General features: G+C 37.2%; 39 protein-coding genes and 1 rRNA gene (1 of these 40 running past the window's edge). 29 read left to right on the top strand and 11 right to left on the bottom strand.

The annotated features are described in order from the left end of the window. Window positions 1–68: 68 nt before the first annotated feature. The 3 genes from rrf (at window position 69) to glmS (ending at window position 3044) form a co-directional block, all read left to right on the top strand. Window positions 69–184: ribosomal RNA gene (rrf, locus tag I573_RS10050) — 5S ribosomal RNA — on the top strand. 61 nt (window positions 185–245) lie between these two features. Then, the gene (locus I573_RS10045) at window positions 246–1103 is read left to right on the top strand and encodes a YitT family protein (protein ID WP_016252707.1); all 858 of its coding nucleotides are present in this window, start codon (window positions 246–248) and stop codon (window positions 1101–1103) included. A gap of 129 nt (window positions 1104–1232) precedes the next feature. Next, window positions 1233–3044, top strand: coding sequence for a glutamine--fructose-6-phosphate transaminase (isomerizing) (glmS, locus tag I573_RS10040; RefSeq protein ID WP_016186582.1), 1812 nt, complete (start codon window positions 1233–1235; stop codon window positions 3042–3044). Window positions 3045–3077: 33 nt separating this feature from the next. On the opposite strand, the gene I573_RS10035 is transcribed toward glmS, so the two are convergent. From I573_RS10035 to I573_RS10025, 3 genes are read right to left on the bottom strand one after another with little or no spacing between them, the layout of a single operon-like run. After that, entirely contained in the window at window positions 3078–3620 is a 543-nt protein-coding gene (locus I573_RS10035) for a DUF2179 domain-containing protein (protein ID WP_016186581.1), read from the bottom strand. Between the two features lie 50 nt (window positions 3621–3670). Beyond that, window positions 3671–4522: an NAD(P)H-hydrate dehydratase gene (locus I573_RS10030; RefSeq protein ID WP_016186580.1), complete on the bottom strand. Its 852-nt coding sequence runs from the start codon at window positions 4520–4522 to the stop codon at window positions 3671–3673. A gap of 59 nt (window positions 4523–4581) precedes the next feature. Continuing rightward, complete coding sequence (locus I573_RS10025) at window positions 4582–5958, bottom strand: amino acid permease (protein WP_016186579.1); 1377 nt, start codon at window positions 5956–5958, stop codon at window positions 4582–4584. 286 nt (window positions 5959–6244) lie between these two features. Between I573_RS10025 and guaD the strand changes: the two genes are divergently transcribed. From guaD to I573_RS09995, 6 genes are all read left to right on the top strand, one after another. Next, window positions 6245–7612, top strand: coding sequence for a guanine deaminase (guaD, locus tag I573_RS10020; RefSeq protein ID WP_016186578.1), 1368 nt, complete (start codon window positions 6245–6247; stop codon window positions 7610–7612). Next, window positions 7612–8946: a uracil-xanthine permease family protein gene (locus tag I573_RS10015; protein WP_016186577.1), complete on the top strand. Its 1335-nt coding sequence runs from the start codon at window positions 7612–7614 to the stop codon at window positions 8944–8946. Before guaD ends, I573_RS10015 begins: the two co-directional genes overlap by 1 nt. Before the next feature lie 155 nt (window positions 8947–9101). Then, window positions 9102–9686 carry an MptD family putative ECF transporter S component gene (locus I573_RS10010; protein ID WP_016186576.1) on the top strand — a complete coding sequence of 195 codons (585 nt, stop codon included), beginning with the start codon at window positions 9102–9104 and terminating at the stop codon, window positions 9684–9686. A gap of 11 nt (window positions 9687–9697) precedes the next feature. Then, the gene (locus tag I573_RS10005) at window positions 9698–10396 is read left to right on the top strand and encodes an energy-coupling factor transporter transmembrane component T (protein ID WP_016186575.1); all 699 of its coding nucleotides are present in this window, start codon (window positions 9698–9700) and stop codon (window positions 10394–10396) included. Then, window positions 10393–11805, top strand: coding sequence for an ABC transporter ATP-binding protein (locus I573_RS10000; RefSeq protein ID WP_016186574.1), 1413 nt, complete (start codon window positions 10393–10395; stop codon window positions 11803–11805). The genes I573_RS10005 and I573_RS10000 overlap by 4 nt, the downstream gene beginning before the upstream one ends. Window positions 11806–11863: 58 nt before the next feature. After that, a complete protein-coding gene (locus I573_RS09995) occupies window positions 11864–12889 on the top strand; it encodes an NADH:flavin oxidoreductase/NADH oxidase (RefSeq protein WP_016186573.1) in 1026 nt (341 codons plus the stop codon). A gap of 8 nt (window positions 12890–12897) precedes the next feature. Here I573_RS09995 and I573_RS09990 read toward each other — a convergent pair whose 3' ends face one another. After that, window positions 12898–13794 (bottom strand): LysR family transcriptional regulator, encoded by an 897-nt coding sequence (locus I573_RS09990; RefSeq protein WP_016186572.1) that lies wholly within the window; start codon window positions 13792–13794, stop codon window positions 12898–12900. Between the two features lie 333 nt (window positions 13795–14127). On the opposite strand from I573_RS09990, the gene I573_RS09985 reads away from it, so the two are divergent. Beyond that, on the top strand, window positions 14128–14805 hold the full coding sequence (locus tag I573_RS09985; protein WP_016186571.1) for a TerC family protein: 678 nt from the start codon (window positions 14128–14130) through the stop codon (window positions 14803–14805). A 24-nt stretch (window positions 14806–14829) separates the two neighbouring features. Here the strand turns inward: I573_RS09985 and I573_RS09980 are convergent, their stop codons facing one another. Next, complete coding sequence (locus I573_RS09980) at window positions 14830–15303, bottom strand: MerR family transcriptional regulator (RefSeq protein ID WP_016186570.1); 474 nt, start codon at window positions 15301–15303, stop codon at window positions 14830–14832. 142 nt (window positions 15304–15445) lie between these two features. Between I573_RS09980 and I573_RS09975 the strand changes: the two genes are divergently transcribed. From I573_RS09975 to I573_RS09955, 5 genes are all read left to right on the top strand, one after another. After that, window positions 15446–16924, top strand: a complete 1479-nt coding sequence (locus I573_RS09975; protein ID WP_016186569.1) for an MDR family MFS transporter — start codon at window positions 15446–15448, stop codon at window positions 16922–16924. Then, window positions 16921–17643, top strand: coding sequence for a DUF4811 domain-containing protein (locus I573_RS09970; protein ID WP_016186568.1), 723 nt, complete (start codon window positions 16921–16923; stop codon window positions 17641–17643). The genes I573_RS09975 and I573_RS09970 overlap by 4 nt, the downstream gene beginning before the upstream one ends. 85 nt (window positions 17644–17728) lie before the next feature. Beyond that, window positions 17729–20332, top strand: coding sequence for a sigma-54-dependent transcriptional regulator (locus I573_RS09965; protein ID WP_016186567.1), 2604 nt, complete (start codon window positions 17729–17731; stop codon window positions 20330–20332). Window positions 20333–20457: 125 nt separating this feature from the next. Next, window positions 20458–20781 (top strand): PTS sugar transporter subunit IIB, encoded by a 324-nt coding sequence (locus tag I573_RS09960; protein ID WP_016186566.1) that lies wholly within the window; start codon window positions 20458–20460, stop codon window positions 20779–20781. Window positions 20782–20802: 21 nt separating this feature from the next. Next, the gene (locus tag I573_RS09955; RefSeq protein ID WP_342662186.1) at window positions 20803–21114 is read left to right on the top strand and encodes a PTS lactose/cellobiose transporter subunit IIA; all 312 of its coding nucleotides are present in this window, start codon (window positions 20803–20805) and stop codon (window positions 21112–21114) included. Between the two features lie 38 nt (window positions 21115–21152). Here the strand turns inward: I573_RS09955 and I573_RS09950 are convergent, their stop codons facing one another. Next, entirely contained in the window at window positions 21153–22976 is a 1824-nt protein-coding gene (locus I573_RS09950; RefSeq protein ID WP_016186564.1) for an APC family permease, read from the bottom strand. A gap of 296 nt (window positions 22977–23272) precedes the next feature. Here I573_RS09950 and I573_RS09945 point away from each other — a divergent pair, with 296 nt between their 5' ends. Beyond that, window positions 23273–24850, top strand: coding sequence for a flavocytochrome c (locus I573_RS09945; RefSeq protein WP_016186563.1), 1578 nt, complete (start codon window positions 23273–23275; stop codon window positions 24848–24850). Between the two features lie 39 nt (window positions 24851–24889). Here the strand turns inward: I573_RS09945 and I573_RS09940 are convergent, their stop codons facing one another. Beyond that, complete coding sequence (locus I573_RS09940) at window positions 24890–25303, bottom strand: Ohr family peroxiredoxin (RefSeq protein WP_016186562.1); 414 nt, start codon at window positions 25301–25303, stop codon at window positions 24890–24892. Between the two features lie 111 nt (window positions 25304–25414). Here I573_RS09940 and I573_RS09935 point away from each other — a divergent pair, with 111 nt between their 5' ends. Further along, entirely contained in the window at window positions 25415–25840 is a 426-nt protein-coding gene (locus tag I573_RS09935; protein ID WP_016186561.1) for a MarR family winged helix-turn-helix transcriptional regulator, read from the top strand. A 7-nt stretch (window positions 25841–25847) separates the two neighbouring features. Here the strand turns inward: I573_RS09935 and I573_RS09930 are convergent, their stop codons facing one another. Further along, on the bottom strand, window positions 25848–27440 hold the full coding sequence (locus I573_RS09930) for an Nramp family divalent metal transporter (protein ID WP_051109580.1): 1593 nt from the start codon (window positions 27438–27440) through the stop codon (window positions 25848–25850). A gap of 258 nt (window positions 27441–27698) precedes the next feature. On the opposite strand from I573_RS09930, the gene I573_RS09925 reads away from it, so the two are divergent. The 4 genes from I573_RS09925 to I573_RS09910 are packed head-to-tail and all read left to right on the top strand — an operon-like array spanning window position 27699 to window position 29450. Further along, window positions 27699–28109, top strand: a complete 411-nt coding sequence (locus I573_RS09925; protein WP_016186559.1) for a MarR family winged helix-turn-helix transcriptional regulator — start codon at window positions 27699–27701, stop codon at window positions 28107–28109. 21 nt (window positions 28110–28130) lie between these two features. After that, entirely contained in the window at window positions 28131–28760 is a 630-nt protein-coding gene (locus tag I573_RS09920) for a nitroreductase family protein (protein ID WP_016186558.1), read from the top strand. A gap of 30 nt (window positions 28761–28790) precedes the next feature. After that, the gene (locus I573_RS09915) at window positions 28791–29081 is read left to right on the top strand and encodes a putative quinol monooxygenase (RefSeq protein WP_016186557.1); all 291 of its coding nucleotides are present in this window, start codon (window positions 28791–28793) and stop codon (window positions 29079–29081) included. A 3-nt stretch (window positions 29082–29084) separates the two neighbouring features. Next, window positions 29085–29450, top strand: coding sequence for a DUF1304 domain-containing protein (locus I573_RS09910; protein WP_016186556.1), 366 nt, complete (start codon window positions 29085–29087; stop codon window positions 29448–29450). Window positions 29451–29487: 37 nt separating this feature from the next. On the opposite strand, the gene I573_RS09905 is transcribed toward I573_RS09910, so the two are convergent. Continuing rightward, window positions 29488–30660: an AI-2E family transporter gene (locus tag I573_RS09905; RefSeq protein WP_016186555.1), complete on the bottom strand. Its 1173-nt coding sequence runs from the start codon at window positions 30658–30660 to the stop codon at window positions 29488–29490. 131 nt (window positions 30661–30791) lie between these two features. On the opposite strand from I573_RS09905, the gene I573_RS09900 reads away from it, so the two are divergent. Next, window positions 30792–31736, top strand: coding sequence for an alpha/beta hydrolase (locus tag I573_RS09900; protein WP_016186554.1), 945 nt, complete (start codon window positions 30792–30794; stop codon window positions 31734–31736). Further along, window positions 31726–32931, top strand: a complete 1206-nt coding sequence (locus I573_RS09895; RefSeq protein WP_016186553.1) for an amidohydrolase family protein — start codon at window positions 31726–31728, stop codon at window positions 32929–32931. The genes I573_RS09900 and I573_RS09895 overlap by 11 nt, the downstream gene beginning before the upstream one ends. A 39-nt stretch (window positions 32932–32970) precedes the next feature. Here the strand turns inward: I573_RS09895 and I573_RS09890 are convergent, their stop codons facing one another. Beyond that, window positions 32971–33840, bottom strand: coding sequence for a hypothetical protein (locus I573_RS09890; protein WP_016186552.1), 870 nt, complete (start codon window positions 33838–33840; stop codon window positions 32971–32973). A 137-nt stretch (window positions 33841–33977) separates the two neighbouring features. Here I573_RS09890 and nhaC point away from each other — a divergent pair, with 137 nt between their 5' ends. Both nhaC and I573_RS09880 read left to right on the top strand, forming a co-directional pair. After that, the gene (nhaC, locus tag I573_RS09885) at window positions 33978–35351 is read left to right on the top strand and encodes a Na+/H+ antiporter NhaC (RefSeq protein WP_016186551.1); all 1374 of its coding nucleotides are present in this window, start codon (window positions 33978–33980) and stop codon (window positions 35349–35351) included. A gap of 22 nt (window positions 35352–35373) precedes the next feature. Beyond that, a complete protein-coding gene (locus tag I573_RS09880; protein ID WP_016186550.1) occupies window positions 35374–36006 on the top strand; it encodes an NAD-dependent epimerase/dehydratase family protein in 633 nt (210 codons plus the stop codon). A 17-nt stretch (window positions 36007–36023) separates the two neighbouring features. Here the strand turns inward: I573_RS09880 and I573_RS09875 are convergent, their stop codons facing one another. Beyond that, window positions 36024–37016 carry a LacI family DNA-binding transcriptional regulator gene (locus I573_RS09875; protein WP_016186549.1) on the bottom strand — a complete coding sequence of 331 codons (993 nt, stop codon included), beginning with the start codon at window positions 37014–37016 and terminating at the stop codon, window positions 36024–36026. A gap of 153 nt (window positions 37017–37169) precedes the next feature. Between I573_RS09875 and I573_RS09870 the strand changes: the two genes are divergently transcribed. The 4 genes in view from I573_RS09870 to I573_RS09855 are tightly spaced (at most 60 nt apart) and all read left to right on the top strand, a layout consistent with a single transcriptional unit that may run on beyond the window. Next, window positions 37170–38441 carry an extracellular solute-binding protein gene (locus I573_RS09870; RefSeq protein ID WP_211213410.1) on the top strand — a complete coding sequence of 424 codons (1272 nt, stop codon included), beginning with the start codon at window positions 37170–37172 and terminating at the stop codon, window positions 38439–38441. A gap of 60 nt (window positions 38442–38501) precedes the next feature. Beyond that, complete coding sequence (gene ganP / locus I573_RS09865; protein WP_016186547.1) at window positions 38502–39782, top strand: carbohydrate ABC transporter permease; 1281 nt, start codon at window positions 38502–38504, stop codon at window positions 39780–39782. After that, window positions 39782–40633, top strand: coding sequence for a galactooligosaccharide ABC transporter permease GanQ (ganQ, locus tag I573_RS09860; RefSeq protein ID WP_016186546.1), 852 nt, complete (start codon window positions 39782–39784; stop codon window positions 40631–40633). The genes ganP and ganQ overlap by 1 nt, the downstream gene beginning before the upstream one ends. A gap of 4 nt (window positions 40634–40637) precedes the next feature. Further along, window positions 40638–42094, top strand: the 5' portion of a protein-coding gene (locus tag I573_RS09855) for a beta-galactosidase (RefSeq protein WP_016186545.1). Its footprint extends 589 nt past the window's final position; the window shows 1457 of its 2046 coding nt (coding positions 1–1457); the start codon lies at window positions 40638–40640; its stop codon lies off the right edge, out of view.

Genomic DNA, 42094 nt, shown 5'->3' with positions numbered 1-42094 from the left:
AAATGAAAAACTCGACGAGTTTTGATGAAGTACTTCAATCCAGTTTTGAGTGAATAAGCTCACCATAGTGTGGTGGCGATAGCGAGAAGGACACACCTGTTCCCATGCCGAACACAGAAGTTAAGCTTCTTAGCGCCGATTGTAGTGAAGGGTTTCCCTTTGTGAGAGTAGGACGTCGCCATGCAAACAAAGCAAGAGCCTGTGCTCTTGCTTATTTTTTTATAGTTATTTTTGGAGGGGATAAGATGAAACGTATTGTACGAAACTTGATTCAAATTTTATTGGGCGCATTTATTTTTGCAGTCTCTGTTAATTATTTTGCGATTAGCAATGATCTTGGTGAGGGTGGAGTAACTGGGATCACAATGATTTTATACTATCTTTATCACTGGGCACCAGCTTGGACGAACTTAGCGCTAAATGGGGTATTATTATTAATTGGTTGGAAATTTTTAGATCGAGCTACTGTATTGTACACATTGGTAGCTATGGCTTTTATGTCTTTCTTTTTAAATCTAACGCATGACTGGCATTTTTATACAGATCAACGAATCGTAGCCGCATTAGCAGCTGGATTTTTAATGGGAATCGGTATGGGATTGATTATGCTAGGAAATGGTACGACAGCCGGTAGTGCGATCGTGGCAAAGATCTTAAACAAGTTTTTAGGTTGGAACGTCAGCTATGCCTTATTATTTATTGATATCTTAGTGGTATTGGTCTCGGTGTTTGTTATTGGGATCGAAAGTATGATCCTAACGATCGTCTCTTTATATGTGTCAACAAAGGTATTGGATTACTTATTAGAAGGGTTCAATCCGAAAAAAGCTATAACCATTATTTCCAAACATCACGAAGAAATTGCGTATACGATCGATCAAGAAATTCAACGTGGTATTACGGTATTTGATGCAAAAGGATATTATTCGAAACAAGAACGCCCAGTATTATATATTGTCATTAGTCGTCCACAGTTGCTTGCGGTTACGAAAATCATCAATCGAATCGATCCTGAAGCCTTTGTGATTGTAAATGAAGTACAAAATGTAATCGGTGAAGGGTTCACCCATCAAATTATGGAAGAAAGTAAAGAGAATGCTTAGGCGTTCTCTTTTTTAATGATATATACCAATTTAAAAAATAAAATGAAAATTTGGTCTTAAAACTTGTAAAAACAGTTTTTTATGGTATAAATATAGAGTATACCAATTATGAAAGAAGGTTTTTTGCAGATGTGCGGAATTGTAGGAGTAATCGGAAATCCACAAACAAAAGATATTTTATTACATGGTTTAGATAAATTAGAATACCGTGGGTACGACTCAGCAGGTATTTTTTTAGCGGATGGAAAAACGAATCATTTAGTAAAATCAAAAGGAAAAATTCAAAACTTAAAAGATAAATTAACAGAAGAAATCAACGGGACAATGGGAATCGGACATACACGTTGGGCAACGCATGGAGTTCCAAGCGAAACCAATGCGCACCCTCATACTTCAGAATCAGGCCGATTTGTACTAGTCCATAATGGCGTGATTGAAAATTTTGATGAATTAAAAACGAACTTTTTAGCTGAAGATACTTTTATTGGAGAAACCGATACTGAAATTGCAGTTCATTTAGTCGCTTACTTTGCTGAAAAAGAAGGAATGACTACGAAAAAAGCGTTTCGTCGTGCATTAAAAGAAATCAAAGGATCCTATGCATTTGCATTGATCGATAGTGAAGATAGTAAAACGATCTATGTTGCCAAAAATAAAAGTCCTTTATTGATTGGATTAGGTGAAGGATTTAATGTTATTTGTAGTGATGCAATGGCTATGTTGACACAGACGGATCGTTTCGTTGAAATCAATGATGGTGAATTGGTCTTTGTTCATGCAGATGGTATTCAAATTGAAGATCAAGCGGGCCATGAAATTACGCGTGAAGCATTTGTGACCCAACTAGATGCCTCAGATACTGAAAAAGGCATGTATCCTTTTTATATGCTAAAAGAAATCGATGAGCAACCAGCTGTATTACGCCGTCTAGCACAAACCTATGTAACAGAAGACGGACAAACAACGATTGATGATGCGTTATTAACTCATATGAGTCAAAGTGACCGTATTTATGTGGTTGCTTGTGGGACAAGTTATAATGCTGGATGGGCAACGAAGCATGCAATTGAAACGATGACAGGGATTCCAGTAGAACTTCATGTTTCAAGTGAAGTAGGATATCGTTTACCGATGTTATCTAAACACCCATTCTTTATTTTCTTGACACAAAGTGGAGAAACTGCAGATAGTCGCCAAGTATTAGTGAAAGTCAACGAATTGAATTTACCAGCGTTAACCATTACAAACGTTGCCGGATCCACTTTATCACGTGAAGCGACGTATACCTTGTTATTACATGCAGGTCCAGAGATTGCTGTTGCCTCAACAAAAGCTTATACGGCGCAAGTAACGCTAATGAATCTTTTAGGAAAAGCACTAGGGATGAAATTAGATCGTCAAGAAGCGCGTGATTTTGATATCGTACACGAATTAGGATTAGCAGCCAATGCGATGGATACGATCATTAATGAAAAAGAAGTCATTGATCAAGCAATGGCACAATTACTTGAAACAACACGCAATGCATTTTATATCGGACGTGGTGCAGATTATTATGTTGCAATGGAAGCTGCGTTAAAATTAAAAGAAATCTCATATATCCAAACAGAGGGATTTGCGGCAGGTGAATTGAAGCATGGAACGATTGCTTTGATTGAAGAAGGTACACCTGTTTTTGGATTGATTACAGATACGCTAACAGGGCCACACACACGTGGAAATCTGAAAGAAGTGGAAAGTCGTGGAGCCAATACATTTGTGATTGCAAGCGAAGCCCTTGCAAAAGAATCCGATCAATTGGTCATGGCAAATGTTCATGAATTCTTGACACCACTGGTAACGGTCGTACCGACTCAATTAATCGCTTATTATGCATCACTACATCGTGGATATGATGTCGATAAACCACGTAATCTAGCGAAAGCTGTTACGGTAGAATAAGAAAAAAGACTGGAGAGTTTCTCCAGTCTTTTTTTACGTATTTTTTTGACGTTTGCGTACTTTTTTTGTCCAGAATCCACCTGAGATATACTTAGGTTCATAAGTAATGATAAAGGCGCGTTCTTCAACTGATTTGATTAATTGATACAAGTCACGTTCATTTTTACGTGGAGATAAGATCTCCAATACCAATCGTTCACCAGATAATCCTTCGGCATGACTTTGTGTGACGCCATAGCCATTATCTCTTAATACTTTAGGTAAAGCTTTTTCTTCTTCTGTATCAGCTGGTAAAATGACAGTTGTCATAATATATCCAAGTGCTAAACGATCTTCGATTTTGATCCCAATACTAACACCGACTGCGTAACCTAAGGCATAGACGAATAAATTCAGTGGATTGCTTAAGCGATTTAAGACAAGAGAGAGTCCTAAAATATAAATCGTAATTTCAATCATACTAAGTAAAGGAGCAACTAGACGGTAGCCTTTCATCGTTAGCATAAATCGAATCGTACTAATTGTTACGTAGAAAAAGTTGATGAAAAACGTCATCAATAAAATTTTAATATCCAATAAAAACACTCCTTTAACCTAAGCCTATCAAAAAAAGAGTGAAAAAGCTTTTAAAATGCTGAGAAAGCTTCATTTTCTGAGAAGAATTTCATTGTTTCAGGTAAAGAAGCTGTAATGGCTGTAGGCAATACGACATATTGAGTTTTGGCAAGTTGATCACCAATATAACTATGGATCAAAACAGCTGCAGCAACGCGTTCGCTTAGTGGAACATGAGAAAATTGTGCCAGAAAACTGCCAATGATCCCAGCGAGCGTATCGCCCATACCACCTGTTGCCATACCAGGGTTACCTAAGGGATTTTGATAATCTTTTGTGGGCGAATAAATGGTGGTACGATGACTTTTGACAACTACAGTGCTGTTCATCTGTTCTTGGCAGTGTTTATTTAGCTGATCGGTTTGTTGGTCGATAGGAAGTTTGCTGAGTCGTTCCCATTCCTTTTGATGTGGGGTAAAGACGACGCGTTCAGGATAGTTAAAGGCATAGGGTGTTTTTGCTAACATCGTAATGGCTGAACCATCGATTACGAATAATTGTTGTTCTTGGCGTGCTAAAATTTCTAATAATCTAGTTTGTTCTAACGGATCAGTACCCATTCCAGGTCCAATAACGACAACATCTGCTGCTTTTATTTGATTGAACAAGAGAGATTGATCTTGCCAATCTAAGACCATCGCTTCGGGAAGTTGAGCGTGGAGTGCTGCGTGATTATGTGGATCTGTCGCGACACTGACCAATCCAGCGCCACTATAAATACAACTTTTTGCACACATCATCACCGCTCCGCCGTATTGTGCACTTCCACCTACAATAACAATATGACCAAAAGTACCTTTATGACTATTTTCTGGACGTTTCGTGATCACACGATGCAATAAATCTACTGTTAAAGTTTCCATTAAAGAACCTCCTTTTTTCTACTGTACCAAAAAAGCGATGATTTCTCATCGCTTTTGAATTATTCTTGATCATTGAGCGTTTGATTGTGTTCAAACGATACGGATTTGAATTTTAAGTTAAAGATCACGTAAAGACTAATAAACCATAGTGGTGTAATAATCAACGAAATACGCGTATCCGGTAAGATTCCTAAGATGACCACGATCAAAGCTAAAAAGACTAAACTAGTATAATTGGCGATTCGTCCAAATGGTAATTTGAACTTTGGTCTTGTTCCATTCGTTTCTTTTGTCACCTTCAAATAGCGCAAATGACAGACTAAAATAACCGCCCAGATGAATAAGAAACAAGCTGTAGAAATACCAGCAATCAAGTTAAAAACATGTGAGGGCATTACATAATTTAAAACGACGGTTAACGCGATAACAACGCTAGATAAATACAACGCATTGCTTGGCACTTTTCGTTCGTTGACCTTGGCAAAACGCGTACCAGCGTGATTATTTTCAGCTAAACCATAAAGCATTCGGCTTGTACTAAAAATCGCGCTATTGCATGCAGAAATTGAAGAACTGATCACAACAAAATTGACCATTGTCGCCGCACCAGCGATTCCGATTGTCGAAAATACAGTCACGAATGGACTTTTTGAAGGATCAATCATTTTCCAAGGATGCACACTCATAATCACCGCTAACGATCCAATGTAAAACAATAAAATACGAATAGGAATATTATTGATCGCTTTTGGCAATACTTTTTCTGGATCTTTGGTTTCACCCGCAGTTAACCCGACCAATTCGACTCCGGTAAATGAGAAAACAGCTAACTGGAAGGCTAGAATAAACCCTACCCAACCTTTAGGGAAAAAACCATCGAAACGATAGAGGTTTTTAAAACTGGCTTGATGTGTTCCAAAATCCATTTGAGTTACGATCATATAACCCCCAATAATAATCAAGGCAACAATAGCTAAAATTTTAATCAGTGCTAGCCAAAACTCGATTTCTCCAAATAATTTTACAGATAATAAATTTAACGCCATTAAACTCAGTAACACGATAAAGGCTGGAACCCACTGCGGCATATCCGGTAACCAGTAACGCATATAGATCCCTGTTGCGGTAAGGTCAGACATTGCAACACTGATCCAACAAAACCAATACGTCCAACCAGTTATAAATCCAGCACGTTTTCCTAAATAATGTTCGGCTAAATCTACGAAGGAATGACAATCTAAATTTGATAATAATAATTCACCTAATGCACGCATAATCAAAAATATAAAAAATCCAACAATCAAATAGACAAGCAAGATCGATGGTCCAGCAAGTTCAATCGATTTTCCCGATGCTAAAAATAATCCGGTCCCGATTGCGCCCCCAATGGAGATTAGCTGTACATGTCGATTACTTAATCCTCTTTCTAACGCCATCAAAACATCCTTTCATTCGTTACTACAATAGTCTAATTATACTTAAATGAAAATTATATGCAAATTTCTGTGTATAAACATGAAAATAAAATGAGAATAAATTAACTATTTTTTCTAAATATTCATTAAATTTACATTTATAAGATAGTATCCAATTAATGTTCGTATTTTTGTGTTTTTTAAGCGTAAAAACACAAAAAATAACACTTTTTTAAATAAAATTATTGAAAAATATGATCAAGAGATTATAATAGGAGAATCTAGTTGAAAGGAACCGACGGATAACATGAAAATAAGTAAAGTAATCGAAGGGGATTATTTCCATACACCTTCAGCGCATACATTAGATTATGGACATGCATTGTTTGCATTAGATGAATTTGGTACGATTGTTAAGATGATTCGACAAGAAGAATCCAGTTTTGACGAGTTAAAACGTGAATGGTTTGCTGAAGCTGAGCAAACAGTAGTCGTTCCTAAAGGGCGTTTCTTATTTCCAGGATTGATCGATCTACACGTACATGCCCCACAGTGGCCACAAGCCGGAATTGCGTTAGATGAACCACTTGAAGTGTGGTTAGATCAATGTACATTTCCACTAGAAGCGAAATATGCGGATGTAGATTTTGCAAAAGAAGTGTATACCGATTTAGTCACAAATTTACTTTCTCGAGGCACGACGACTGTATTGTATTTTGCGACAGTCCATAAAGAATCAAGCATTTTACTTGGAACATTATGTGGTGAATTAGGCCAACGAGCATTGGTAGGCAAAGTGGTGATGGATCATCCAGATACAACACCTGAAACGTATCGAGATATCAATGCCAAACAAGCATTGGCGGATACGGAAGCATTTATCAAAGCTGTGCGTGAGTTAGATTATCCGCAAGGAATCTATCCTGTGATTACACCAAGATTTGTTCCGAGTTGCTCTGATGAAGTTTTGGCTGGATTAGGAAAATTAGCTGAGAAATATCAAGTCCATGTACAATCACATTGTAGTGAAAGTCAGTGGGAGCATGAGCACGTATATGAACGTTTTGGAAAACGAGATACCCAAGTATTGGCCGATTTTGGATTATTGACCCGAAAGTCGATTATGGCACACGGTAATTTTCTGACACCTGAAGATGGTGAAATTTTCCATGATCATGGTGCATCAGTAGCCCATTGTCCAATTTCAAATGCTTATTTTGCCAATAGTGTGTTGCCCGTCAAACGCTTGCAAAAACAAGGGGTTACGGTAGGTCTTGGTACGGATATCTCTGGTGGTTTTTCACCAAGCTTGTATGAAAATATTCGTCAAGTTGTGATGAGTAGCCGCATGTTAGAAGAAGGTGTTGATGCAAATAAACCTTTAGCAAAAAGAGGAGGCTTAGCGGATTCGCGTGTCTCTTTAGTAGAAGCTTTTTATCTTGCTACGACAGCAAGCGGTCAAGCATTGGATTTAAATATTGGCTGTTTTCAAGAAGGATTTAGTTTTGATGCGCAAGTAATTGATCCAAATCATGCACAAAATCGTTTGCCTCATTTTGCATTTCAACAACCAGAAGAAATATTTTCTAGAATTGTGTATCTAGCCGATCAAAGCAATATCCGTCAAGTTTTTGTTCAGGGAAAACTAGTTCACGAAAAACAGGGGGAAAAATAGTGGAATCAACTGCAAAACAAAAAGAAAGTAACTTAACGATCGGCGTCAATGACGATATTCCATATGGCCAAGCGCTATTACTTGGATTACAACACGTCTTGGCGATGGACGTATACGTACCACCATTTATTATTGCCACAGCGATTGCGATGTCGTCAAATGATGCATCAGGATTGATTCAATCGACATTTTTAGGAGCAGGGATTGCTTCTTTGATTCAAGTATTATTTTTCTTAAAATTACCGGTCTGTCAAGGACCATCATTTGTTCCAGTAGGTGCGATCATTGGGATCTTTTTAGGATCAAAGGGAATGGATACCGTGATTGGTTCTAGTTTAGTTGGCGCAGCAGCTGTTGTGTTACTTGGATTTACTGGAATCTATAAACACATCGTACGTCATTTTATTCCGTCTATTGTAAGTGGTACGATTATTATGATCGTAGGATTAACATTGTTACCTTCGGCTTTTACGAGTAATATCTATGTATCAAGCGAGAGTTTATCGATCAATCAAAATATTTTTCTAGCTATTATTACAGCAGCTATTTTAGTTTTGTTTTCCATGTTAGGGGTCTATTTCCCTAATTTAGGTAAAGTCTTCCGGATCAGTTCAGTCATTATTGCATTAGCAGGTGGAACGCTCGTCGCATCGTTCATGGGTGGTTTTGATACAAGTACTGTAGCGCAAGCCCCATTTTTTAGTCTACCTAAAGTGGCCTTTATCAACTATGGCGTGCATTTTGATTTATCAGCTATTTTAACGATGTTGGTGATCTATTTAGTATTATTGGCCGAAACAACGGGAACATGGTATGCAGTAAGTGCGGTAATTGAAGAGCCGTTGACGGATACACAAATCAATAAAGGTGTGATCGGTGAAGGGATCGGCTGTTTAATTGCTGCATTAGTTGGAACGACACCGGTTACCGGTTATTCTACAAATGCTGGAATTATCTCGATCACAGGGGTTGCCAGTCGTAAAGTCTTCATTATGGCATCTGGTTGGTTTATTGCATTGTCATTTTTAGGGAAATTATCAAGTTTGATCAACGCGATTCCAACTGCTGTAATTGGTGGCGTTTTTGCAGTCGTATGTGTAATCATTATGTTAAGTGGATTTAGAGTCATCAAAAACGAAGAATTTTCTGAACGTGAATTGTACATTATCGGAGTACCATTGATTTGTGCGATTGGCTTGTTGTTTATGCCAACAAATGTAAAAGAATCTGCACCACAGTTTATTCAATATTTATTAGATTCTCCAATTGCGATTAGTGCCATCGTAGCGATTGTGATGAATAAGTTGATCCCAGCTACGAAAACGGTAGCTTAAAAAGAGCAGTGAAAACTGCTCTTTTTTTATCGTGAAAAAAGCGTGTAGCCGTACTTTTTCACGGTAGTTGTGATATACTGAACACTTGGAAATACATCTTTATTTCCGAAAATGAACGGTCAAAGAAATTTGGCGATTAAAGGGGAAAAATCAACATGAACAAATTAAAAGTTCAAGATTTGATTGCAACAGGGATCTATACTGCGATTTATTTCTTGATGATGAGTGTCTGTCTATTGGTCTTACGTTTCGTAATTCCTGGTTTTCATAATTTATTTATACCTGGTGTGAGTGCAATGTTTACAGGAATCGTGTATTTATTATTGATCAAACGCGTACCAAAATTTGGAGCAATCACGATCATGGGAAGCGTCGTAGGGATCTTTTTTTTATTTACCGGCCATTTTCCACTCGCAGCAGTACCGAATATCTTATTTGCTTTTTTAGCGGATGTTATTCAAAATAAAACGAAATTACCTGAAAAAATGCGTACTTTAGTGAGCTATGTTGTCTTTAGTTTTGGCTTAATGGGTCCAATCTTACCGTTATGGTTTATGAAAAATGCCTATCAAGCTTCTTTGATTGCTAGAGGGAAAGACCAAGCGTATCTAGATAAAGTATTTGAACACGTTACGATGAATGTGTTCTATGCAAGTCTAGCTTTAGTGGTAGTTGGAGCGATTTTCGGTTTTTATCTAGGAAGCTATTTATTTCATAAACATTTTAAAAAGACAGCATAATAGGAGGTCGTATGACTTACAATTATCTAAAATTTGACCCACGTAGTAAACTGTGTGTGGTCTTTTTTGCGAGTATCTCGCTAATGTTTCCGTTATCCTTTACATTAGAATGCGTTATGATCGGCATTATGTTTAGTTGTTTAGTGGCAAGTGGAAGTTTTAAAAAAGGGCTCTTATTTGTGGGTGTTTTTGTAGGTTTATGGGTAGCCGATCAATTTTTGTTTTATTATGTGCCTTCGTTTATTGGCGCTTTATTGGATTTTTTAGCTGTTGGAAATCGTCGGTTACTTCCTACAGTCATGGCCGTGACGTTTGCATTAGATAAAACGAAAATTAGTGAGTGGCTCGCTGCGTTACAACGTCTACACTTGCCAGCTAAAGTATTGGTACCACTTGCTATTTTATTTCGCTTTTTCCCGATGGCAATTAAAGAAATGCTTTATGTAAGACGTGCGATGAAGTTTCGTGGGATTGCCGTTTCTTTCTTCTCGCTATTTCGGCATCCGTTGCAAACAATGGAATATTTGTTTGTTCCATTGTTACTATCGGCTGAAGAAACATCATTAAATTTATCTGCGACCGCTTTAGTGAGAGGGTTAGGCAATCCGTTGCAACATACAAGTTATTATACCTTACGTTTAAAATGGTATGATTATACTTTGATGGTCTTTGTTGTATTATGTTTGGTGATAAGGATGTGGGTAAAATGATTACATTAGAAAACGCGAGTTTTATCACGAAAGATCACATCCAGATTTTAGATCGCTTGACCTTTTCAATTCCAAAAGGAGAGTGCGTGGTGATTTGTGGTCCTAGTGGAAGTGGAAAATCTACATTGTTCAATGTATTAAATGGACTTTATCCAGAACTTTATGAAGGAGAAGTTCTTGGTACATGGAGTGTATTGGATCAAGTGTTGCCGGTAACCGATTTTGCGGCGTACATTGAACGATTCGGTGTGGTATTTCAAAATCCAAAAACACATTTTTTTACCACGGATGTCATTTCAGAACTGGCATTTATTATGGAAAATTTTGGTTATCCTTCAGTCGAAATCAACATGCGTGTCCAGCAACAAGCTGCAGAATTTTTTTTGGATCCGATACTAGAAGCAAGTGTTTTTGCGTTATCTGGTGGTCAGAAACAGCAAGTATCGATTGCTGCAGCTACTATGTTAGCACCAGATTTACTATTGCTAGATGAACCATCAAGTAATTTGGATTTTGCGGCCATTGCCCGTTTAAAACAAGCACTTTGCCAATTGAAAGCACGAGGCGTCACGATTTTGATTGCAGAGCATCGACTTGCCTATTTATTAGATATCGCGGATCACTTTTTTGTCTTAGAAAATGGACATTTAAAAGTAGCGTTAACTAGAGCGCAAATCGTGCAATTAACCGATGCGCAACGAATCGAGTTAGGATTACGCGAGTTACAAGCATCTAAACAATCGTTAGTGCATAAACTAGGAATCCCCTCTTCGATCACCATTACGTTAGATCGCATCAGTTATCGTTATCGAAAACAAACACAAGTGGCATTGTCGATCCCCAAACTCACATTAACAAACCAAGAAATCATTGGAATCACAGGGGATAACGGAGCAGGGAAATCCACTTTTTTTCAAGTACTATCCGGTCTGATGCGGCCTAAAAAAGGCAAGATTTTTATGAATGATCAAGTAGCCAAAGAAAAAATGCGAATCGATGCTTGTTTTTTTGTGATGCAAGATGTGAATCTACAACTCTTTTTTGAAACGGTCCGTAAAGAACTATTAGAAAAAGCGAAATTACCTGAGCGTTTTGATGAGATTTGTACACGATTTAACTTGACTGCATTACTTGACCGTCATCCACATACGTTGTCTGGTGGTGAAAAGCAACGGGTGGTGATTGCTAGTGCGATTTTATCTGGCAAGACGATTTTATTGTTTGATGAGCCGACAAGCGGATTGGATTATGCAAATATGATGCAAGTCAGTACATTATTAAGAGAACTTGCGCTTGAAGGTGTGATGGTACTTGTGATTAGTCACGATCAAGAATTTATAAATCAGACTTGTCATCGCTTGTTGCATTTTGAACAAGGACAAATCGCAGCAGATCGCCGAATGGAATAAAAAAGATACAAGGTATGCTACACTAGAATGAATAGAAGGCTTAAGGAGGAATTTGGATATGGATCTATTTCAACCATTTACTATCAAAGGAATGACGACAAAAAACCGTATTGTCATGCCCCCAATGTGTCAATACTCTGCAAAAGATGGCCAAGTCAATGCTTGGCACATGCAACATTATACCAGTCGAGCAGTGGGTCAAATCGGAACCATTATTATTGAAATGACAGATGTCTCACCAGAAGGACGAATTACAGATCATGATCTAGGACTTTGGGAAGATGCACAAATTGCTCCACTTAAAGAATTGATTGCGTCGATCAAAGCATTAGAACCTGACGTGAAGATAGGCATTCAATTAGCGCACGCGGGTAGAAAAGCAGAAGATGCTCCAGAAATCGTAGCCCCATCTGCTTTGGCTTTTTCAGAAGAGTACAAAGTGCCACATGCACTCACTACTGAAGAAACAAAAGCTATGGTTCAAAAATTTCAAGCAGCTGCAATTCGCGCCTTAACAGCTGGTGTCGATTTTATTGAATTACACGGAGCTCACGGCTATTTGATTCATCAGTTTCAATCGAAGCGTACGAATCAACGGGTAGATGAATACCAAGAATTACCACGTTTTGGAGTCGAAGTAATTCAGGCTGTAAAAGCGGTAATGCCAGAAGAAATGCCGCTGTTCTTTCGAATCAGTGCATTGGAATACGCACCAGATGGTTATGATTTAGAACAAGGATGCGATCTAGCAAAAGCCTATCAAGCAGCTGGTGTGGATGTATTCCATGTTAGTAGTGGCGGTGAAAGTACGGTAGGTCCTGCTGTTTCACCAAAAGGGTATCAACTTGAAGCAGCTTCTGCAATAAAAAAAGTAACTGGATTGCCAACGATTGCAGTGGGACGTTTAGAAGAATTTATCTTCGCAGACGGTGTCATTGCAAGTGGTCAAGCAGATATGGTCGCAATCGGACGTGGTGTATTGGCTGATCCTTATTGGCCGATCCATGCTGCTCAAACTTTAGGATATGAACTTGCTATTCCTAAGCAATATACGCGTGGAATTCGCTTTAAAAAAACAGTCTAGCTATTTAGCTAGACTGTTTTTTCTTCATGTAAAAGCGATCGAATAATGTCGATTAATTGTGTGCGTATACCAGATTCTGGTGCTTCATGACTACGCACTAAAGATACCCAAAAACGTGGTTGATCGTGGTCGGTAATCGGAATTTGAATCAAGCCATCTTCTTTAAAGATGGCAAGTTCGGTCAAAAATCCAATTCCAATGTTAGCACGAATCATACTTTTTAAAATAGCCAAATCTTGTCCTTGATGGCGAATCAATGGATTGATATGCGCTTGAGTAGCAAAGGCTTGGAGTGCCATAGGATGGATATAATGCTCGTTTAACAATAAAAATTCTTCTTGTGCTAACTCATGAAAGGATACAGAAGAACGAGTAGCTAGCGGATGATCTGGACTGACGACGATCACAAAATCTCGGATCATCAATACTTCACTGATCAAGTGGGTATCGCGTAAGGGGTGAATGGACCCGACAACACCCATATCCAATCGTCCAGCTTTTAATCGTTTCGTTAATTCGTTTGAACCACCTTCAACAAGCTCAAGATAGTTAAGCAACTGTTCTTCTAGTAATGCTTGTGAAAATTCATGAAAAAAATAGTTGCCAATGATGGGAGGAAGACCAAAACGGATCTTCTCATCGCTAAGTTGTTGAAGTTCTTTTTTTGCCAGTTTCCATTCTGTTAATAAACTCGTTGCATGATGGGCAAACAGCTTTCCTGCAGCGGTTAATTCTACTTTATGGTGAGATTGATCTCTTATAAATAAGACCACACCAAGTTCTTGTTCGATTCGTTTGATAGCATATGTGACGGTCGGTTGGCTTACTTGAAAAAAATTTGCGACTTTTGTGAAATTTTTTTCGGTAACTAATTGTTGAAAGTATTCGATATCTTTAAAATTCATTGTTATACCAGCCTTTTTTACTTCATATAAAAATATTTTATCATAGTTTCATAATTTGACTATAGTTTTTTCATCGGAGTAAAGTAGTGCTTGTAAAACAAAACGAGCCAAATAAATGATCATTGCCTTTCGAACAGGTTGATCCAAAAGCAAAGCATAGAATCTGCCAATTCTGTTTTTTGCTTTTTATGCGACTTGAAAGTAGACGATATCGTCTAGATAAATAAACGAATAGTATCTGCTATTCGTTTTTTTTGTGAAAAAAAATTGACCGACAGCATAGAACTTGCTATTCTAAAGCAGGTTAGAATATGGAAAGTGGGGAATACATACGTGATTGAAGTAATAACAAAAGTCTTATCAATTATTTTATTAGATATCGTGCTTAGTGGGGACAATGCTGTGGCGATTGCACTGGCTACGAAACGCTTAGATGAACAAAGCCGTAAAAAGGCTATTTTTATAGGAACAGCTGGAGCGATTGTGTTACGTGTGCTTTTAATGATTGTGGCGATTCAAATCCTAGCAATCCCATATGTTAAGATTATTGGCAGTTTATTACTGTTTTATATTGCATATGACTTATTAGTCGCCAATGAAGATGCTAAGGATACGTCTAAAGGAACGACTTCGTTTATGTCAGCAATTGGGACGATTATGCTAGCAGATTTGATTATGAGTTTAGACAATATCTTATCGATTGCAGGTGTAGCATCAGATAATCAGTGGTTGGCATTATTAGGATTAGCGATCAGCATTCCTTTGATTATTTTTGGCAGTCAATTAGTATTAGGACTTATGGATCGTTTTCCTATTTTAGTTTGGATCGGAGCCTTATTGATTGCCTATACAGCTGGAAAAATGTTTGTTGAAGATCATTTGACTGCTGATTTTATCAACCATATTGTACCAAATATCAGTCATACTGTTGTGGTTCCACTTGTCTTTTGTGTCGTGTTATTTTTGCTGTATCAATTACTTGGACGTAAAAAATTAGTTTCCACACGTTAAAAAACTTGAGTTCATTTTTTGAACTCAAGTTTTTTTTGTACAATAGGCAGCATAATCAATAGGATCACAGCCGACAATGACATGATAGTCTAAAGTATCTTTTTTTAAATCATGAACAATTAATAATCGTTCATTTTTTTCTTCAAATTTACCGATCGTAAATAAGACATATCGATCATCAATCACTTCCGAATCCTTAATGAATTTTGAAAAAACAGTTCGGATATGTTGCACTTTTGTAAGGCGGTCTTGTGCCTTTTCAGCAGCTTTCGTTAAAGTAAAGCCTTGATCTAAGTAGTATTTGATCATTTCGACCGTCACGACTGCTTGTAATCGATAAGATCGGTGCCCAGATGAATCTGAATTGATCGAAGTAATGTATCCTTTTTCTTCCCAATAGCGCAATTGACGCGGAGAAGTTTGACTCATCTTGCTCAGTTCACTGATTCCGATTCGTAATTCATCACTTTCTAACCATTTTCGTAAGGTCGAGAACATGACTATCCTTCTTTCTTGATAATTTATCTACCTCGATTATACTTTTATTTCCAAGTGTGTCAAGTTAGTTGACAAAGAATAAAAAACAGTTTAAAGTATAGCATGCTGCATAAGAATTTGAGTTACGAAAGGATGGACCACCATGAAAGAAAATCAAGCTGTCGATATATATGGTAAACCGTATAATCGGACGCTATTAGTTGCTGTCTTATTAATTGGAACATTTTGTACAGTACTAAATCAAACATTATTAACAACTGCATTTCCAACGTTAATGAAAACATTTGATATCACTGCGGCGACTGTACAGTGGTTGACTACAGGTTTTTTATTAGTTAATGGGATTATGATCCCAATTTCTGCTTGGATGATGAACAAATTCACTTCTCGTGCGTTGTATTTATGGTCAATGACCGTATTTTTAATCGGAACAATCATGTGTTTTGCGGCGACAAATTTCCCAATGCTTTTAGCAGGACGTTTAGTTCAAGCTGCCGGTGTGGGTATTTCGATTCCGTTATTGCAAAATATCATGTTAACGATCTTTCCCCCAGAAAAACGTGGTGCGGCTTTAGGCGCGACCGGAATCGTTATCGGTCTAGCTCCAGCCTTAGGACCAACTTTATCTGGTTGGATCATTGACAACTATTCTTGGCGTGATCTATTTGGAATGATCATTCCAATCGTCATTATTGTATTAATTTTAGCCTTTTTCATGATGAAGAGCGTGATTCCATTGTCAAATCCTGCAATCGATATCCCGTCGATTCTAATGTCTTCTGTCGGGTTTGGATCACTGCTTTATGCCTTCTCAAGTGTCGGTGACGATGGTTGGGGAAGTACCAAAGTATGGTCATTTATGATCGTAGGTATCGTTGTGATCACGATTTTTAGTATTCGTCAATTAAAATTAGATACACCGTTTTTAGAATTACGTGTCTTTAAATCACCGATCTTTACGATTGCGTCTATTTTATCTGGTGTAACAAACATGGCTTTAATTGGAGCTGAAATGGTATTGCCGCTTTATATTCAAAATATCCGTGGCGAATCTGCATTCCACTCTGGATTGATGTTATTACCAGGTGCATTAGCACTAGGGGTAATGATGCCGATTACTGGGATTATTTTTGATAAGATCGGAGCGAAACGTTTAGCGATTACCGGAATGTTTTTACTTACAGCAGCAACAGCGCCATTTATGTTTTTAACTGAAACGACTCCAGTTATTTATATTATCGTATTATACGGAGTTCGTATGTTTGCGATCTCAATGGTTATGATGCCAGTTACGACTTCTGGAATGAACGCTTTACCACAAAAATTAGTCACACATGGTACGGCTGTGAACAATACATTTAGACAAGTAGCAAGTTCAGTAGGGACTGCGATTTTAATTAGTGTCTTAACAAATAGAATCAATGATTCAATGCCTAAAAAAGCAGTTTTAGATGCTACACCATTAGCTTATAAAGCACAAGCAACATCTGCTATGTTAGATGGGTATCATGCAGCCTTTTTAGTAGCCGTTGGATTCAGTGTGGTAGGACTCTTTATTGCGTTCTTTATTTCAAGTAAAGTAACGGCAACGAAAGCTGAGAAGGAGGTGATCGCAAAATGATTTTAGTAATTTTAGTGATTAGTGCTCTATTATTTGCAGGAAGTTTTATTTTTGCAAAATCGGTGATCCAAAATATAATCGCCACTATTTTAGGGGTTATTTTTATTGGAAGCTTAGTCCTTGTCACATTAAACTATTCCAACCATTTTGGGATGGAAAAAGTTACCGTAGAAACAAAAAATAGTGGTCAACCGCTATATAGTTCAATCAATAGTGACGGTGTCGATGTGCTAATGTATCAGCCTTTAGGGGATGGATCTGAAAAAGTATACTTATATAATACGAAAAAAGATCAAAAAGAACCGGCTAAAACAGGGACGGATCATGTCACAAATACGGTAAAAAAAGCAGAAGATGATCAAGCAAAATTAGTGCAGAACAAAACGTATTGGGAGTATAAAAGTGATTGGGCACGCTTGTTATTTGGCATTGCAGACAACGATCACGAACTCGTTGAAGAACACAATACCTTTTATTTACCAGAAACTTGGACTGAATTAACCGTTGATCAAGCAAAAGCATTCGGTGAACTGATGACAAAACAAAAAGATCAGTTAGCTAAGGACGGTAAAACGTATGTAACCGAACAAGTCATGGCAGCGATGAAGAAAAATCCTAAATTGTCAGCTGCTGAACAAAAGGCAGTGACTGAAAAAGCGACAGCTGAATTTCAAGCACAAGCTATTCAAAAAGCATTGGCAGAAGTCAAAGCAAAATAAACGTAAACGAAATCATTCATTTGAAAAGATGAATGGTTTCTTTTTTTACCTTGGCTTATAATAATGATAAAAGAGGTGTAAGGTGATGACGAAAAAAGAACAGGTATGGCAGTATTTATGTGATCATTCGCAAGCGTTTAGTGCAAGCGATGTAGCAAACGCTTTGCTTATGGACCGTACAAATGCAAGTCGATATTTAAATGAATTAGTAAAAGAGCAAAGGGCTACGAAAAGCGATGAACGACCAGTGAAATATCAAGCATTAAAAGCCGCGATTGGAGATATTTCGTTTCATGATCTAATCGGTGCGCACGCGTCATTAAAAAATGCTATTCAAAAAGCAAAAGCCGCGATGTTATATCCACCACATGGCTTACCAACTCTTTTATTTGGTGAGACGGGAACAGGGAAAACCTTATTTGCTGAATGTATGTATCAATTTGCTTTAGAGGCACAAGTCTTAGATGAAGCAGCTCCGTTCATTACATTCAACTGTGCAGATTATGCACAAAATCCACAATTACTTTTCTCACATATCTTTGGTGTAACCAAAGGTGCCTATACAGATGCTGAAACAAAACCAGGTTTAGTTGCACAAGCGAATGGAGGTGTCTTGTTTTTAGATGAGATTCACCGTTTGCCGCCAGAAGGTCAGGAAATGCTGTTTACCTTCATCGACAAAGGAATCTATCGTCCACTAGGTGCACAAGAAGAATTAAGCGCAACCGTTCAAATTATCGGTGCAACAACTGAAACAAGTAGTACATTTTTAGAAACCTTTACACGTAGAATCCCGATGCAAATTGAATTACCACCACTTGAACAACGTACATTAGGGGAACGCTTTGAAATTATCGAAGATTTTTTACAACAAGAATCCAATCGACTCAATCAAACGATCGAAATCGATCGTCAAAGTATTTTAGCTTTTTTGATCTATCCGACCAAAGGAAATGTCGGACAATTAAAACGTGATCTAAAATTAGTTTGTGCAAAAGCCTTTTTACATTTTTCAACAACGAAAGAACAAACTGGATTAGTGATTACAAAAAATGATTTGCCTTTGGCGATTCAAAAGGGATTATTGCGCGTCAATGAATTTACAGAATCACTTAACGACATCTTACATCCTAAAAAGACACAGTTGATTGTTGAACCGGGTGAGACAAAAGGGGTGTGGTCTCAAGATCCTACGGCAAAAATGGATGTTTATCAAACGATTACGTATACACTAGATACTTTAGAAGAAAATGATATTCCAACACTCGATTTAGAACAGTTGATTGAAAAAGATGTAGAACATTATTTTGATTCGTATATTGAAGATTTATCGCATAGTTCGATGTATCAAGAAATCATTAATAGCACGCTTTGGAGCTTGGTCAACCAACTATATGATCAAGCTGAAACGAGTTTACAACGACAGTATTCTGAAAAAAATCGCTTTGCCTTTGCCCTTCATGTACAAGCAATGTTAGAGCGGATTCGCCAAAATCGATTGATCACGTATCCGGATCTCAATTCTGTGAGACGAAACCATTTATTAGAATTTCAATTGGCGATGGAGATTTCACTGCGAATCGAAGAAATGTATCAAGTTGAGATTCCATTAGATGAGATCGGCTTTTTGACGATGTTTTTTGTAGAAGAAACAAGTGATAAACCAATACCCCATACGGTGGCTGTGATGGTGATCATGCATGGAGAATCTACCGCATCCAGTATGTTAAAAACAGCTCAAACGCTATTAGGTACAACAAAAGGAATTGCGTTTGATATGCCACTGACGATGAAGACAGAGCAAGTCTATCAGGCGATTCAAAAAGAATTGCATCAACATTTAGAAAGTTATCAAAAAGGGATCGTATTTTTAACCGATATGGGTTCTCCGAATACATTTAGTCAACTGATCACCACAGAGTATCAAATTCCCACAGAAACGATTTCGTTTTCAAGTACGATGCTTGTTATTGAAAGTTTACGTATGGCTAGTGCGGGACGTACTGTATATGAGATTGGCCAAAGTATTCGTCAATCATTGTTGGCTTCCTTTAAAGAAGAGTCTCCTATCACTACACGAAAAAATGCTTTGCTTGTGACGTGTTATACAGGAGCTGGAGTTGCAAAGCTCACAGAATCGATTTTAAACGAGCTATTGGATCCGACACAAGTCGAAATTTTGACGCTTCCTTTTTTAGAACAGAATCGTTTTGATCAAGAGTATAGACAGTTAGAAAAAGAGTACGAGATTATCGGGATGATCGGTACTCATAAAGATAGAACAAAAGCAGCGCCGTTCTTAGCAGTCGCAGATTTTTTTGATTTGAAAATTCGACAATTATTTTTTGAAACGATTGGGATTTCACTTGATACTCAGCAAAAAGCCGACGATTTATTTGCTCATTATGTCCAATTGGCTCAAGAATATATCGAACTGTTGGCCTCTAATTTTCAATTAGATGATGAAGCACAAGCAGGACTTAAAATGCATATTGCTGCTGCATTTAATCGACAATATGATCCAAAATGGATACCAGAAAAAAGTTTATTTCAGGTAAATCACACAATCTTTGAACAAGTTGAACACATCAATCAGCGATTTATCAGCCAATATGGACAAGGCTTAGTTGATGACGAAGTCAAAAACGTGGCGTATCTTGTTGAGAATTTACAATATAAGGCCGAATAGTTACACACTGTGTATAGTGTAGAAAAATGTGTGTAAGCGTTAACTCGTGGTGTGATGCGATTTTTTTTGGCACGCTTCTTGCTTATAGTTTAATGTAATGACTTATATTAAGGAGCGTGTTACTAATGAAAAGAATTATGCTTGTATGTTCAGCAGGAATGAGTACTAGTTTATTGGTTCAAAAAATGCAAAAAGCCGCAGAGGCAAAAGGATTAGAAGCAGATATTTTTGCAGTATCTTCTTCAGAAGCAGACGGTAAACTTGCAGATACAGATCACCCAATCGATGTCTTGATGTTAGGACCACAAGTTCGTTTTATGAAAGGTCAATTTGAAGAAAAAGTTGCAGGAAAAAATATTCCAGTGAGTGTCATCGACATGCGTGATTACGGTACAATGAATGGTGAAAATGTATTGAATACAGCCATCACGATGATTGAAGCGAAATAAGAGGGTCATAAGATGAATGAGATGAATCAAGAGCAACTACAAGAGATTATGGGATTGATTATCTACGCTGGAAATGCAAAAAGCGATGCGATGGAAGCGATCCAAGCTGCAAAAAAAGGTGAATTTGAACTTGCAGAAGAAAAAATCAAATTAGCTGAGGAATCGTTAGTACAAGCGCATCAAGCCCAAACTAAACTGCTAACAGCTGAAGCCAATGGTGAAGAATTTAAAGTAAACTTATTGACGATTCATAGCCAAGATCATTTGATGACAAGTATTACATTTACTGATTTAGCCAAAGAAGTTATTGATGTATATAAACGTGTATCTTAAAAAGAGGTATGACAGATTTCTGTCATACCCCTTTTTCTTTATTTTTTCAAATGATAACTATAAGTGGCTAAAATAATATTTTGTCTAGTAGCTAGACGCAAACGTAGTTTCAAACTTGTTTGGTTATGCAAAATACGTTGCCAACGTTTATTTGGTAAAAATTGAGGAATCAAAACAGTCGTAGTGTAGTTTTCTTGTGCTGCATGTTTGCTCACGCGATCCACATAGCGGATGATTGGATTTTCGATAGAACGATACGACGAGTGAACAACAGAAAAGCGAACATCTGGGAAATGTTGACGAAATTCCGATTCGATTTCGCGTTCTTTTTTTATATCTTCATCTAACGAAACATGCATTGCAATCACATAGTCACCGATTGAGCGCGCATAATTCAATGCGCCAATGTTCACTTGTGTGACGTTTCCCACTAAGACGATCACCGTATTTCCTGCATACTCATGCAGATCGCATTCTTGCTCTAAGCGTAGTTGTTCGGCAACATTTTTATAATGATGATTGATTTTATAAAAGATAAACAATAAAATCGGCATGATAATAAAGTAAGGCCAGATATCGGCAAGACGATACATTAATAAAATGATAATGATCAAATAAGAAATGAGCGCTCCGATAATATTTGCTAATGAGTGACGAATCCAATGATCTTTTTGTTTATACCATCTGACAACCATCCCACTTTGTGACAAAGCGAAGGGAGTAAATACTCCAATTGAGTAAAGCGGGATCAACCGTTCAGTTGAACCTTGGAAGATAAACAATAAGACAATAGAGCCTAAAGCTAAAGTAATAATTCCATTTGAATAACCTAGACGATCTCCGCGGTCTTGATACATATGTGGCATAAATTTATCTTTTGATAAATTATAAGCTAAGACTGGGAAAGCAGAAAATCCCGTATTGGCAGCGACTGCTAAAATCAAGGCTGTTGTGAATTGTAATAAATAAAATAAAATCCCGCCGCCAAACACGGCTTTTCCGATTTGTGATAAGACAGTGACTTCAGCTCGTGGAACAATCCCATACCAATAGTTGATAAAAGTGATCCCAACAAAGAAGAACCCTAAAATCGTTGCCATCAATGTCAGTGTACCAGCTGCATTTTTCGCTCGTGGTTTTTTAAAAAATGGTACAGCATTACTAATGGCTTCCACTCCAGTAAGAGAAGAAGAACCAGAAGAGAATGCACGTAAGATCAAGGCGATAGAGACTCCAGGTACCGCCGTTCCTACTGCTGCTGTGGCATGTAGTGGGGCATTTCCTGTTACGATTTGAAATAGTCCATACATAATTAAGAGTGAAATAATGGCAATAAAACTGTAAACGGGAATCATTAAGAAACTTGCAGATTCTCTCAAACCGCGTAGATTCATCATCATAATCAATACGACAATGACCACTGAAATGGCAACTTGGTGACGACCTAGAGAAGGGATTGCAGAAATAATCGCTTCTGCACCAGCTGATACGGATACGGCCACCGTCAACATGTAATCGACTAAGAGCGATCCTCCAGCAATCAATCCAGCATTTTTTCCTAGATTTTCGCTACTGACGACATAAGCACCGCCGCCTTTAGGATAAGCATGAATAATTTGACGATAAGATAACGTTAAGGAAATCAATAAAATAATAACAAAAAAAGCAATCGGTAATGAATACCAAATCGCAGCTGTCGATAATGCGACCAACACGACAACGATTTGCTCTGTTCCATACGCAATGGAAGACAAGGCATCAGAAGAAAGCAAAGCCAAGGCTGCTAAACGACCTAATTTATGGTCATCATTTTCGGCAGATTTTAATGGCTTTCCAACTAACCACCTTTTTAAAATGTTCACAAAATCATTCCTCCTCAAATTCATACTAATTCTATCTAAATTAGCAATCAAGATTGTATATTAGAACTCTCTTTCATAAAAGTCAATCTTTCTTTTCATGATTTTTTTAAAATAACGAGTATGAATTCTTAACTAAAAGTTTATCCTTCATTAAAAAATTAAACTCACAAATAAAAATATTGTTAATTTAGTATTTCATTCATTTTTTTTGATAAAAACAAAAAAGATTGATTGTTTTTTCACAATCTTTTTGTTAAAATAAATAGAGATAAAAAAACGAGTAGTAGGAGGAAAAAATGAAAACGAAACGTTTGTTGACATGGGGTATGTTAATGCTGATGGGTGCATCTGTTGCTGGATGTGCGATTTTAGAACCAGACGCACCAAAAGATGGAGCGAAAAAAGAAAAAACAGAACAAAAATATGAAAAGAACGACAAAGAAAAAGATAAACAAGGTAAAAAAGAAGAAGCAGATGTTGAATCTGGTGCTTCGGAATCTGCATACACTGACCCTAAAGAGTTAAAAGATGAGTATGATATCGTCATCGTAGGTTCTGGTGGAGCTGGAATGACAGCAGCTATTGAAGCTAAAGACAAAGGGATGAATCCTGTTATTTTAGAAAAAATGCCGGTAGTCGGTGGAAATACATCAAAATCTTCTAGTGGGATGAATGCTTCTAATACAAAATTCCAACAAGAGCAAGGGATTAAAGACAGCAATGATTTATTCTATGAAGAAACCTTAAAAGGTGGACATGGTACAAATGATAAAGAATTATTGCGTTACTTTGTGGATCATTCTGCTGATGCCATCGATTGGTTAGATGGAATTGGGATTAAATTAGACAACTTAACCATTACCGGAGGAATGAGTGAAAAACGTACCCATCGGCCTTCAGACGGTTCCGCAATTGGAGGCTACTTAGTTGAAGGATTAAGTGAGAACGTGAAAAAACGAGATATTCCAGTGTTTGTCAATACTGATGTCAAAAAATTAGTAGAAGAAGATGGCAAAGTAGATGGTGTCGTAGCCCAAGTTCAAGGTGAAAAAGAAAAAACGATTAAAGCAGATGCGGTTATCGTAACGACCGGGGGCTATGGAGCTAGTGATGAATATATTAAAGAATACCGTCCTGATTTAGAAGGATATGTGACAACGAACCAACCAGGTAGTACCGGTGATGGAATCAAAATGATTGAAGCAGTTGGCGGACAAACAGTCGATATGGATGAAATTCAAATCCATCCAACCGTACAACAAGATCAAGGAATCTTAATTGGCGAAGCAGTTCGTGGTGAAGGTGCGATTTTAGTCAATGAAGAAGGAAATCGTTTTGTTAATGAGTTAGACACACGTGATGCCGTATCTGGTGCAATCAATAAGCAAACGGATAAAGATGCGTATTTAATTTTTGATCAAGGTGTTCGTTCACGCGCAACGGCTATTGAGTTCTATGCATCAAAAGGATATGTAGTAGAAGCAAAAACAGTAGAAGAGTTGGCGAAAAAATTAGAGATGCCTGCAGCTAATTTAGAAAAATCAGTAACTTCTTGGAATGAAGCAGTCAAAAATCAAAAAGATGAAGCATTTAATCGAACGACTGCAATGGAGCATCCATTAGATCAAGCGAATTATTATGCAATCAAAATCGCCCCAGGAATTCATTACACGATGGGTGGCGTAAAAATCAATACGAAAACAGAAGTCTTGAATAAAGACAATAAACCAATCGAAGGGCTATATGCAGCAGGTGAACTTGCTGGTGGCCTACATGGTGAAAACCGTATTGGTGGAAATTCGGTTGCAGAGATTATTATCTTTGGTCGTCAAGCAGGTGTACAAGCAACTGATTATGTAAAAGCTGAAGATTAAACGTAAAAAAAGCATGGCGTAAACGCGCCATGCTTTTTCTTAAATTGCTTCGATTGTTACGTCGATGTTGCCTTTAGTTGCACGAGAATACGGACAAGTTTGTTCAGTAATCTCTAGTAACTCTTTTGTTTCTTCTAATGAAAGTCCTTCGATATGTCCACGGATTTCTACACCTAAAACAACATCAGGTAATTCGCTTTGGCTGATATTGTATAGGGAAACAATAACTTCAATAGTTGATTCACCAGTGATTCCACGTGATTTTTTCAAATAATCTAAAGCACTGTTAAAGCATGCGCTGTATCCTGCTGCAAATAATTGCTCTGGATTAGTTGCATTTTCCGCACGGCTTCCTGGAGGGGCGATATTTAATTGGAAAGAATTATCTGGAGAATGCACTTCTCCGCTACGTCCGCCAGTATTGATCATTTTAGTTGAAAAGATTTTTTTCATTGTTGAAAAACTCCTTTATTATTTTTTTAGTTCACAATTATATTGTACACAATATTATTTAATTTGACAATTAAAACCGCTCGATTATACTAAAAGAAAGGAGCGGATGAAATGAGCGATACAATGTTAGACAAAGAGTTATGTTTCCAACTCTATGTAGCTTCAAAAGAAGTGATCAAAAAATATAAAACCTATCTAGATCCTTACGATTTAACCTATACAGGATTTATTGCAATGATTGCGTTAGAAGATTATATGACAGTAAATCAACTGGGCGAAATCTTATATTTAGATTCGGGAACACTTAGCCCTTTATTGAAAAAACTAGAAAAAAAAGGATACTTAGAAAAGGTACGTTCAAAAGAAGATGAACGACGAGTAGAATTGATGCTTACGCCAAGAGGTAAAGAAGTAAAAGCGGAGTTGCCGTGTATATCTGAGCAAGTGGCCAATAGTATGGATATCAAAAACCTTAAAGCCGATCATCAAACGTTACTTACTCAATTGATTGGATTAAACGAACTATTTAAAGCATAAAAAGAGATCAGGATTCCCTGATCTCTTTTTGTTTTAAAGCTAGTCGTTTATTTCCTTTGTACAAATCCACAGTTGTCCAACAAAGTAATGCCAAGACGATGAAGATAATGATATAGGCAATCATATGTGCATGTGTGATGTCGTTTGCTGTAGCTTGATCACCAAAAAAATCTTCTATTTGTTTTGGTAAACCGATTAAATTGAGATAGGTTAAACTAAGGACAGAAGCCCAACCAAAGAATTTAACGATCCAATTGTTTTTAAAGCGATGTCCCATTTCAAATGAACTGTTGGTCATCATCAATAATGGAATCATCGAAAAGGGCAGTGCAAACGCTAAAAAGACTTGCGAATTGTTCATTAAATTATTTAATGCAGTATGTTCTTCGATCGTTCCTTTTCGACTGGTTAAAGTAACGCAGATCAACACAGGGATCACAGAGATCAAACGAGTGACAAGACGGCGCAACCAAATAGGTAATTTTAAATGAATAAACCCTTCCATAATGACTTGACCGGTAAGTGTGCCAGTAATTGTTGAATTTTGACCAGATGCGAGTAAAGCTACGGCAAATAAAGTAGACAAAATCCCTGATTTTGCCACTTCAGCTAAAACACCATTGCTTAGTGTAGTAGGATCAGATAATGATTCATATAGTCCAAAAAAGGAAGGATCTTTTACCGTTCCGGATTTAAATACGGCGACTCCCATAATCAGTAACAGGGCATTGACTACAAAAGCTAAGCTTAACTGGATGTTTGAATCCCAAGTTGAAAAGCGAACAGCCTCTGCGACTTCTTCTTCATTGTCATGATCGATGGCACGTGTTTGGGAAACTGCTGAATGTAAGTAAAGATTATGCGGCATTACAGTCGCACCAATAATCCCCAAGGCTCCTGTAAGTGGTGTCTGACCACCGATTTGAGGAGCATCAGCAAATGTTTGAGTCGTTGGAATAAATCCTTTAAACATCGCGGCCCAGTCAGGATTAGATAAGGCTACTTGATAAATAAAGACAAATAAAATAACGAAAATCAAGCAGACAACTAAAGCTTCAATTTTACGAAATCCAACTTTAGTCAATAACAATAGTAGTAATACATCAAATACTGTAATAAACACGGCGTAAAGTAAAGGAATCCCAAATAATAAATAAAGTGCGATAGCTGCCCCGATAACTTCTGCGATATCTGTTGCCATGATTGCTAATTCTGTTAACACCCAAAGGACGATGCCTAAAGGTTTACTTGTACGTGAACGAATCGCTTGTGCTAAGTCTTGTTGTGTGACGATTCCTAATTTTGCTGCCATGTATTGTAGTAGCATTGCAATTAAACTAGACATTAGAATAATCGACATGAGCAAGTATTGAAAATTTTGACCCCCTGTAATCGAAGTCGACCAGTTTCCTGGATCCATGTATCCCACTGCGACTAATGCACCTGGACCTGAATAGGCTAATAACGTACGGAAAAATTCTTTTCCTTTTGGAACTACGACTGTTCCATTTATTTCTTGAAGAGAAGGTCCGTTGGCATGATTTGCAAGTGAGTGTTTCTCTTTCGTTTGTTTCAACGTAAACCCCACCTTTTCTTTCATATATATATTGAGTTTATTTTACACCTTTCATAAAAAAAAAGACAGTAAAGTTTCGGCTTGCCTAACTTTCTTACAAAACTATTCGTTTGAGCAAAATTGTTGCAAGATTGAATTTAATTGTTTATAGTTGACTAGTCAATTGTTGATAAGTCATTCTTTTTTTAAAATCGAAACAAAAGAGTTGCTTTTTCATCTTGTTGGCGTTATAGTTGACTAGTCAATTATTGACACGTCATGTTTTTGAAGGGAGGAACACAAATGAAATTACGAGAAGTCAGTCAATTGTTGTATCTATTGAAATCTACCGATCAAAAAATCAGTCGACTGTTTGAAAAAGAGATCGGATTTAGTTTGACACGATATGAATTATTGATGGCACTGATTGAAAATCAACCGTGTTTACAAACAAAGCTTCAAGAATATTTGCAAATCGATCAAGCAGCGATTACTCGACATTTAAAAATCTTAGAAGAAAAAGGATATGTTTCACGTCAAAGAAATCCAGAAAATAATCGGGAGATCTTTGTCACGTTGACAGCCAAAGCAGATCAAGAACTACATGCTTGTGAGAATAAGTATACAAACGTTCAAGAAACCTTTTATCCTTCTTTGACAGAAGAAGAATTTCAGTTGTTGCGTCAATTGCTACAAAAAATGAACCAAGAATAAGAAGACGAAAGAAGAGATCCTATGTTGAAAAATAATAATTTTGAAGAAATCACATTTGAAAGAAAATCAGTTCGTGTATATGACGAATCTGTTAAAATCAGCAATGAAGAAATGCTAGAAATGATTCAAGAAGCCTCAATCGCACCATCTTCTGTGAATATGCAACCTTGGCGTTTTGTTGTTGTCGAAAGCGATGAAGCAAAAGCAAAATTAAAACCACTAATCCGTTTTAATACACGTCAAAATGATTCATCTTCAGCAATGGTATTAATCTTTGGAGATATGATGTGTCATGAATATGGTGAAGAAATTTATGATCAAGCAGTAGCAGAAGGTAAAATGCCACAAGAAGTACGCGATCAACAATTAGCTGCAATCATTCCTCACTATGAAAAATTAACAAAACAAGAAATGAACGATGTTGTAAAAATCGATGCTAGTTTAGCTGCAATGCAATTTATGTTAGTTGCTCGTGCACATGGTTACGACACAAACCCAATCGGTGGTTTTGAAGCGGATCAATTAGCAGAAGCATTTGATTTAGATAAAGAACGTTACGTACCGGTTATGATTTTATCTGTCGGAAAAGCTGCAGAACAAGGATACACATCTGTTCGCTTACCAGCTGAAAAAATCACAACATTTAAATAAAAAAATTAAAAACTAAAGGAGTTTATATTCATGATTATCGTAAACGCAAAATTCTCAGTAAAACCAGAAGCTCGTGAAGATTTTTTAAATGAAATCAACGCATTGATTGCTTCATCTAAACAAGAAGAAGGCTGTTTAGCATATGATCTTTACGAATCAGCTGCAACACCAAATGAATTTGTAATGATCGAAAACTGGGCGACAAAAGAAAATACAGAAGTTCACAACACGAATCCTTTACTTTTAGCATTTGCTAAAAACGTTGCGAATTATGTTGCAGCAGCACCTGTTTTACAAATCGTAGAAAAGAAAGAGGACTAGTCTATGTCTGTAATCACACTTATTTTAGGTACATTGGTGGCAATTGAATTTCTGTATATTTTTTATCTAGAAACGATAGCCACAACGTCTGTTAAAACCAGAACGACGTTTAATTTATCAGCATCAGATATGGAAAGCAAAAGTATACAAGTATTGTTTAAAAACCAAGGTGTCTATAATGGGTTGATTGCAATTGGACTATTCTATAGTTTATATCTATCGACAGCTTCAAAAGAAATAACTTCCCTGATCTTAGTGTATATTTTACTTGTTGCGTGTTATGGCGCGTTAACTAGTGATAAAAGTATTTTACTTAAACAAGGAGGATTGGCGTTATTGACGTTGGTATCGCTGATTTTTCTAGGTTAAAAAAATAGACCTTCTTCCTAATGAAGAAGGTCTATTTTTATTTTAAATACGATTCTTTTGTAAATTCAACATCTTCATATTGTCCTGAATCCCCAAAATAGCGATTGTATCGTTGTTTAAGTCGTCTAAAGAAATACGTCACGAATACTTTGACGATACAATAAATCGGAATACCAAAAATGACGCCAATCAAACCTAACAACTCAGCCATTACCAGTAAGACAAATAAAATAGTCACAGGATGCATCTTTAAGCGATCTCCCATCACACGTGGCAAAATCAAATGGCTGTGCAAGAGTTGTACGCTAAACCAAACAATCACAAATTTGATGACCATAACAAATGAGACTTGTAGTGCAATGATCATAGCGGGAATAAATACGATAAAGGGACCAAAGTAAGGAATGATACATAAAATGGCAGCTGATAAGGCAATGACTCCAGAAAAGGGAAGGCCAATCAGTAAAAATAAAGGCCAATCAATAATCCCTAAAATAATCGACGCAACGACTTGTCCTTTTAAATAATCGCCGATTTGTTGATCGATAATAGAGACGATGGTTGAAAAATCTTTACGAAATACAGGTGGTACAAGTTTGTAACTATAACTGTATAGATTTTTTTTGTCTTTTAAAAAGAAAAAGGCAACAATGGGACCTGTAATCAAAGTGATCAAGGTGGTCGAGACTGCAGAGAATACACTGCCCACACCATGTGCGCCTTTTTCAAGATACACTTGAGCATAGCCTTCGATTTTTGTCCATAGTTCATCAATTGAATTTTTAGATTGATTAAACATATCGGCTAATGGCGTATTTTCGATAAATTTTTGCACGATTTCTTGGGCATCATCCCAAATTTTTGGAAACTGATGCACTAATTCAGCGCTTTGAGAGGCGATACTAGGATAAATCAAGACACCTCCTAATACGAGTAATCCTAATACAACAATAAAGACGAGCGATACTCCCCAGATACGAGGGAGAAAACGTTCTAAACGATTGACGATAGGATTAAAGATATAATAAAGAATCATGGCAAAGATAATGGGTTTCATAATAATCGATAAGATAGTAAGTAACGGTGAAAATACGAATGAAATAGTCGAAAGTATCCAGATGCACGCAGCACCTAATAGAATACTCACAAAGCTAAAAATTAAATTTTTTCCACCTAAAAATTGAATCCAATTTTTTTTAGAAGTTGGCATTATTCATTCTCCTTCATATAGAATAACTATAAGTATAAAGCTTTTCGCAATAAATGTAAAAATTCGATTAGTGTTACACTGTACGAAAAAATGTTTTTTCGATAGTATAGTAAGAAAATGGAGGCGGTTAAATGGAAAAAAATAAAGCATTTTTAAAAAACTTAGGCGCAATCGAGAAACACATCTCTATTCAAACACCTAAAATTATACATCGGGTTGATGTTGTCTATCATCAAGAGATTCAGTCAGGGGTACAATTGAAATTAGATTTATTGATTCCGAATACTTCGGATGAAAAACCCGCGATTTTATTTTTACCTGGTGGGGGATTTACTTCAGCAGACTATCATAAAACGCTACCGTTACGTTTATTTTTAGCACAAAAAGGATATGTAGTAGCAAGTGCTGCTTACCGTCCTGTACCAGAACAATTTCCAACACTTGTTCATGATGCAAAATATGCACTACACTTTTTGTACGAACAGGCAGAGGCGTTGCAAATCACCCGTGAACAAATCGTAGTGATGGGAGATTCTGCGGGAGGCTACCTTACACAGCTATTAATGGTGACGGCAGGAACATCTCAATTGCTTCCTGACGATATTCCGGTTGACCATACGCAAGTAGCGGCTTGTGTATCTTTATATGGCTTTTCAAATTTATTAAAAATGACGAATCTTACACAATTTCAACCAGGCACGATTTTTTCAAACCAAGATAAATTATCACCAGAAAAAGTGTTGCTAAAAGGTGCTTCAGCCGACAAAGCAACTCCTTATACAGCAGAAGAATTATATCAACTAGCCAAACAAGCTAGTCCGCTTCATTATGTACACACAAAAAGTACATTCGCACCGATTTTATTGATGCATGGCGATCAAGACCATCTCGTTCCAATGGCACAGTCGACTGAAATGTATACCGCACTAACCAAAAGTTCGACCAAAGCCGATTATTGGATGATTGCGGGTGCCGATCACGGGTCGGTAGAATTTTCACAACTGGAATTATTTGAAGCGATTGCTGATTGGTTAAGCCAACAGTTTACACCGAAGGAGGAGTTTGATGTCAACTAAGTTACTATTTACGAATGCTTGTTTTGAAGTAGCATATAGTGGTCCAGAACACTATCCGACACAGACGAAAAAAATAACGCGACATGTTGAAGTAACAGATGGACACGTCACTGCACTTCATGAAATGATTCCTTTACACCAACATGACTATACTCAAATTGATGTTGGGCATCAGCTTGTACTGCCTACCTTAAAAGAACGTCATTGTCACTTAGATAAGAGCAAATTGTTGACGCCTTGGCAGCCTATTACACCAGCAGATTCACTCGTGACACGCTTTACAAATGAAATCACGGAGTTGAATCAATTAGAAGTGTCTTTAGTTGAGCGCGCTAAAGCCCTGATTGAATTGGAGATGCAGCATGGAGTGACCTTTTTTCGATCACATATTGATGTTCATCCAGCAGTGGGTTTATCTTATCTAGACCAAACGCTCCTTGCCTTATCTGAATACAAGGATAAGTTGGCATATGAACTAGTCGCCTTCCCACAACATGGTATGTTACGCTCTCAAGCTTTTTCTTTTGTTGATCAAGCATTGAGTCATGGTGCAACGGTTATCGGCGGAGTAGATCCTTATTCATTAGATCAAGATGTCGAACGTTCTTTAGCACAAACCTTTGAACTTGCAATTAAACATCATGTTCCAATTGATATCCATGTTCACGATCGCGGCATTGCGGGTAAAGCAACAGTTCGTGAATTGATTCGATTAACAAAAGAAGCAAGTTGGCAAGGAAAAGTTGCCATCAGTCACGCTTTTGGACTGAATGATTTTGAACAGGAAGAACGTGAGTATGTTTTTTCTGAATTAGCAAAAGAAAAAATCCAAGTGATTTCAAGTGTGCCAATCGATGGTGTCATTCCACCTTTGATGGAGTTACAAAACGCTGGAGTCGATGTTTTCTTAGGATGCGACAACATTTACGATTCATGGTCACCGTTTGGAGATGGAGATATTACCGAAAAGTTAGTTCGATATTGTGAACTGTTTCGTCAAACGAGCCAAATCGAGTTAACCAATGCATTATCTCGGATAACAGATGGCTATCAGATTACAGGGAGTCCTTTTTTACAAGTAGGAATGGACGCTTCATTTATAACAACAAAAGCAAGTTGTGCTGCAGAATTTGTTGCACGGAAAGTTCCAATTACGACAAGTGTATACCGTGGTAACTTGGTCTATTCACACTAAAAAAATACCTTACGCCAATTGAAAGGCGTAAGGTATTTTTTATGGTTTGGTTGGTACTGTATTTCGGATCAAACTTGCCCATTCGAATTCTGGATCGATCAATTCACCATTGACGAAACGGTAGGTCAACGTTTGATCTGTCCCATTGACGTTTAAAGTCAACGTAAGTTGATCTTGATCTTGCGTACTCGTAAACGTACCACGATCGGCAATTCCTTTTCCATCTCCAAAACGCTCAAATGTACCGTCAGGATTAAAATTATAAGTTGTTTGGAAATCGTATGCTTTATTTTTAGTACTCCACGTACCAATTAAGGACTGTGTAAAATCAGTAGGAGTTTGGAGATAATCTGGTTGATAGAGTGACGGATCAAACACTGCAGTTGCATTGTCGATTCGATCAAATAGTCCTAAGTAGCCAAAGTTCATTTTTGAGCCATCTTGATTTAACGCTGCTAGTTGATAAGTCCCGATATTGTCGATTGAATTATTGAATCCGTACAGTTTTAACAGCCACATATTCGGTGTAGCAGCAGCAACACTTAACGTTCCAGAAGACGTGATTTCGCCTGTAAAATGCCATGAACCATCTGAATCGATTGTGAGCGTATTTGCCTCATTTGACCACGTGCCAATCGGAAGGGTTTGTACGAGTTGTGGTTCGCTAGTCGCTAGATTATCTGTCGATTCGGTGCTTTGTGTCATACTTGCTTGAGTACTAGATTCCACCTTTGAATCAAGAGTGGATGACTGTATCTTATTCGTACTTTCCGATGTCGAAGATTTGGATGTAGTAGATGTTTGGTTAGTGATCGTCGTATTTGAAGTGGTAGATGAAGGATTCGCTTTTGCACACCCACTTAAGCCACATAGTACTACGATGATAAGTCCCCATTTAATAGAACGCATACGATTTTCCCCCTTTTTTCTTTAGTATAGCAAAAAATGCTCTTTTTTGCAGAAAAGCGTTTGACATTTTAAGGAAAAATCGCTACGCTAAATGTTATTCTATCGGCAAAAGTCGAGAGTAGAAATGAGGAAAAAAAGTGAAGAAAAAAGATCCATCTTTTGGTGAAGCTGCAAGTTTATTGATTGTGATTATTGCATGCATCGCCTATTGCGTAATTGTTGTACAAATGCCAGCAACGGTTGCGATTTTATTTGTATTGGCTATTTTAACAGCATATGTTGCGATTCGTTATCGTTCATTTGATAAAATTCATAAAGGAATCGTTGAAGGTATCAAACCCGGAATTATTCCGATTATTATCTTTATTTTGGTTGGTGCATTGATTGCTGTTTGGATTCAAGCTGGAATTATTCCCACTTTGATGGTGTATGGATTTCATATTTTGCGTGCCGAATGGTTTGTACCAACCGTCTTTTTAGTATGTGCGATTGTCGGAAGTGCAGTTGGAAGTGCTTTTACCATTATGTCGACGATTGGAATTGCTTTTTTTGGGATTGGACTGACAATGGGGATTTACCCTCCACTAGTGGTGGGTGCAATTGTATCTGGCGCGGTATTTGGTGATAAAATGTCTCCATTATCTGAGTCAACCAATTTAGCAGCTGCAGTCGTAGAAGCAGATTTATTTGATCATATCAAAAATTTAATGTGGTCTACAGTACCTGCATTTATTGTCTCATTGATTTTATACGCTGTAGTAGGGCATACGCCGACAAGTGCAAATTTAGATACGATTGATCAAACGATTGCGCAATTAAAGGCTTCTTTTTTTGTATCACCAGTAGCCTTATTGCCGATTTTAGTGATGTTTTTATGTGCCTGGAAAAAAATTCCAGCAATCGCAACGATTTTTATCAACATCGTATTAGGTTTGATAATGAGTAGTATCGAAACTAAAACGATTCCTTTAAAAGAATTTGCTCAGATCATTGATCAAGGATTTGTCGCAACAACACCTGATGAACAAATCAACGCATTATTGTCTCGTGGTGGGATCAGCAGCATGTTGCCAACGATCGCATTGATTATCTTAGCGTTATCATTAGGCGGGATCTTGATTGAAACGAAAATTATTTCAACGGTATTGGATCGTCTGATTCCTAAATTAAATTCAACGTTTTCTTTGATTTTTAGTACATTATTGGCTAGTATTGGAGTAAATATCTTTATTGGAGAACAATTTTTATCCGTAATTTTACCAGGAAATGCGTTTAAAGAAGTATACAAAGAAAAACATTTGGCACCAGTTGTTTTAAGTCGTACTTTAGAAGATGGTGGAACGGTAATCAACTATTTGATTCCATGGGGAATTGCAGGAAGTTTTGTTGCGTCAACATTTGGTATTCCAGTATTGACGTTTGCACCTTTTGTGTTCTTTAGTTTATTGTCACCTCTTTTTTCAATCGTAAGCGGCTTAACGGGAATGGGTGTAAAAAAAGTCCAAGCATAAAGACGTGAAAGTAGGGGAGTATATGCAAAAAAAACGGATGGTCATTTTTGGAGGCAGTGGTTTTGTAGGACAAGCAATCGCAAAACGTGCACTTGCGAATCAATATGAAGTGGTCAGTATCTCAAGAAGTGGTCGACCTGATCAAACAGATGCGTGGTTGAATCAAATTACATTTGTCAAAAGTGATGTATTTGATCCAACACAGTGGCAAGATGTCATCCAACCTGGAGATTGTTTAGTCGATGCGATTGGGATCTTGACACAAAAAAAAGCAAAACACATCACCTATCGACGGTTTCATTATGACATCGTAGAACTGATTATAAAAACAGTCAAAGATATTGATAATCTATCCTTTATCTATATTTCGGCTTCCCAAGGCATTCCGTTTCATTCAGGTTACTTGCGTGAAAAACAACGAGCTGAAGTATTTTTAAAACATCTTCCACTACAAACGGCAATCGTACGTCCTAGTCTACTTTATGGTCCAGGTCGAAAGTATTCAACTGAAATGGCGAAAGGGATCATCCAAGCAAAAAAAATCCCTGGTATGGCCTATTTGTTTAAATCATTTGAACCCCGACCCGTTGAGTGGGTAGGCGATCAGGTTATTCTTAAACTTGAAGCATTAACAAAAGAAAAAGACATCCATTGAAAAATGGGTGTCTTTTTTTATAGCTGAAAACTCCTGCGTTCAATAAATTCTGAGTTTAATAAAACCGTCTTTGTCGTCTTTCGAGGATAAAGAATCTGATCTACGAGTGAATCAATCGCTGTTTTGGCGATTTCGTCAGCATCGATTCTAAATGTTGAAAGTGGAGGACTAATATATTTTGCGATGTCGTTGTCATTAATACTAATAAGTTCGATTTGTTGTGGGACTTGGATATTCTCTTCGTTAAATGCTTGTAATACACCAACTGCAAGTGTATCTGATGCAATCAATATCGCCTTTGGTAACGAGCCTGGATGTTGAAGTAGCTGTTTTGCTAATACATATCCTTGTTGAACTGTAAAAGGTCCTTGTGCAAAAATCAATGATTCATCTAGTATTCCAAATTTTTCAAGCTGCATACGAAAGGTATATTCACGAGTGTCTTGTTTAAAAGTATTGGTTTCAGGATCTAAAAAGCCACCACCAATAAACCCGATTTTTTCATATTTTTTTTGTAAAAAAAAGTCGATGGCTTTTTGCGTCATGCGATCTGTATCGGGTTTAACTGTATCAAATAAATCAGGTTCGGGATTAATTTCTAAAATCACTCCATTTGGACATCGTCGATGAAGCTCTTGGACTTGTAATTTAGTGAATCTTCCCACAGCGACTACTCCACCAATATCATCTGGAATAGAATCAAAGGAATCTTCTTTAGTGAGTGTGCTCATATCCATACTATTTAATTCAGCATATTTTACTAAAGAAGTTTTTAAATTATGAAAGTAAATATCTTCAAATTCTTCGGTCTCATCGATCCAAAAAATAAATAAAATTTTTTCTAGGGTTGTTTTGATTTTTGAACGGTCATAGCCCAGTCCTAAAGCGGTCTGAATAATTTTATGTTTTGTTTCTTCTGTAATGGAAAGCGACTTGTCTCCTTTTAGTAGTCTGGACACAGTAGCTGGAGAATATCCAGAATTTGTCGCAATATCTTTAATCGTGACCATGATATCCACCTCCTGAAGCTTAAGTATAGCGCAATCCAGTATAAACACAACTATAAATTAGTAAATTTATTTACTTTTTATAATAAAATATATTTACTAATATAAGTAAATAATGTATGATGACTTTAGTAAGCGATTACAAATTAGGAGGATATGACAATGAAGAGAACTTGGGGAGCCATTGGATTAGTATCATTAGCCTTAATTTTGGGAGCATGTGGACCAGGAGCGACAACAGAAACAAAAAATCCTGAAAAAAAAGGCGATCAAGCAGATTTAATTGTTTGGGAAGATAAAGATAAAAAAAGTGGTATTGAAGAAGCCGTAAAAGCATTTGAGAAAGAAGAAAATGTGACGATCAAATTGATGGAAAAAGCATATGGCAATCAACTAGAAGATCTACGATTAGATGGACCTGCTGGAACTGGAGCCGATGTGATTACGATTCCTTCCGATCAAATCGGAACAGCGATTACTGAAGGCTTGTTACATGAGTTAACTGTGGACAGTGACGAGCAAAGTAAATTTACAGAAGCTGCGATGAAATCACAAATCGTTGACAAAAAAGTGTATGGGTTACCTAAAGCTGTTGAAACGCAAATTTTGTTTTATAACAAAGAATTGATTGGAGAAAATGAATTACCTAAAACAACCGATGAATGGTTAGCATTATCAAAGAAAATGACAGCTGAAAAATCAGAGCAATACGGATTATTAGCACTATGGGATCAAGTCTACTATGCTCAAGGCGTGATGACGCCATTTGGAGGCTATATTTTTGGAGAGGATAAGGATGGAAATTACGATCCTGATCAATTAGGGATTGATGCTGAAGGAGAAATCAAAGGAGCCGATTACATTCAGACTTTTTACAAAGAAAATGTATTTCCTTCAGGACTCATAGGCGATCAAGGAATTAACGTGTTAGATTCCTTATTTACAGAAGGCAAAGCAGCTGCAGTCATTTCAGGTCCTTGGAATTTAGAACCTTATAAAAAAGCGGGAATTGATTATGGTGTGAAAGAATTACCACTATTGCCAAATGGAAAACATATGTCTTCATTTATTGGTGTAAAAAGCTATAACGTAAGTAGTTACTCTAAAAATCCTGAATTGGCTGAGAAATTTGTTAAATTTATTACCGATGAAAAAAACTCTAAGGTTCGTTACGAACAGACACAAGAAGTTCCAGCATTAAAATCTTTAGCTGAAGACAAAAGTGTGATGGAAAATCCAAGTACAGTAGCAATTGCTGAACAGTCTAAATATGCTGAATTAACCCCTGGAATTACCGCGATGAATTCTGTTTGGGATCCAACAAATGCTGCATTACAAACAATTGCAACCAATAAAGCAACACCTAGCGATGCGTTAAAACAAGCTGCAACGCAAATTAAAGAATCAATTGCTGCAACAAAAAATTAAATGAATGAAAGAGATAGATCAGGATCTGTCTCTTTCTTTTACCCAAAAAAGGAGAAAAAAATGGAACATTTATTGAAAAACACAATGCCGCACGCAATCAAGGCGCTTTTGGCTTCCTTGATTCCCGGTGGTGGCCAACTTCTCAATAAACAATATGGAAAAAGTGGACTCTTCTTTTTCTTTTTTTGTATGTATCTTTTCGTATTTAAAGATCTATTTAATATTGGACTATGGGGATTGTTTACATTAGGAACAGAGGTACCACGTGATAATTCGATTTTTTTATTAGCTGAAGGATTAATTGCCATTATTGTCTTGGGATTTGGTATTTTATTTTATGGAATCAACTTGCGTGATGCTTATCAAAATGGAAAGCGAATCGACCAACAGTTTCGTGTATCGTCTATTAAAGAAAGTTATCAAGCGTTATTAGCAGAAGGATATCCTTATCTCATGAGTAGTCCAGCTTTTTTCTTACTAGTTTTTTCCGTAATTTTTCCGATTTTATTTAGTATTGCACTAGCATTTACGAATTACGATTTGTATCATTCAGCACCGGCACATTTAGCTGATTGGGTCGGTCTAGAGACGTTCAAAAAAATTTTTACGATTTCCATTTGGCGCCAAACCTTTATTGGTGTGTTGGGGTGGACCGTTGTGTGGACACTGATTGCGTCTACCTTGCAAGTTGCATTAGGTATTTTCTTAGCGGTAATCGTTCATCAAAAAGAATTACATTTTAAAAAATTATTTCGTACGATTTTGATTCTGCCTTGGGCGGTACCTGGATTTATTACGATTTTAGTATTTGCAGGATTATTTAATGATTCCTTTGGTGCAATCAATACGAGTATTTTAAACTTTTTCAATCTATCTCCGATTCCTTGGTTAACTGATGCCAACTGGACACGTTTGGCTTTATTGATGATGCAAGGCTGGTTAGGGTTTCCCTATATCTTTATTGTGACGACCGGAACCTTACAAGCGATACCAGAAGACTTGTATGAGGCGGCAACGATTGATGGTGCATCTGCACTAGATAAGTTTAGAAAAATCACTTTGCCGATGGTACTGTATTCGATGGCACCAATTATTATCACGCAATTTACCTTCAATTTTAACAATTTTAATATTATCTATCTATTTAACTCAGGTGGACCCGCGATTCCAGGTTCTACTGCAGGTGGAACTGATATTTTAGTGTCATGGATTTATAAGCTGACAGTCAAAAATAGTCAGTATGCAGTAGCTGCAGCGTTAACGATTCTACTGTCTGTTTTTGTCATTGCCATTGCATTATGGCAATTTAAACGTACGAATTCGTTTAAGGAGGAATTTTAATGGGATTTACGTATAAGCAACAAAAATTTATTCGTCTAAGTTTGACTTATTTTATTTTGGTCCTCATGTCTTGTATCGTCTTATACCCTTTGATTTGGACAGTAGGAGCAAGTTTTAATCCTGGAAATAGTTTGGTGAGTACCTCTATCATTCCTAAAAATGCTACGCTAGCACATTATAAAGAATTATTTGTGATCAAAGATACGTTTTACTACGTTCAATGGTACATCAACTCATTAAAAATCAGCGTCTTTACGATGTTGTTCTCATTGGTTTTTGTTTCAATGACCGCGTATTCTTTTTCAAGATTTCGTTTTAAAGGACGCAAGAACGGATTGATGCTATTTCTACTGTTACAAATGATTCCGCAATTTTCAGCCTTGATTGCAATTTTTGTATTAGCACAAATGCTAGGCTTGATTAATAGTCATTGGTTATTGATTTTTATTTATGTCGGAGGGCAAATCCCGATGAATACGTATTTAATGAAAGGATACTTTGATACCATCCCTAGAGAACTAGATGAAAGTGCAAAAATTGATGGTGCCAGTAATACTAGGATCTTTTTAGAAATTTTAATTCCATTAGCGAAACCAATGCTAGCGGTAGTGGCGATGAATGGATTCACTGGACCATTAGGAGACTTTGCGCTTTCTTCGATTTTATTACGTAATCCTGAATACTATACTTTACCGATCGGCTTGTATAAATTAGTAACAGATAAAATGGGAGCAAGCTATACAACATTTGCGGCAGGTGCACTCTTGATCAGTATTCCAATTGCCGTTATTTTCGTCTTTTTACAAAAATATTTTGTTTCCGGTTTAACAGCTGGAGGAACGAAAGGATAAACTTATGACACGATACGAGGAAGAAACACGCTTTTTACATGGTGGGGACTATAATCCAGATCAATGGTTAGCCTATCCAGAAGTGTTAAAACAAGATTTGCTTTTGATGCAACAAGCACATACCAATACGTTTTCATTAGGAATTTTTGCTTGGAGTGCACTTGAACCTACAGAAGGGCAATTTGAATTTGCATGGTTGGACCAAGTGATGGATGATATCGCGGCTTTTGGTGGAAACGTGATTTTGGCCACACCAAGTGGAGCACGACCGGCTTGGATGGCAGAAGCTTATCCAGAAGTATTGCGAACAAGTGAAAAACGTGAAAAATGTCTACAAGGAGGGCGTCATAATCATTGTTTTACATCACCGGTTTATCGTGAAAAAGTCGCCATCATCAATCAAAAACTAGCCCAACGCTATCACGATCATCCGGCACTATTGATGTGGCACCTTTCAAATGAATACTCAGGTGAATGTCACTGTGAACTTTGTCAAACAGCCTTTCGTCATTGGCTGAAAGCAAAATATGATACGTTGGATGCGTTAAACCATGCTTGGTGGGGAGCTTTTTGGAGTCATACGTATACTTCTTGGGAACAAATTCAATCGCCATCACCGTTAGGCGAAACGATGGTTCATGGGTTGAATTTAGATTGGAAACGGTTTGTGACGGATCAGACGATCGATTTTTATTTACACGAAGTAAACGCCATTAAAATCTATTCATCGACTATTCCAGTTACTACAAATTTCATGGCCGATACGGCGGATTTACTTCCATTTCAGTCCCTGAATTATGGTGAATTTGCCAAGCACGTTGATATTGTCAGTTGGGATTGTTATCCAGCTTGGCATAATGATTGGGAGACGACAGCCTCGTTAGCCAGTAAAGTGGGATTTATCAACGACCAATACCGTAGTCTAAAACAACAACCTTTTTTAATTATGGAAAGTACGCCAAGTGGTGTCAATTGGCATGAATTTAACAAAACAAAACGCCCAGGAATGCATCAATTATCTTCGTTACAATTTATTGCGCATGGTTCGGATAGTAATTTATATTTTCAGTGGCGAAAATCACGGGGGTCTTCCGAAAAATTTCACGGAGCAGTTGTCGATCATGATGGATCCACGAATAATCGCGTGTTCCAAGATGTGGCAACAGTTGGCAAACAATTAGAAAAAATAAAAGAGATCAAAGGGAGTCATAAACAAGCACGAGTAGCGATACTATACGATTGGGAAAATAATTGGGCTTTGGAAAATGCCCAAGGATTTGGATTAAGTACCAAACGCTATCCACAAACATTGCAAGAGCACTATCGCGTATTTTGGGAAGCCGATATTGCAGTCGACATCATTACACCAGATCATGATCTATCGCACTATTCGCTAGTCATTGCACCGATGTTGTATTTGATTACAAATAAAACCATTCAAACTTTACAACGCTTTGTAGC

Source organism: Enterococcus sulfureus ATCC 49903, assembly GCF_000407605.1.
In the GTDB taxonomy this organism is placed as follows: Bacteria; Bacillota; Bacilli; order Lactobacillales; family Enterococcaceae; genus Enterococcus_G; species Enterococcus_G sulfureus.
The sequence above is the reverse complement of the archived record's forward strand: the minus strand, read 5'-3'. Positions and strand labels throughout refer to the sequence as shown.

Bases quoted from the DNA above. Each gene is read 5' to 3' on its own strand.
- I573_RS10045 (WP_016252707.1), top strand. From the start codon at position 246: ATGAAACGTATTGTACGAAACTTGATTCAAATTTTATTGGGCGCATTT.
- glmS (WP_016186582.1), top strand. From the start codon at position 1,233: ATGTGCGGAATTGTAGGAGTAATCGGAAATCCACAAACAAAAGATATT.
- I573_RS10030 (WP_016186580.1), bottom strand. From the start codon at position 4,522: ATGGAAACTTTAACAGTAGATTTATTGCATCGTGTGATCACGAAACGT.
- I573_RS10025 (WP_016186579.1), bottom strand. From the start codon at position 5,958: ATGGCGTTAGAAAGAGGATTAAGTAATCGACATGTACAGCTAATCTCC.
- guaD (WP_016186578.1), top strand. From the start codon at position 6,245: ATGAAAATAAGTAAAGTAATCGAAGGGGATTATTTCCATACACCTTCA.
- I573_RS10010 (WP_016186576.1), top strand. From the start codon at position 9,102: ATGAACAAATTAAAAGTTCAAGATTTGATTGCAACAGGGATCTATACT.
- I573_RS10005 (WP_016186575.1), top strand. From the start codon at position 9,698: ATGACTTACAATTATCTAAAATTTGACCCACGTAGTAAACTGTGTGTG.
- I573_RS10000 (WP_016186574.1), top strand. From the start codon at position 10,393: ATGATTACATTAGAAAACGCGAGTTTTATCACGAAAGATCACATCCAG.
- I573_RS09995 (WP_016186573.1), top strand. From the start codon at position 11,864: ATGGATCTATTTCAACCATTTACTATCAAAGGAATGACGACAAAAAAC.
- I573_RS09990 (WP_016186572.1), bottom strand. From the start codon at position 13,794: ATGAATTTTAAAGATATCGAATACTTTCAACAATTAGTTACCGAAAAA.
- I573_RS09980 (WP_016186570.1), bottom strand. From the start codon at position 15,303: ATGTTCTCGACCTTACGAAAATGGTTAGAAAGTGATGAATTACGAATC.
- I573_RS09975 (WP_016186569.1), top strand. From the start codon at position 15,446: ATGAAAGAAAATCAAGCTGTCGATATATATGGTAAACCGTATAATCGG.
- I573_RS09970 (WP_016186568.1), top strand. From the start codon at position 16,921: ATGATTTTAGTAATTTTAGTGATTAGTGCTCTATTATTTGCAGGAAGT.
- I573_RS09965 (WP_016186567.1), top strand. From the start codon at position 17,729: ATGACGAAAAAAGAACAGGTATGGCAGTATTTATGTGATCATTCGCAA.
- I573_RS09960 (WP_016186566.1), top strand. From the start codon at position 20,458: ATGAAAAGAATTATGCTTGTATGTTCAGCAGGAATGAGTACTAGTTTA.
- I573_RS09955 (WP_342662186.1), top strand. From the start codon at position 20,803: ATGAATCAAGAGCAACTACAAGAGATTATGGGATTGATTATCTACGCT.
- I573_RS09945 (WP_016186563.1), top strand. From the start codon at position 23,273: ATGAAAACGAAACGTTTGTTGACATGGGGTATGTTAATGCTGATGGGT.
- I573_RS09940 (WP_016186562.1), bottom strand. From the start codon at position 25,303: ATGAAAAAAATCTTTTCAACTAAAATGATCAATACTGGCGGACGTAGC.
- I573_RS09935 (WP_016186561.1), top strand. From the start codon at position 25,415: ATGAGCGATACAATGTTAGACAAAGAGTTATGTTTCCAACTCTATGTA.
- I573_RS09930 (WP_051109580.1), bottom strand. From the start codon at position 27,440: ATGAAAGAAAAGGTGGGGTTTACGTTGAAACAAACGAAAGAGAAACAC.
- I573_RS09925 (WP_016186559.1), top strand. From the start codon at position 27,699: ATGAAATTACGAGAAGTCAGTCAATTGTTGTATCTATTGAAATCTACC.
- I573_RS09920 (WP_016186558.1), top strand. From the start codon at position 28,131: ATGTTGAAAAATAATAATTTTGAAGAAATCACATTTGAAAGAAAATCA.
- I573_RS09915 (WP_016186557.1), top strand. From the start codon at position 28,791: ATGATTATCGTAAACGCAAAATTCTCAGTAAAACCAGAAGCTCGTGAA.
- I573_RS09910 (WP_016186556.1), top strand. From the start codon at position 29,085: ATGTCTGTAATCACACTTATTTTAGGTACATTGGTGGCAATTGAATTT.
- I573_RS09905 (WP_016186555.1), bottom strand. From the start codon at position 30,660: ATGCCAACTTCTAAAAAAAATTGGATTCAATTTTTAGGTGGAAAAAAT.
- I573_RS09900 (WP_016186554.1), top strand. From the start codon at position 30,792: ATGGAAAAAAATAAAGCATTTTTAAAAAACTTAGGCGCAATCGAGAAA.
- I573_RS09895 (WP_016186553.1), top strand. From the start codon at position 31,726: ATGTCAACTAAGTTACTATTTACGAATGCTTGTTTTGAAGTAGCATAT.
- I573_RS09890 (WP_016186552.1), bottom strand. From the start codon at position 33,840: ATGCGTTCTATTAAATGGGGACTTATCATCGTAGTACTATGTGGCTTA.
- I573_RS09880 (WP_016186550.1), top strand. From the start codon at position 35,374: ATGCAAAAAAAACGGATGGTCATTTTTGGAGGCAGTGGTTTTGTAGGA.
- I573_RS09875 (WP_016186549.1), bottom strand. From the start codon at position 37,016: ATGGTCACGATTAAAGATATTGCGACAAATTCTGGATATTCTCCAGCT.
- I573_RS09870 (WP_211213410.1), top strand. From the start codon at position 37,170: ATGACAATGAAGAGAACTTGGGGAGCCATTGGATTAGTATCATTAGCC.
- ganP (WP_016186547.1), top strand. From the start codon at position 38,502: ATGGAACATTTATTGAAAAACACAATGCCGCACGCAATCAAGGCGCTT.
- ganQ (WP_016186546.1), top strand. From the start codon at position 39,782: ATGGGATTTACGTATAAGCAACAAAAATTTATTCGTCTAAGTTTGACT.